We start from the raw sequence: 55587 nt of genomic DNA on the forward strand, positions 1-55587 counted from the left end.
TTCGCGGGCAGTTGCGCGCCCGGAATCTGGGAGGCCCAGCCGTACTCGACACGCACCGGGTAGGCGGCGGAGTCGTACACGCGCGCCTGGTCGGCGAGCAGCACCGAACGGTAGTGGTTCTGCTCCTTGTCGTAGAAGTAGGCGGTCTCCACCTCGTCGGCGTCCACGACCCGGTCCAAGCCCCAGCGGTAGGCCTGCGTGGTGACGCCGACACCGCCGTTGTAGCCGGGCTCACCCGGGTTGTTGCCGAAGACGGGCACGGTCAGCACCGAGTCCGTCGCGGCGTTGGTGCGCTCGGAGCGGCCCCAGCCGAAGTAGTAGCGCATGCCGTCCTGGGTCGAGATCACCCAGTACTCGTCGTCCGACCCGTGACCACCCGTCAGGTGCTGCACACGCCAGCCCGGGTCGTCCTGCACATGGTAGGAACCGGTGCCGTCGTCGTCCTGGACCAAGGTGGAGCTGACGCCGTTGAAGTTGATGACGTAGACGGCCCCGTCCGGCTCCTTGGCCGAGTTGGGCGAGTCCCAGCACAGGTCGCCGACCCAGCCGGTGCCCGTGCCGTCGTCCTGGCAGCCCCGGTAGCGGCGCTCGATGAAACCGATGCCGCTCAGGTCCCAGCCGAGGCCGGTCCAGTTGGCCTGGGTGTTCTGCGCGGAGGTGAGGGCGTCCACCGACTGCGAGTTGTACGACAGCGCGAGCGAGGGCGCCTGGCCTGCGGGCGGCTTGGGCACGTCGAAGGGCAGGCTGTACGAGAAGGCGCCCGAACCGGTCGAGACGTTCCAGGAACCGGACGGCTTCAGCGAGGACGCCCGGTAGTCACCGGCGTCGGAGGACGACGTCGACGCCAGCGCGTACACCGTCGCGCCCGAGGCCGTGGCGGCGCTCAGTGCCGAGGACGAGAGCGCGGACTTCGCGGTCCGGTCCGGCTGGATGACGGAGATGGTCGGTTTGGGGTCGCCGTCGGCCTGGACGGTCGCGGTGATGGTGCCCTTGGCCAGGTCGTTGTGGACCGGCACGGGCCGCGGGCCGGCCGTCGAGCAGCCCTTCGCCTCCGGTGTCGTCAGCGCGCAGGCGGGCAGGGCGACCAGGCGCAGCCGGGCGGCGAAGTCGCCGCCGTAGGCGTACCTGAACTTGGAGTAGTCGAAGGTGACGTTCACCGGGCCGGGCGTGCCGCGGCCGTCGCGCCGGGTGAGCTGGACGCCCATGCCGATGCCGTTCGTCCGCTTCAGCCCGGTCCGGTCCAGGACCTTGACGTCCACGTCCGTGGGGGCGGGCACCGCGATGGCCGACCGCTGCCTGGCCGCGGCCGCCGCGGGAGCCGGTCCCACCTGCACGGCGGCCGTGTCCGGGGCGTCGCCTGGCGGTGCCACCGGCAGGGTCTTGCCCGGCTTCAGACCCGACAGGGCGAGACGGGCGTGCGCCGCCTTGGGCCACACCGGCCGGACCGGCTTGGTCTGGGTCGGCTCCGCGCCGTCACGCGGCACACCCCCGGCCGCCCGCGCGGGCACGTCGACCGGCTGCTTGCGCCCGGCCGCGGTGGCCTTGGCCGTACCCGCGGCCTGGGCCGCGGGCGCGGCGAGCAACGATGCCGCCAGCGCCATGGCCAACGCCCAGGAGGCGCCTCTTGCTTGTCTGTGCGCGCGTCGCACGGACCATCCCCAACCCGAAGAAGGCCGGGACACCGTCCCGGCACGTGTGCAAAGCAAAGGCCGCGTGGCATCGGGCTGTCGATGAAGTGAAAGCCGCATGAGGCCAGGCCAACGCTGCACGTTAAGCAGGGCTCGGCGCCAGCGAACAGCCCCTCAAAACGGACCGATGAGCCACAACCATTCCTTCACGTCACGTTTACAGTTGTGTTCTCGATCACGTTTGCTCTCGTGGCCCTGGCAAGGCCTCCGAGCTGGGCGGACGAGGCTGGCGCGAGTCCGGACGGCATGGTTCAATCCTGCGTCGCACACATCGTGCACACATCAAGGCCCCGGTCGCGGGCCGACGCAACGTCCCGGAGATCACATGAAGCGCGAGCCGTCCAGCGGTCCGACCCGGCGCCAGATACTGCGCGGCGCAGGCGGGTTGACGGCGGCGGCCGTCGTCGGAGCCGTCGCCCTCGACCAGGCCGGCACCGCCTCCGCGGCGGTCAGCACCTCCAAGCGCTTCGACCTCACCGACGCATCCGACGAATGGTTCCGCGAGATCCCGCTCAACGAGACCCGGATCCTGCAGTCGTTCGCGTTCGACAACACCAACAAGCACCTCTACACCGCCCAGTTGGTCCAGGGCGGCCGCATCCTGCCCGGCGAGACACAGGCCTCCAGCGGCACCGACCGGGCCAAGAACGGCGACCTGTGCATCACCCGCCTGGACTGGCAGGGCTACATCATCGGCCGCATGTACCTCAAGGGCTTCGGACACGGCGTCTCCATCGGAGTCGAACCCTCCGGCAACAGCGCCTACCTGTGGACCGAGTGCGACTCCGTACCCGACAGCGAGAACAACGGCTACGGCACGAAGATCGCCCGCTTCAAGTTCGCCAACGGCACCGTCCTGCAGCCCGACTCCGCACAGGTCACCCGCTACACCCCCGTCCCCGGCTCCGACCACAACACCGTCGCCATCGACCCCGTCACCAACCGCATCGCCCACCGCCACCGCCTCGACGGCACCTGGAAGTACAGCCTGTACGACCTGGCCACCTTCAAGGCCGGCACCTTCACCCCGCTGGCCACCATCACCCAGCCCGCCGTACTCACCGGCCCCACCTTCCAGGGCTACACCAGCATGGGCCAGTACCTCTACACCATCGACGGCACCGCCTACACCTACGACGCGACCGACGGACACCGCACCAGCGACAGCAACACCTACGTCACCTCCATCGACTGGAACACCGGCACCGTCTACGAACGCCGCCTCAGCAAGGCCGGCGAAAGCCTCTACTACCGCGAGCCCGAAGGACTGGCCGTCCAGATCCCCGACACCAGCACCCCCACCGCCGCCCGCCTGCACCTCGGCTTCGGCTCCGAGGAGTCCAAGACCCAGACCGACAAGAAGGCCAGCTTCTACTACAAGGACCTCCTCGTCTGACGCCCGGCAGGGGAACGCGTCAGTCCTTCAGCTCCGGCGGGCTGATACGGGACTCCTTGATCGCGGAACCCGTCGTGCCCCACTTCTTGAGGATCCTGTCGTAGCTGCCGTCGGACAGCAGCCTGTTCACCGCCGCCTGGAACGCCGGCGCCAGTTTCGTGCCCTTCTTGAAGGCGAAACCGACGTCCAGGCGGTGGTACTCGTTGAGGAACTTCAGGCCCTGCTGATGCGCCACGGCGTACCGCAGGCCGTTGATCGTGGACATCACGATGTCGCTGCGGCCCTGCTGGAGCGAGGACCAGATCGCGCTCGGCTCGGCGTACGTCTGCACCCGGTACGCCTTCTTGCCCGCGTCGGAGCACACGTGCTTGCCGGCCTCCAGCGTGGCCTCGAACGTCGTGCCGGCGCCGGTCGCGACGTTCAGGCCGCACAGCTGCTTGAGATCGGTGATCTTCGCGAGCTTGCTGTCCTTCCGGGTGGCGAAGCCCTGGCCGTCGTTGACGTAGGTGACGAAGTCGATGGTCTTGCGGCGCTCGTCCGTGACGCCGAAGTTGCTCGCGCCGAAGTCGTACTTGCCGCTGTCCAGGGCGGGCAGGATCGCCTCGAAGCTCGCCTGCTCGATCTTCAGCCTGATGCCGAGCACCCGGGCGACCGCCTTGGTGAAGTCGACGTCCTGACCGGTCAGGGTCGTGCCGTCGGCGAGGTACGTGGTGCCGGGCGGGGTGCCGCCGACGCTGACCGCGACGGTGAGGCCCGTGGTGCCGGCGGGCAGCAGCTTCGCCGCGGCGTCGTCCTTCCGCACGGCGGAGACGACGTCCGTGGTGGGCACCTCGTCGGACTTGGCCGCCACCCCGGAGGCGTCCGTGCCGTCCGGATCACCGGAGCCGCAGGCGGTGAGGAGCAGCGCGGCCGAGGTGATGGCGACAAAAGACATGAAATGGCGGTAAGCGGGCGTGCGCATCGGGTAGCGGTCTCCTGAGGCGGGAGGGGTGCGGAACGCGAGGGGAGGGGTGCGCGTGTGAAGGCGGAGAACAGGCCGGGAACCGGCGGGAGAACGCGAGCGGGCCCGCCCGGCGGACGGGCGGGAGCAGGGGGTCAGCTCAACAGGAAGAGGACCACACGCGACCGAAGTCGATGTGGGAGCGGGTGACCAGCCACTGCTGCGGATGCATGGGCCAAGTGGAACAGGCATCCGGTTCCGCGTCAACCGAGCTGAGACGTACTGCTCACAGTGCGGACAACCTTGACAGCGTACGGAAACGCCCCCGTACTCTCGGTGTACGGCCCTGCTGAGGGGCTCGGCCGTGTCCGCGCCGTGCGGCGGCGCGCCCCGTGTGAAGGCACCACCCGTTCTGACGACTCAGCGCGTCCTCGGCGACGCGCGTCACGGAGCCTTCATGTCATCGGACACCCTCGCCAAGATCCCCACCGCCCCGAACCCGCCCGGGCCCGCGGACGTGCCGCGGATCGTCCCGCACCGCCGGTACGGCCAGTGGGCGGCGGCCGTCGTCGTCCTCGCGCTGCTCGGGTTCGCCGTCGACTCCGTCGCGCGCAACAAGGCGTTCCAATGGGAGGTGGTCGGCGACTACTTCACCTCCGACTCCGTCCTGCGCGGGCTGTGGCTCACGCTGTGGCTGACCGCGGTCGTGATGGTCCTGGGCTTCGCCCTCGGCACCCTGCTCGCCGCGTTCCGGCTCTCCGCCAACCCCGTGCTGCGGGCGGTCAGCTGGGGGTACGTGTGGCTGTTCCGGTCCATCCCGATCCTGGTGCAGCTGCTGCTGTGGTTCAACATCGGCGCGCTGTACCCGCGGGTGTTCGGCGTGCGGACGGTCGACCTGCTCAGCCCGGTCGCCGTCGCGATCATCGGCCTCACCCTGCACGAGGCCGCCTACGCCGCCGAGGTCGTGCGCGGCGGCATCCTCTCGGTCGACCGCGGGCAGATCGAGGCCGCCCAGGCGCTCGGTCTGAGCCGGTGGCGGCGCTGGTGGCGGATCGTGCTGCCGCAGGCGATGCGCGCGATCGTGCCGCCCGCCGGCAACATGCTGATCGGCACCCTCAAGGGCACCTCGATCGTCAGCGTCATCGCCGTCAACGACCTGCTGTTCTCCGCCCAGTTGATCTACCACCGCACCTATCAGGTGATCCCGCTGCTGATGGTCGCCACCCTCTGGTACGCCCTCGTCACCACCCTGCTGGGCATCGCCCAGACGTTCGTCGAGAAGCACTACGCGCGCGGCACGGAGAACGCCCGATGAGGCAGCAACTGGTCATCGTCGGAGCCGGGCCGCGGGGGACCGGCCTCCTCGAACGCCTCGCCGCCAACGGGCCCGAGCTGTACGCCGGTCCGGGCCTCGACATCCACCTGGTCGACCCCCATCCGCCCGGCGGCGGGCGCATATGGCGGCAGGCGCAGTCACCGCTGCTGTGGATGAACTCGCAGGCCGAGGACGTCACCATGTTCACCGACGACACGGTGGCCATGGCCGGCCCGGTGCGCGAGGGCCCCACCCTGCACGAGTGGGCCCGGCTGGACGGCCGCACCTTCCCCGACCGCCGCACCCAGGGCCGCTATCTGCGCTGGGTGTACGAACGGGCCGTCGCCGACCTGCCCCCGAACGTCACCGTCCACCACCACCCCCACCGCGCGGTCCGGGTCGACGGCCCCCGCGAGGGCCGCCAGCGGGTGTGGCTGGAGGGCAGCCCGCACCCGCTCCCGGCCGACCTGGTGATCCTCACCCTGGGCCACCTGGACGGCGAACCCGACGCCGAGCAGGAAGAGCTGTCCGCCTACGCCCGTGAGCACGGCCTGGTGCACCTGCCGCCCGACTTCACCGCCGACAGCGACCTGACCGCGCTGGCGCCCGGGGAACCCGTCCTCGTCCGCGGCTTCGGGCTGGCCTTCGTCGACCTGATGGTGCTGCTCACCGAGGGACGCGGCGGACGGTACGAGGGGGAGACGTACCGCCCCTCGGGGCGGGAGCCGGTGCTGTACGTCGGCTCGCGGCGCGGAGTGCCGTACCACTCGAAGATCGGCTACGACTGGACCGGCGACCGGCCCCCGCTGCCCCGCTTCCTCGGCCCCGCCGAGGTGGCGAAGCTGCTGGCCCGGCCCGAAGGCTTCGACTTCCGGCGCGATGTGTGGCCCCTGGTCGAGAAGGAGCTGGGCTTCGCCCACTACCACCGGCTGTTCACCGCCCACCCCGGGCGTACGGCGATGGCCTGGGCCGACTTCGAGGAGAAGTACGCGGCGGCCGGCGACCCCGCCGAGACCCGGGCGCTCGTCGCCGCCGCCGTACCGGATCCGGCCGACCGGCTCGACCTCACCGCGCTCGACCACCCCCTGGAGGGTGTGCGGTACGCCTCGCCCGAGGACTTCCAGGAAGGGCTGCGGGGCTACATCGAGGACGACCTGCGCCGCCGCCACGATCCCGCCCACAGCCCGGACCTCGGGGTGTTCCTCGGGCTGCTCTCCGTCTACGGGCAGCTGGTGCGGCTCGGGGACATCGGGTCCTGGTGGCACGGGTTCTTCAGCTACCTGGCGTCCGGGCCGCCCGGACCCCGGCTGCGGCAGATGCTCGCGCTGTCCCGGGCCGGACTGCTCCGGTTCGTCGGGGCCGGCATGACCGTCACCGCCGGGGACGGGGTGTTCCGGGCCGCCAGCCCCACCGTGCCGGGCTTCTCCGTCGAGGCCCGGGCGCTGGTGGAGGCCCGGCTGCCCGCGCCCACCGTCCGGCGCGCCCGCGACAGCCTGCTGCGCGAACTGCACGCCGACGGCGCGGCCGAGACCCCCGACGGGCTGCTCCGGGTCGACCCCGGCGACGGCCGCGTCCTCGACCGCGCCGGGCGCCCGCACCCCCGGCGCTTCGCGCTCGGCCCGTACACCGACACCCGCGCCCCCGGCGCCTTCACCCGCCCCCGCACCGGCGGGCCCGCGTTCCGGCAGAACGACGCGACCGCCCGGGCGGTGCTGGCCTTCCTCAGCGGCTCACTCGTGAAGGAACTCGCGCGATGAGCGTCATGGCCGACATCAGGCCGGCGCACAAGAGCCTCCCGGGGACGCCTCCCGGGCCTTCCTCGCCGGTGCCTTCGGCAGGGGAACGCTGATCATCGATGAAAGGAACCGACGGCATGACGACGGACGCGTCCGACGCCTGGAAGCAGTGGCACGAGCAGCGCGTCGAGCGGGTGTCGGCGCCCTACGGGCCGCTCGCGCTGACCGCGACGCACTGGATCGAGGACTATCCGGATGGTCGAATTCCGGACATTCCCGGGAACTGGGTGGCGGACGAGGGCGGGGTGGTGCTCACCGCCGCCGGGACCGACGGCCTGACCGTGGACGGCCGGCCCTTCGCGGGCGAGGTCAGGCTGACCGCCGACCGCGGCCCGGAGGCGCGGGCACGGGTCGCGCTCGGCGAGAAGCGGCTGGTCGTGCTGGTGCGCGAGGGCGTCTGGGGAGTGCGGGTGTACGACCCCGGCTCCGCCGCCCGGCAGGCCTTCCGGGGCATCGAGGCCGGGCCCTACGACCCCCGCTGGTCGGTGCCGGGGCGGTTCACGCCCTACGAGGGCACGCGGACCGTCCGGCTCGGCAACGCGGACGGCCGCGAGCGCGGCTTCGACCTCGCCGGGGAGCTCACCTTCACCCTGGCCGGACAGGAGCGGACGCTGAAGGTCGCGCGGCAGGGGGACGGACTGCTGTGGGCGGTGTTCGCCGACGCCACCAGCGGCGACACGAGCTTCCGGTTCCGCTTCCTGTTCGCGCCGGCCCCGGACGCCGAGGGGCGCACGACCGTCGACCTCAACCGCGCCCAGCTCCCGCCGTGCGCCTTCGCCGACCACTTCATCTGCCCCTTCCCGCCCCCCGGCAACACGCTGGACGTGGCGGTCGAGGCGGGGGAGCGCCACGTGAGCCGGTCCCGGTCGGCGTAGCCGGCCCCGGCCGGACGCGGGGGAGGGGGCCGACGGCCGAAAGGCACCCTTGTGCCGACCGGCCGTTCGGCCGAATACTCCCCCTCAGCGCTTGTCAGGGGCATGCATATTCGAATCCGGTCGAGCCCCTGGCTGCGCCTCACGGGCCCCGACCCCACGCGGGCCCCCGACTTCCCTTGGAGGGAACGACAAGTGAGGATCAAGCGCACCACTCCCCGTGGCGGTACGGCGAGACGGGTCCGGCTGACCGCCGTGGCCACCGGCTTCCTGGCCGCCGCCGCGTTCGCCGCCCCCACCGCGAACGCCAGCGACGTCCACACCTTCAGCGCCACCCAGCTCACCAAGGCGAGCGACTCCGTCCGCCAGGCCGACATCCCCGGCACCGCCTGGGCGGTGGACAGCAAGACCGGCCGCGTCGTCGTCACCGTCGACAGCACGGTGTCCCAGGCCGAGATCGCCAAGATCAAGAAGCAGGCCGGCGCCAACGCCGACGCCCTGGTCGTCAAGCACACACCGGGCACGTTCAACAAGCTGATCTCCGGCGGCGACGCCATCTACGCGAGCAGCTGGCGCTGCTCGCTGGGCTTCAACGTGCAGGACTCCAGCGGCAACTACTACTTCCTGACCGCCGGGCACTGCACCGACGGCGCGGGCACCTGGTGGTCGAACTCCTCCCACAGCACCACGCTCGGCACCACGGCCGGCTCCAGCTTCCCCGGCAACGACTACGGCATCGTGCGGTACACCAACAGCTCGGTGGCCAAGTCCGGTGCCGTGGGCAGCCAGGACATCACCAGCGCGGCCACGCCCTCCGTGGGCACGACCGTCTACCGCCGCGGGTCCACGACCGGCACGCACAGCGGCCGCGTCACCGCGCTCAACGCCACGGTCAACTACGGCGGCGGCGACATCGTCTCCGGCCTGATCCAGACCACCGTCTGCGCGGAGCCCGGCGACTCCGGCGGCCCGCTGTACGGCGGCACCACGGCCTACGGTCTGACCTCGGGCGGCAGCGGTGACTGCACCTCCGGCGGTACGACCTTCTTCCAGCCGGTCACCGAGGCGCTGAGCGCCTACGGGGTGCACGTCTTCTGACGGCCCTCCTCCGCTGACGGACGACACCGGGAAGCCCCCGCGCGCACACGGCGCGCGGGGGCTTCCTGATGCGTTTGCGCAGGTGAGGGACGCTCGAACGAGTGTCGTACACATGTTCGGGAATGGGGGTATGGTGGGAGTGGGGAAACTGGGAACTGATGTTCGAGAGCCGTTCGGGGCTCACGAGTGCGGGAGGTGTGCGTGCCGGGCTTCGCGCATCTGCGCACCGTCTCCGGGTTCTCCCTGCGGTACGGGGCGTCCCACCCGGAGCGGCTGGCCGAGCGTGCCTCCGAGCGGGGGATGGACACCCTCGCCCTGACCGACCGCGACACCCTCGCCGGGGCGGTGCGCTTCGCCAAGGCCTGCGCCGGCGCGGGCGTCCGTCCGCTGTTCGGAGTGGACCTGGCCGTGGCGACGGCGGAGTCCGTACGCCGTGACCGGCGGCGGACGCCGGTGCGCGGAGGCGCCTTCGTGGACGAGTCGGCCCCCCGCGTGACCTTCCTCGCCCGGGACGGCGCCCGCGGGTGGGCCGGCCTGTGCCGGCTCGTCACGGCGGCGCACGAGGGCGGGGGCTCTCCGTTGCTGCCCTGGGCCGGCCAGCACGGCGACGGTCTGGTGGTGCTGCTCGGGCCGGGTTCGGACGTGGGACGCGCGCTCGCCGCCGGGCGGTCCGACCGGGCGGCCGAACTGCTCGCGGCGTGGCGCGAGATCCACGGCGACGCGCTGCGCCTGGAGGCCGTCTGGCACGGCCGTACCGGCACGGGGGCCGGTTCCCTGCGGCTGGCGGCCCGCACCGTCGGGTTCGCCGCCGAGCAGGGGGTGCGGCCGGTGCTCAGCAACGCCGTCCGGTACGCCGATCCCGGGACGGGGCCGGTCGCCGACGTGCTGGACGCCGCGCGGCGGCTGGTGCCGGTCGACCCCCGGGGGGAGCTGGACTCCGGGGAGGCGTGGCTGAAGGACGCGCAGACCATGCTGGGCGTCGCCGAGCGGGTCGTGGAGGCCGCCGGATTCCGGCGGGAGACCGCCCACCGGCTGCTGGAACAGACCCTGGCGACGGCCGCCGAGTGCCGCGTGGACCCCGAGGACGACCTCGGCATCGGCACCGTCCACTTCCCCGAGGCGCACCTCGTCGGCGCCGGCCGGCGCACCGCGCAGCGCGCGCTCGCCTCGCGGGCGGCGGAGGGGATGCTGCGGCTCGGGTACGGCGGGCGGCGCGCGTACTGGGAGCGGATGCACCAGGAGCTGGACATCATCGCCCACCACGGCTTCGCCTCCTACTTCCTGACGGTGGCCCAGGTGGTCGACGACGTCCGGGAGAGGGGGATCCGGGTGGCCGCCCGCGGCTCCGGGGCCGGGTCGCTCGTCAACCACCTGCTCGGCATCGCGCACGCCGACCCGGTCGAGCACGGGCTGCTGATGGAACGCTTCCTGTCCAAGGAGCGGGTGGTGCTGCCGGACATCGACATCGACGTGGAGTCCGCGCGCCGGCTGGAGGTCTACCGGGCGATCATCGGCCGGTTCGGCACCGAGCGGGTCGCCACCGTCTCCATGCCGGAGACCTACCGGGTCCGGCACGCGATCCGGGACGTGGGCGCCGCGCTGTCCATGGACCCGGCCGAGATCGACCGGATCGCCAAGTCCTTCCCGCACATCCGGGCGCGCGACGCCCGCGCGGCGCTGGAGGAACTGCCCGAGCTGAAGCGGCTGGCGGGGGAGCTCCAGCGGGAAGGGGAGAAGTACGGCAGGCTGTGGGAGCTGGTCGAAGCGCTCGACGCCCTGCCGCGCGGGACCGCCATGCACCCGTGCGGGGTGCTGCTGTCGGACGCCTCCCTGCTCGCCCGTACGCCCGTGGTGCCGACCAGCGGTGAGGGCCTGCCCATGTCGCAGTTCGACAAGGAGGACGTGGAGGACCTCGGGCTGCTCAAGCTGGACGTGCTGGGCGTGCGGATGCAGTCGGCGATGGCGCACGCGGTCGCCGAGGTGGAGCGGGCGAGCGGGGAGCGGATCGACCTGGACGCGGTGGAGCCGGGGGACCCGGAGACGTACCGGCTGATCCGGTCCGCCGAGACCCTCGGGTGCTTCCAGATCGAGTCGCCGGGGCAGCGGGACCTGGTGGGGCGGCTCCAGCCCGCCGGCTTCCACGACCTGGTCGTCGACATCTCGCTGTTCCGGCCCGGCCCGGTCGCCGCCGACATGGTGCGGCCGTTCATCGAGGCGCGGCACGGGCGGGCGCCGGTGCGCTACCCGCACCCGGACCTGGAGGAGCCGCTGAAGGGGACGTACGGGGTCGTCGTCTTCCACGAGCAGATCATCGACATCGTCTCCATCATGACCGGCTGCGGGCGCGGCGAGGCCGACCGGGTGCGGCGCGGGCTGTCCGATCCCGAGTCGCAGGGGCGGATCAGGGTGTGGTTCGCCCAGCGGGCGGCGGCCAAGGGGTACGACGCGGAGACGATCGGGCGGACCTGGGAGATCGTGGAGGCGTTCGGCTCCTACGGCTTCTGCAAGGCGCACGCCGTCGCCTTCGCCGTACCCACCTACCAGTCGGCGTGGCTGAAGGCCCATCACCCCGCCGCCTTCTACGCCGGGCTGCTCACGCACGACCCCGGGATGTACCCGAAGCGGCTGCTGCTGGCCGACGCGCGGCGGCGTGGGGTGCCGATCCTGCCGCTGGACGTGAACGTCTCCGGGGTCGCACACAGGATCGAACTGGTGTCTGAATCACCGGCGGTGTGGGGGCTGCGGCTCGCGCTCCGTGACGTCCACGGCATCAGCGAGGCCGAGGCGGAACGGATCGCGGACGGGCAGCCGTACTCCTCGCTGGTGGACTTCTGGGAGCGGGCCCGGCCCAGCCGGCCGCTCGCCGGGCGGCTCGCGCAGGTGGGCGCGCTGGACGCCTTCGGCGCCAACCGGCGCGATCTGCAACTGCACCTGACCGAGCTGCACCGTGGCGCCCGGAGCGGCGGCGGTGGCCAGCTCCCTCTGGCCGGCGGACGCAAGACCGCGCCGGCCGGGCTGCCCGACCTGACCTCGGCGGAGCGGCTCAGCGCCGAACTGGGCGTGCTGTCCATGGACGCCTCGCGCAATCTGATGGACGACCACCGGGAGTTCCTCCAGGAGCTGGGCGTGGTCTCCGCGCGCCGGCTGCGCGAGGCCCGGCACGGCGAGACCGTGCTGGTCGCGGGCGCCAAGGCGGCCACCCAGACCCCGCCGATCCGCTCCGGCAAGCGGGTCATCTTCTCCACCCTGGACGACGGGACGGGACTGGTGGACCTGGCCTTCTTCGACGACTCGCACGACGCCTGCGCCCACACCGTCTTCCACTCCTGGCTGCTGCTGGTGCGCGGAGTGGTGCAGCGGCGCGGTCCGCGCAGCCTGAGCGTGGTGGGCTCCGCCGCCTGGAACCTCGCCGAACTGGTGGAGGTGCGCCAGGAGGAGGGACTCGACGGGGTCGCGGCCCGGCTGGCCGGACCGTCCGGCGCGGACGGCTCGCCGGACGGGGGCGACGGCGGTCCGCTGCGGGCCCGGCTCGCCGGTTCCGAGGGGCTGCCCGCGCCGGCCGGCTCCGCGGCCCGTGACCGGATGGCGGACCGGACGATCCGCATGCCCACGGGGTACGAGATGCACCCCTGGGCCGATCTGCGGCCCGCGGGCCAGGACGCCGCGCAAGGGCCGGCGTCGGTAAGGAAGCTGTGGCACCAGAGCCCGGGGAGTGCGGGATGACCATCCTCTGCGTACGTTTCCAGCTGCCGCCGGCGCACGAGGCCGCCCTGCCGGAACTGCTCGGGCTGCTGGAGGAGTTCACGCCGGTCGTGGAGGCGCTGCCGCCGGACGGGGCGCTGGCCGATCTGCGCGGCGCCGAGCGGTACTTCGGGCGCGGCGCGGTGGAGCTGGCCTCGGTGATCCGGGTGCGGGCCCTCGCGCGGTACGGCGTCGACTGCGCGATCGGCGCCGGGCCGGGCCCGATGCTGGCCCGCGTGGCACTGCGCCACGCCCGGCCCGGGGTGACCCGCGCGGTGCCCGAGGACGCGGTCGCCGAGTTCCTCGCCGACAAGCCCGTCGCCGCGCTGCCCAGCGTCGGCGCGGCGACCGCCCGCACCCTGGACGAGTACGGCCTGGACACCCTGGGCCGGGTCGCCGCCGCGCCGCTGTCCACGCTCCAGCGGCTGATCGGCGCCAAGGCGGGCCGGGAGCTGCGGGAGAAGGCGAGCGGCATCGACCGCGGCCGGGTCGTCCCGAACGCCGTCTCGCGGTCGCTGGTGACGGAACGGGCCTTCGGTATCGACGAGTTGGACCCCGGCCGGCACCGCCGGGCGCTGCTGTCGGCCGCCGAGGAGATCGGCTCCCGGCTGCGCGCGGTGGAGAAGGTCTGCCGCACCCTGACCCTCACCGTGCGCTACGCCGACCGCTCCTCGACCACCCGCAGCCGCACCCTGCGGGAGCCGACCGCGCACTCCGCGGACCTGACCAGGGCGGCCTACGGCATGTACGAGGCGCTCGGCCTGCAACGCGCCCGGGTCCGCGCGCTCGCCCTGCGCGCCGAGGGCCTGACCTCCGCCGGCCAGGCCTCCCACCAGCTCACCTTCGACCCCGTGGACGAGAAGGTCCGCCGCGTCGAGGAGGTGGCGGACCGGGTACGGGCGAAGTTCGGGCCGCGGGCGGTGGTGCCGGGGACGCTGGCCCTGGCGTGCGCCCTCAGCCGGCCCACGGCGGCGTGAGGCGAGTGCCGTCGGCCAGTCGTGCCTCCACCGTCGTGCTGGCCGAGCGGGGCTGGGCCTGCACCCGGGCGGCCGCGGAGGTGGTCGGGGGAGGGGGCGAGCTGCTGGGTGAGGGGCATGTGCGCGCGCTGCGGGACGAGTTGGCGCGGACCGCGCCCCGGGGGCCGATCCGTCCGGCCTGGTGACGCCGCGCCGGCGTCCCGGCGGATCCCCGGTTAGCACCGCAAGTTTTTACTGACGCGTAACTTCACACGTGCACTACTCGCCCGTAACTTGACGAGTGAACAGCTTCCCGTGATCCGGATCACAGGGTTAGGCCGTGCACCTCCCGTGAGCCGCAAGGAGATCACACGATGCTGCCCTGGAAACGCGTGCTCAGACCCCTCGCCGCCCTGCTCCTCACCGCCGCCGTCGCCGCCGTGCCGGCCGCCGCCGCCAGCGCCTCCGACGCCCCCCACTCCGGCTGGAACGACTACACCTGCCGGCCCTCCGCCGCCCATCCCCGCCCCGTCGTCCTCGTCCACGGCACCCTGGGCAACTCGGTCGACAACTGGCTCGGCCTCGCCCCCTATCTGCAGAGCCGCGGATACTGCGTCTACTCCCTCGACTACGGCCAACTGCCCGGCGTCCCCCTCTTCCACGGCCTCGGCCCCATCGACGCGTCGGCCGGGCAACTGGCCGCCTTCGTCGACGAGGTGCTCGCCGCGACCGGAGCCGCCAAGGCCGACCTGGTCGGCCACTCCCAGGGCGGGATGATGCCCCGCTACTACCTGAAGTTCCTCGGCGGAGCCGCCAAGGTGAACGCCCTCGTCGGCATCGCCCCCGACAACCACGGCACCGACCTGGACGGCCTCACCCACCTGCTGCCGTACTTCCCCGGCGCCGAGGACCTGCTCAAGGCCACCACCCCCGGCCTCGCCGACCAGATCACCGGCTCCGCCTTCCTCACCAGGCTCAACGCGGGCGGCGACACCGTTCCCGGAGTGCGCTACACGGTCATCGCCAGCCGGTACGACGAGGTGGTCACCCCCTGGCGCACCCAGTACCTGAGCGGGTCCGGCGTCCGCAACGTCCTGCTCCAGGACCTGTGCCCGCTCGACCTCTCCGAGCACCTCGCGATCGGCCTGTTCGACCGGATCGCCTTCCACGAGGTGGCCAACGCGCTCGACCCGGCGCACGCCACCGCCACCACCTGCGCGTCCGCCCTCAGCTGAGGTGCGCCGGGTCTGTCCGGCCTGAGCCGCCGGACAGACCCCGCAACCCTCACCGGCGCTGACCGACGGACACACGGCGTACGAGCGTGCGGAACTCCTCCGAACGGTGGCGGGGCGGGCCCGGATCCCGTGGGATGATCCGAAACTAACCCCGGGGAACCCTGGAATCATCTGCGGGGAGCGGGCGGGGGAAATCTTTATGGTCCGCTTAAGGAAGCGCTCAGACTGCGCTCAGGCAGAGGCGCGCGGCGCCGTGTCAGCCGTCGGGCCACCAGGTGCGGGCGATGTCCTTGCGCACCTCGGGGCGCCCCGCCGGGCGCTGCTCCGCCTCGTCGCGGATCCGGCGGCTGTCCGTCCTCTTCAGGGGCTTCTGCACGGTCGTACGGCGCATGGCTGCCTCCTTCAGTGCCTACCGGGTTCCGTGTTGTCACGGAGGTAGACGCTTTCGGCGAGAGTTCCTCATCGGTGCCGGTTTGTCAGTGGCGGCTGTCACGTCCGCGCTGTCAGTGGCCTGTGTCACCCTCTGGGCATGACGAGCGAGAACGCGCACAGGGGTGCGGCTGCCCCGGAAGCGGACTGGGATGCGCAGGCCGCCGCCTTCGACGACGAACCCGACCACGGCCTGCGCGATCCCGAGGTGCGCGCGGCCTGGGCGGACCGGATGCGCAGCTGGCTCCCCGGGCACCCCGCGGACGTCCTCGACCTCGGCTGCGGCACCGGCAGCCTGTCACTCCTCGCCGCCGAACAGGGGCACCGGGTGACCGGTGTCGACCGGTCCCCGGCGATGGCCGAGCGGGCCCGGGCCAAGCTCGCCGGGCGCCCCGCGACGATCCTGTGCGGGGACGCCGCGGCCCCGCCGGTGGGGGAGCGGCGCTTCGACGTGGTCCTCGTACGGCATGTGCTGTGGGCGCTGCCCGACCCGGCCGGGGCGCTGCGGCACTGGCGGGAGCTGCTGCGCCCCGCGGGCCGGTTCGTGCTGGTCGAGGGCGTGTGGGGGACCCTCAGCCCGGTCGGGGTGCCGGCCGCCCGGCTCACCGCCCTGCTGGAGCCGCTGAGCCGGGACGTGCGCGTGGAGCCGCTGTCCGGCGACTCCCTGCTGTGGGGCAAGGACGTGGACGACGAGCGGTACGCCGTGGTGGCCACCGTGTGACCACGGGCAGCCGGGCCGGCGGTCAGGCCAGCAGTTCCGCGAAACCGCCCGGGCGGACCGCCAGCTCCTGAAGCGCGTCGAGGGCCGCCACCGCGGCGGCCGCGGCCCGCGGGTCCGCCTCCGCGAGACCGCTCGCGGCGAACTCGTCCTCGTCCAGGCGCCGTACGTCCCGCCCGTCCGCGGAGCGCCACAGATCCAGGTCGAGATCCTCCACGGTCAGCTCCGTGCCGGAGCGGACCGCGGGACGCGTGATGTCGCAGTACCAGCCCTTGACCGAGCCGTCCGCCGCGCGGACCTCCTTCACCGAGTACCACCGGTCACGCCAGTAGTACTCGGTGAACACGTCACCGGGCTCGAACCGCACGAACCCGAAGTCCCGCACCCCCGAGCCCGCCCAGGGCGCGCGCACGGCGATCCGGTCGCCGTCGTCCCCGAGCAGTTCCGCCGGGTAACGGATCTTCGTACGGCCCGCCTTGACCAGGACGACTTCCAGCCGGGCCGGCTCAGCCGAGTTCGCGGACATAGCGCACCTCCGTGGCGCAGACCTGGTACCCGAGCCACTTGTTGACCGCGATCATGGGAGCGTTGCCGGTGTCGTTGCCCGTGAAGGCCTCGGTGACACCGGCGGCGCGGGCCCGGTGCAGAGAGTGGACCTTGGCGAGCTTGGCCAGACCGCGGCCGCGGTGGGCGCGGGCGGTGCCGGTCATCGCCGTGGAGTAGCGGCCGTCGCCGTCGGTGTAGGCCACGGTGAAGGCGACCGGACGGCCGTCGACACAGGCGGCCGTGGTCAGTTCCCGGTCCAGCAGCGGGTGGTTCCAGCTCTGCGCGAGCCAGGCGTCGTAGTCCGTGAACTCGTAGTCCACGTCGCCCGGTTCGTCGAGCACCGTCTCCGCGTCCAGGTCGAACAGCGGCCGGGGGTCGTCCGCGAAGCCGGCGGCCGTGCGCAGTTCGACGCCGGGCGGCGCCTCCGGGAGCGGCGGCAGCGTGCCGTGCGCCAGGTCCAGGCGGAGGAAGTGCGCGCAGCGGCCCCGCCGGTAGCCGCGCCGCTCGGCGAAGGCCTGGTTGGCCGGCTCGTCCAGGGCCCAGGCGAACAGCCTGGTCGCCCCCACCCGCGCCAGGTACTCCTCGGCGGCCCGGACCAGCAGCCGGCCGGCACCGCGGCGGGTCCGGTCCGGGCGGACGTAGACGTTGAGGGCGCCCTGGCCCGGGTCGGGGCTCTCGGGGATCAGGTGCACCTGTGCCGTGCCGATGATCTCGCCGTCCTCCTCCGCGACGAGCGGCCGGAAGCGGGCGTCCGGGTGCGTGTGGGCCACCGTGTGCCTGACCGAGTCCGGCGTGAACAGGATGTACGGCAGGGCGAGGCGGCGGACGCGGGCGAAGCCCTCGGCGTCCGCGGGGACGTCGGGGCGCAGGGGGCGCACGAGGACGGTCATGAGGAGGCACCGTACGGGCCGGGAGGACCGGGTGCCTCTCATTTTCCGGCGGGTGCGGGACAATCGCCCGTGTGAGCCTGAAGATCCGCATCGATGACAGCGCGCCCCCGTACGAGCAGGTCCGGGCGCAGATCTCCGAGCAGGCGCGGTCCGGCGCGCTCCCGGTGGGGTACCGGCTGCCGACCGTGCGGGGGCTGGCCGAGTCCCTCGGGCTCGCGGTGAACACGGTGGCGAAGGCGTACCGGGCGCTGGAGGGCGACGGGGTGATCGAGACGCGGGGGCGCAACGGCACGTTCGTGGCCGCCGCCGGCTCGGCCGCGGTACGGGAGGCCGCCCTGGCCGCCCAGGCGTACGTCGAGCGTGTGCGGCGGCTCGGGCTCGCCGAGGACGAGGCACTGGGTGCCGTGCGGGATGCCCTGCGGGCGGCCTATGGGCAGGGCTGAGGCGCGGGGGGAGGGGCACGGGCGACGGGAGGGGTGAGCGGCGCCGACGTGCCGGCCGGGCGGGGGATCAGCCCAGTCCCGCCGGCTCCGGTGTCCTCGTCACCGTCACGCCGGCCCGGCGCGCCGCCCGGGCGAACGCCACCGCGTCCTGGACCGCCGCGCCTCCGGGGTCGTTGTTGAAGTACGCGTACACGTCCTCGGCGCCGGACCAGGTCGTCGCGACACGGTCCACCCAGGTCTCCAGCGAGCGGCGGCCGTAGCGCGGCCAGGGCCGGGCGCGGCCCTGGTGGAAGCGGACGTAGCCCCAGCCGGCGGTGCGCCACAGCGGGGTGACCGGGCGGGCCAGGACGTCCGCCCAGCACAGGGCCGCGCCACGGGACGCCAGCACCTCGCGCACCTCGCCCGTCCACCAGGAGTCGTGGCGGGGTTCCACCGCGACCTTCGTACCGGCCGGGAAACAGGCCAGGCAGGCGTCCAGCAGCGGCGGATCGGCGCGCAGGGTGGGCGGGAGCTGGAGCAGGACCGGGCCCAGGCGGTCGCCGAGGCCCGCGGCGTGGGTCATCAGGCGGTGCACCGGCTCCTCGGGGTCCCTGAGCCGCTTGATGTGGGTGAGGAACCGGCTGGCCTTGACCGCGACCACGAAGTCCGGCGGGACCCGGACGCGCCAGGCGGCGAAGGTGTCGTACGACGGCAGCCGGTAGAACGCGTTGTTGATCTCCACGGTCGCGAACAGCCGGGTGTACTCCTCAAGCCACAGCCGCGCCGGCACCCCGGCCGGGTAGACCTGGTCCCGCCAGTCCTTGTACTGCCACCCCGACGTGCCGACGAACAGGGTCATACCCTCATCAAAGCACTACAGGTACAGGCCCGCGTCCGCGCCCTCCCGGGCCCCCGGCACCGAGGTCGGCGTGGTGCCCCGGCGCAGCGCGTACAGCTCGGCGAGGGTCGCGCCGTCCCGGCCGACGCCCTCCTCGGTGCCGAGCCACTTCACCGCCTCCGGGCGGGTCAGCGGGCCGACCTCGATGCGGGCGAGGCAGCGGCCGGGGCGGACCACGGCCGGGTGCAGCCGCTCCAGGTCCTCGTTGGTGGTGACGCCGACCAGGACGTTGCGGCCCTGGCCGAGCAGCCCGTCGGTGAGGTTCAGCAGCCGGGACAGGGCCTGGCCCGCCGTGTGCCGGGCCTCGCCCCGGATCAGCTCGTCGCAGTCCTCCAGCAGCAGCAGGCGCCAGCGGCCCTTGCCCGCGCCGTCGTCCTCCCCGATGGCGATGTCCATCAGATAGCCGACGTCGGAGAAGAGCCGCTCGGGGTCCAGGACGCAGTCGACCTGGCACCAGTCGCGCCAGGAGCGGGCGAGGGTGCGCAGGGCCGAGGTCTTGCCGGTGCCGGGCGGGCCGTGGAGCAGCAGCAGCCGGCCCGCGATGTCCTCCGGGGTCGTCTTCATCAGGTGGTCCATCGCGTCCGCCACCGGCGCCGTGTAGTTGGGCCGGACCTCGTCCCACGTGCCCGCGGAGATCTGCCGGGTGGTGCGGTGCGGGCCGCGCCTGGGGGAGACGTACCAGAATCCCATCGTCACGTTCTCCGGCTGGGGTTCCGGCTCGTCGGCCGCGCCGTCCGTGGCCTGTCCGAGGATCCGCTCGGCCAGTTCGGCACTGGTCGCGGTGACGGTGACGTCCGCGCCCCGGCTCCAGCGGGAAACGAGCAGCGTCCAGCCGTCCCCCTCGGCGAGGGTCGCGCTGCGGTCGTCGTCGCGGGCCATCCGCAGCACGCGGGCGCCCTCCGGCAGCAGGGTCGCGCCCGAGCGCACCCGGTCGAGGTTCGCGGCGTGCGAGTACGGCTGCTCGCCCGTCGCGAAGCGGCCGAGGAACAGCGCGTCGACGACGTCGGACGGCGAGTCGGAGTCGTCGACGTGGAGCCGGATCGGCAGAGCGTCGTGCGGGTTGGCAGACATGCCGCCATGATCCGTCACGGAGGGGGCCCGCGCACGGTATTTCCCGTCCCTCGTCCTGGCGCTGACGGGTGGTCAACCGACGGGGCGGGCATGCGCAAGAGATGAGCGGTGAACGTCCTGGGCCGATCCTGTCGAGATGGAGACTATTTTGGCATGAACACTTCCGGTCAACACGCGTAGCTGCTACCACAGTTGCTGGCAGACATCCTGCTAAAGGGAGGTTCCATGAGACGTTCCCGACTTACCGGATTCGTGACCTCGCTCCTCCTCGCCGCCGGCCTCGGTCTCACCGGGGCCGCTTCGGCGCAGGCGTCCTCGACCGCCGCGACCGGCGGCTACGTCGCACTCGGCGACTCCTACTCCTCCGGGGTGGGCGCCGGCAGTTACATCAGCTCGAGCGGCGACTGCGACCGCAGCACGAAGGCCTACCCCTACCTGTGGAACGCCGCCCACAGCCCCTCCTCGTTCGCCTTCAACGCCTGTTCCGGCGCGAAGACGGACGACGTGCTCGCCAACCAGCTCGGCTCGCTGAACTCCTCCACCTCACTGGTGTCCCTCACCATCGGCGGCAACGACGCCGGTTTCGCCGACGTGATGACCACCTGCGTGACCAGCTCGGACAGCACGTGCCTGTCCCGCATCAACACCGCCAGGGCGTACGTCGCCAACACGCTCCCCGGCAAGCTGGACACCGTCTACAACGCGATCAGCGCCAAAGCCCCGTCCGCCCGGGTGGTCGTCATCGGCTACCCCCGCTTCTACCTGCTCGGCCAGACCTGCCTCGGCCTCTCCGAGACCAAGCGCTCCGCGATCAACGACGCCGCCGACTACATGGACAACACCATCAAGGCCCGCGCCACCGCCCACAACTTCGTCTTCGGCGACGTCCGCACCACGTTCTCCGGCCACGAGATCTGCTCCGGCGACTCCTGGCTGCACAGCGTCAACTGGCTCGACATCGGCGTGTCGTACCACCCGACCGCGTCCGGCCAGTCCGGCGGCTACCTGCCGGTGCTGAACAACGCGGCATGACCCGTCCGGGCTCACCCGGCAGGGTGAAGTTCTAGGGTGGAGTTCTCAGCGTGAAGTTCTCGGCGTGATGTTCTCAGGGTGAGCCCGAAGGTGAGGCGGAGGTCCCGGACGACGGGGTCTCCGCCGCCGTCGTCCGCCCGCCGGGAACGGCACTTCCGAAGCACGGCTCAGCCCAGCGCGGACACGGCCCCCTTGAGCACCAGTCCCACGCCCAGCGCCAGCACGACCAGGGCCGACCCGAGCGGCAGGGCCCGGCGCGCCAGGACGGCCACCGGGTGGGCGCTCCAGCGCGGGCGCCGCTCCAGCACCCGTACCGCCCCCGCGCCCAGCCGTACGACGGCGAACCCGGCGGCGGTGAGCGTCAGCGCGAGACCGGCCCCGTACGCCACGACGAGCAGCAGGCCGAACCAGGCCTTGCCGAGCGCGGCGGCACCGACCAGGACGACCACGGCGGACGGGCTGGGCACCAGCCCGCCGGCGAACCCGAGCAGGATCGTGCCGCGGAGTGTGGGCGCGGTGGGGTGGGTGTGGGTGTGGCCGCCGTGGGTGTGCGTGTGCCCGCCGTGGCTGTGCCCCCCGTGGCTGTGCGAGTGAGGGTGTGCGTGGTCCCCATGGGCGTGTTCCACACCGTCGTGGTGGTGATGCTGGAAGGCGGCACCGTGTCCGCCGCCCACAGTCGCCAACTCCCGCCGCTCCACCGCGTCCTGGGCCACCATGACCGCCCGCACACGGTCGCGCCAGGCACGGCGGACGAGGGTGACGCCCGCCGCCAGCACCAGGACGCCACCGGCGAGGCCCAGCCAGGAGATCACCGCCGGCGCGGCCGCCGAACCGGCCGTGACCAGCAGGCCCAGGGCGACCACGCCGAGGGTGTGGGTCACGGTGACCGAGGCGGCCATCGGCAGCACGTCCCGTGGCCGGGCCCGGCCCCCGCGCGCCGCCGCCGTCGCGGCCATCAGGGTCTTGCCGTGGCCCGGCGCCAGCGCGTGCAGCGCGCCCAGGGCGACGGCGACGAGCAGGGCCAGGGCGGCGAAGCCGGCGGTGAGGTCCTGCCGGGCCACGAGGTCCTCCAGGGCCCGGGTCCAGCGGTCGGCACCCCGGGGGAGCACACCGGCACCCGGGGCCGCCTGCCGCTGCGCGTCCGCCGCGAGCGCCAGGCCGCCGGGCCGCACCCGCAGCGCGGCCGATCCGGTGTCGGCGGGGGAGGACAGCAGGTCCTGGGGGTAGGAGGTCAGTTCCCGGGACACCGACTCCTCCGGCACGTCGGTCGAGGTGAGCGTCATGCGGTCGCCCCGCGCCGTGATCTCCCGCCAGCCGGGCCCGCCGGCGGCCCCCGCGCCCCGGAAGCCGAGGGTCACGGCTCTCGCGCGGGGCAGCGGGGCGGTCAGCCGGCACTCCACGCGCAGGGTGTCGAGGCCGGCCTGGCCGGGACGCGTGCGCGCGCTGCCGCGGACGGCCGTGAGGGCGGTCGTACGCCCGTCGACCCGCAGGCCGCTGCCGGCGGCCGCCCGTGCGCACCGCTGCCGGGCCCACGCGCCCAGTCCCAGCCGCTCGATGTCGGCCCTGGCCTGGGTCGCCGGGATCTCGGCGAGGTCCTCCACATGGTCCACGCGCAGCTGTCCGGGAGCGACGACCAGGCCGTCGTAGCGGTTGACGGTGAAGTTGCCGAGGGGGTGCGCGTGCGCGGCGCCGGCCGGCACGAGTGCCAGGGCGCACACGGCGACCAGGACGCACAGCGGTCGCGGTACCCCCCGGCGCGGACGCGGCCCGGCCGGGCGCGGACCTGGTGCGACGGGGCGTGGTGCGACGGGGCGGAGGCGTGGTGTCACTCGGCTCCCTCCAGCGCGGTGCGGGCCCGTGCCGCACCCAGCGGGGAGAAGCCGGGGTTCAGTTCCAGGGCCGAGGCGAGCGCGGCCCGGCCGGCGGCCCGGTGGCCGGTGGCCAGCTCGATCACGCCCCGGTGGTAGCGGAAGGCGGCGTTGCGGTAGCCGGTGGCGCCGGCCCGGCGGGCGTAGGGCAGGGCCTCGGTGTCGCGGCCGTTGACGTGCAGCGCCCAGGCGAGGGCGTCGGCGGTGTGCACGGTGTGCCGGCGGGCCCATTCGGCGCGGGCCGCGCGCAGGGCGGCCCGCTTGTCGCCGTGGTCGGCCGCGGCCAGCGCGGTGTCCAGGTCGGCGTCGACGCCGTTGGCGCGGGCCAGCGCCGTCCAGGCGCCGACCAGCGCGTACTGCCGCCGGGCCCGCGCCCGGTCGCCGGCCGCGCCGCGCGCCTCGTACAGCTCGCCGAGTGCGACCAGCGGGCCGGGCAGCGGGGAACGGGCGACCACCGTCTCCATGTCCGTGACCGCCCCGGCCCGGTCACCGCTGGCCGCCCGCGCGCGGGCCCGGCCCTCCAGCGCCGGCAGGTAGCCGTCGTCGGCGGCCAGGGCGCGGGCGTAGCAGCTGAGTGCCGCCTTGTAGTCCCCCTGGTTCCAGGCGAGTTGGCCGAGCTGGGTGGCCACGTACGCCGTGTCGCCCGGCGAACCGGCGGCGGACAGCGCCTGCCGGAGGACCCGGCGTGCCGTGGTCACGTCCCCGCGCAGCTCGCGCACGTACGCGTACCGGGTGAAGACCGGTACGCCCGGCTTGCGCGCGTCGGCGGTCTTCGCGGCCCCGGCGGCGTCGGTGTACCGGCCGAGCTCGACCAGGGCGTCGATCCGGGAGGACAGCGCGCGTTCGCTGTACGGGTTCCGGCGCAGGGCCGCGTCCGCGAAGGCGAGGGCGTCCTCGAAGTCGTGCCGGGCGGCGGCGAGGGCGGCGCGGCCGGCCAGGGCCTGGTCGCCGCCCGGCGCCAGCGACAGGGACCGCCGCAGCGCCTGTTCCGCCCGCGGGTAGCGGGACGGGTCGCCCTTGGTCCGCGCCTGCTCGACGTAGGCCAGACCGAGGGTGGCCCAGCCGCCGGCGTCCCTCGGCTGGGACCGCAGGTGCGTCTGGAGCGCGGTGACGCCCGCGTCCAGATCGCCGCCGCCGAGGACGCCGGGGCCGACGGCACCGGCGGAGACCGGCGCCGCCGCCGGCACCCGGTCCGCACCGAGCGCGATGGCCCCACCGGTCAGCGCGACCGCCAACAGGGCGGCGCCGAGCGTGAGCTGGGCCCTGCCCCGCCACAGCCGCCCGGCAGCACCGGCCCGCCGGACGGCGGTGACCCGCTCATCGCCCGTGCCCGGCCCGTGCTCCGGGGCACCCTCCGCCCTCCGCCCGTCCCGCTCGTGGTCCCGCTGCACCACCCGCTGCCCGTCCTGCTCGTCGTCCTGCCCGCGCGGGCCCATGCCTTCTCCTCCGTCGGTCGTGTGGGAGGCGCGGCCCGCCGTGGGGGGAGAGGAACACGGGCCGCGCCGGTCTGGGTGAGTGCGGGTCAGTACGGGCGCCGCACGCGCCGGCGCCACCAGGCGAGGGCGCCGCCGGCCAGCAGGATGCCGGCCGCACCGGAGGCCGCCGACGCGGCGATCAGCACGGTGTCGCCGGAGCCGCCGGAGGCCCCGGCCGGCTGGAGGGCGTCCCCGAGCCGGCTGCGCACGTCCGTCCCCGCCGTCGTGCCCTTGGCGAGCGGGCCGCGCGAGCCGGACGTGGGCTGGGCGACGTAAGGGAAGGAGTTCTCGAACTCCTTGTCGTTCTTGTCGACCGCGTCGCCCAGGTCGTTCTTGGAGCCGACCAGTTCGCCCTCCATCACTTGGAGGGCCGCGTCGACGACGTCGTCGGTGAGCCGGCGGCCGTTCGGGAAGCCCGCGTTGTCGCCGTCCAGCACCCCCAGCCGCTTCGGGTGCGTGCTCGGCCGGACGGAGGTGTTCAGCCGCAGCTCCTCCGCGGGCCGCACGTCCGGCGGCTGGTTGAGGCCCTTGACGCCCTTGAGGAAGACGTCGACCAGGTCGTTGCGCGGCTCGGCGGGTGCCTTGATCTTGTAGATCGACTCGATGAGCTTCGGCAGCTCCGGGTTGGTGACGTTCTTCAGGAACTGCGCGTCGTACGCGGGCTGGGAGGCGTTGAACCTGTCCTTGTCCTTCTGCGGGTTGACGACCTCGTTGACCAGCGGGTTCCCGAGGCGCGAGACCTGGCTGTAGTAGCCCTGCGCGTTGCGGCGCCGGGTGGTGGACCACAGGCCGACGACCGGCTGGCGGGCGGACTCGCGGATCAGCTCGTTCGGCACCTGGAGGGCGATGGTGTTGACGTTGTAGCCCTTGAGGGTGTCCCGGCCGACCTCGGTGAGGTTCCCGCCGTACAGCAGGTCGAAGACGCGCAGGTCCAGGAAGAACGGGTCGTCGGCCTGCCCGGCGAAGGTCGCCGCGCCGCCCGCCGTCCTGTACACCGCCTGCGCGCGCAGCTTGCCGTAGTCCGGCATGGACGCCTTGCCGACGTTCGACGGCGCCACCGGCACGTCGTCGGCCAGCTTGGTCCTCGACCTCTCGTGCCCGCCCCGGAGCCTGATGAGATCGATGTCGTAGGTCTGGGTGACGTTGAGGTCGGGGTCGTCCAGGCTGGTGACCGGACCGGTGTTGTAGAGGAACGTGTTCCCGTTCTTCGTACGGGTCCTGAAGGTGTAGCGGAAGACCAGGTCGCCCTGCGCGTCACCGTTGTTGTCGATGTGGAGGTCGTACTGGGCGTCGTCGGCGAACGTGTAGAAGTTCGGTCCGCCGGCAGGCTCCTCGAAGGGGATCCAGTTCGCCACGATCGTCGTCGTGTCGGGCTTGTCCGGGCTGACGAACGCGTACAGGTCCGTGTTGTCGTACTGCGGGGTGCCCGAGATCAGCGGGGCCTCCCGGTGGGAGGAGGCGGCGGCCGTCCCGGGTTCCAGCGTCGCGACGCCGGCGGCCGTGAGCCCTCCGGCGGCCAGCGCCCCGCAGATGAGCGTGACCAGGCCCGTGCGTCCGGTGCCGCGCCCGGAGTGCGCCCTGCTGGCGAGGGCGCCCCGGGAGAAGAGAGGTGTCATGCCGTCCGTCCTCAGTGCCGACTTGCCTTTGACGGACGGGTATACGGAGCGGGGACGCGAAGCGGATTGGCCGGACGGGAAAAAGTTTTCACCGCTCCCGGACCCGCGTTTTCGGCCCGCTGATCCGTACCCCCTCGGGGAGGTGTGTCACGGTGCGGATGCGCGGTGCGCGAGGAAGAGCCGGCTGCGGCCACGGAGAGGGGACCCGCACACAGGCGGACGAGCTGCTGGTGCTCGTGGCCGGCGGCGACCACAGGGCGTTCGAGGAGCTGTACGGGCTGGTCTCCGGGCCGGTGTTCGGCCTGGTGCGACGGGTGGTGCGGGACCCCGCACAGTCCGAGGAGGTCGCCCAGGAGGTGCTGCTCGAACTGTGGCGCTCCGCCGCCCGGTTCGACCCCGCGCGGGGCAGCGCCCTGTCCTGGATCCTCACCCTCGCCCACCGCCGCGCCGTCGACCGGGTGCGCAGTGCCCGCGCGGCCGGCGAACGCGAGCAGCGCGAGGCCGTGCGCGCCGGGGAGCCCGCGTTCGACCAGGTCGCCGAGGAGGTCGAGGCCGGCCTGGAACGCGAGTGGGTGCGCCGCTGCCTGAACCGGCTCACGGCCCTGCAACGCCAGTCGGTGACCCTGGCCTACTACGACGGGTACACCTACCGTGAGGTGGCCGAGCGGCTCTCGCTGCCGCTCGGCACGGTCAAGACGCGGATGCGCGACGGACTCACCCGGCTGCGCCAGTGCCTGGGAGGCGCCGCATGAGCATCCTCGGCACGCTGCTGCGCCGCGCGGACCCGCACTCCCTCGCCGCGCCCTACGCGCTCGACGCGCTGGAACCGGGCGAGCGCCGCCGCTTCGAGAAGCACCTGGCGGGCTGCGACCGGTGCGCCGCCGACGTGCGGGAGCTGGCCGAGGACGCGGTCCGCCTCGCCTGGTCGACGGCGGCCCCGGCGCCCCCCGCCCTGCGCGACCGGGTCCTGGCCGCCGTCCGCACCACCCCGCAGGAGCCCGCGCGCGGTCGCGCGGGCGCCCGGGAGCGGACGCCCCGGCTCCCGCCGCACGTCTGGGGCACCCAGCCCCCGCCGGGCCGCGCCCGTGCGTCCCGGACGCGCCGCCCCCTCCTCGTCCCGTTCGCCACGGTCACGGCCGCCGCGGCGCTCGTCGTCGCCTCCCTCTTCGCGGTCCAGGCCCACCGCACCGAGGACCGGCTGGCCGCCGAGCGGGTCCGGGCACGTGAGATCGCCCACGTTCTGGCCGCTCCGGACGCCCGCGCGGTGAGCGGCGGGGACGCGCGCGGCCGCAGTATCGGAGTAATCGCTTCCGCCTCCGAGCGGGAAGCCGTCGTCACCCTCAGCGGGTACGGCACCCCGTCCGGCGGGCGCGTGCACCAGCTCTGGCTCATGCGTCCCCGGGTGCGACCGCGCTCCCTGGGGCTCCTGGCGGGCGACACGCCCTTGGTCGCCAAGGGTCTCGACGCCGCTTCGACGTCACTCGCCGTGACCGTCGAGCCTGACGGTGGGTCAGCTCAACCCACTGGTCAGCCCATTGTCCAACTCACCCTGAAATCGGTCGGATTCGGAGAGTAGTCAAAGGCGGATGATCAACCACCTTACGGGGAAGGTGAATCCTGTGGCCGAGATACACGCGTGCCTCACCGGGGCGATAGGGTTACCCTGCCCGGGCCGGGTGGACTCGTACGGGTGGGGAGTGACATGGAGCAGATAACAGTGCGCAGCAGGGCCAGGGTCCCTGCGATCACCTGCGGGAGCAGTGCGACCAGTTCGCGGCTCGACCGCCATCTGTCGGTGCTGGCGGGTCCCGCCATACCGCAGCGGGAGACGGTCGAGGCGACCTCGCTGATGCGGGAGCTGACGGCGCGTGACTCCGTGCACCAGCGCAGTGACCGGGGCACGCGGATCGGCCGCGTCTCCCTCTTCGCGCCGCTGCGCCGGCTGCGCCGGTCGCTGTTCGGCGGTCACTGACCGCACCGCAGGGCCCCCGACCCGAGCAGGGGTGCCCGCGCTCAGGCCGCCACACCGTCCCGGCGCAGCGCTGCGATCTCGTCGTCCGTCATCCCCACGGCACGCAGCAGCGCTCCGGTGTGCTGTCCGAGAGCGGGCACGTCACCCATCCGTGCCTCGTCCCCGCCCGGCAGCGTGATGGGGGGCAGCAGCGCCTTCAGCGGCCCGGCCGGCGACCCCACCTGACGCCACCGCTCCCGGGCCGCCAGCTGCGGATGCTCCGCCAGTTCGTGCAGATCCCGCAGCCGGGCGCAGGCGATGCCCGCCTTCTCCAGCCGGGCCAGCGCCTCCCCGGCGTCCAGCACCGCCAGCGCCCCCGCCACCAGGGCGTCGGTCTCCTCGCGGTGCGCCACCCGCGCGGCATTGGTCGCGTACGCCGGATCGGTGGCCAGTTCCGGGCGCCCCAGGACCTGCTCGGCCAGCCGCCGCCACTCCCGGTCGTTTTGCACCGACAGCAGCACCCGCCCGCCGTCCGCCGTCGGATAGGCGTCGTACGGCGCGATCACGGCGTGCGCGAGTCCGGTGCGGGCCGGCGGCTCACCGCCGTGCAGCGCGTGGTGCAGCGGATGGCCCATCCACTCGGCGAGCGCCTCCAGCATGGACACCTCCACCGGCCCGCCCCGCCCGGTCGTCCCGCGCCGCACGAGCGCGGCCAGCACCCCGGAGAAGGCGTACATGGCCGCCGCGATGTCCGCCGCCGGGATGCCCGCCTTCACCGGCTGCCCGGGCGTCCCGGTCACCGACACCAGCCCCGCCTCGCACTGCACGAGCATGTCGTACGCGCGCTTGTCCGTGTACGGCCCCGAGCCGCCGTAGCCCGAGATGTCCACGGCGATCAGCCGCGGGTGCGCGGCGCACAGCGTGGCCGCGTCCAGGCCGAGCCGGGCCGCCGCGCCGTGCGCGAGGTTCTGCACGAACGCGTCCGCGTCCGCGACCAGCCGCCGTACGACGTCCAGGCCGCGCGGGTCCTTCAGGTCCAGCGCGATGGACTCCTTGCCGCGGTTGCACCACACGAAGTGCGAGGCGAGACCGCGGGCGGCGGTGTCGTAGCCGCGCGCGAAGTCGCCGCCGTCGACCCGCTCCACCTTGATGACCCTGGCCCCCAGGTCGGCGAGCTGCCGGGTCGCGAAGGGCGCGGACACGGCCTGTTCGACGGCGACGACGGTGATGCCGTCCAGCGGCAGCGGGAGGTGATCCATGGGGTGGATGATCTCCCCTGACCGGCGGCTCTGTCAGCAGTGCGGACTCACTCGGCCCGCGCGTACCCGCGCACGGTCAGCGGCAGGAACAGCGCGGTCAGGGCGAGGCTCCACGCCAGCGCCCCCGCGACCGGGTGGGCCACCGGCCAGGCGGCGCCCTCCGGGACGGGCGCGTTGCCGAAGAGGTCCCGCAGGGCGGTGGTCACCGCGCTGATCGGGTTCCACTCGGCGAGCACGCGCAGCCAGTGGGGCAGGTTGCCGGTCGGGATGTACGCGTTCGACAGCAGCGGCAGCACGAAGGAGGCGGCGCCGAGCTGCCCGGCGGCCTCCTCGCTGCGGGACAGCAGGCCCAGCAGGATCCCGGCGCAGGTGCAGGCGAACCGGAAGAGCAGCAGCAGGCCCACGGCACCGGCCGCCCCGGCCGCGGACCCCTCGATCCGCCAGCCCACCGCGAGCCCGGTCAGCAGCAGCGGCACCGTCCCGACGGCCGTGACGAGCAGGTCGGCGACGGCTTGCCCGAGCGGTACGGCGGCCCGGCTCACCGGCATCGTGCGGAACCGGTCCGTCACCCCCCGGTGAGTGTCCTGGGCGGCCTGGAACATGCCGGTCATCAGTCCGCCGGCGGCCGTGGCGACGAGCAGCCCGGGCACCAGGAAGGAGCGGTACTCGCGGCCGGGCACCGCCAGGGCGCTGCCGAACACGTAGCCGAAGAACAGCAGCATGTTGACCGGCATCAGCTGGGTCAGGACCGCCAGGCCCGGGTTGTTGCGGACGCGGCGCAGCTGCCGGCCCGCCATCGCCAGTCCGTCGTACGCCAACGCGCTCACGCGGCACGCTCCTCATGGCCGGCGGACTCACCGGTGAGCCGCAGGAAGACGTCGTCGAGGGTGGGCGGCCGGATGCCGGCGTCCAGCAACGGCACGCCGGCCGCGTCGAGTTCGCGCACCAGGCGGGGCAGGGTCAGCGTCGGATCGGTGGTGACCGCGCCGACCGCACGGCGCTCACGGTCGAACACGGGCTCCCTGCCGGTCAGCCGGTCGAGCACGGCCGCCGCCCGGGTCAGCGCGCCGGCGTCCGCGACCACCGCCTCCACATGGGACCCGATGAGTGCCTTCAGCGTGGCGGGCGAGCCGGTGTGGGCGACCCGGCCCCGGTCCACCAGGGCGATGTCGTCGGCGAGCCGGTCGGCCTCCTCCAGGTACTGGGTGGTCAGCAGCACGGTGGTGCCGTCCGCCTTCAGCTCGCGCACCGCCTGCCAGATGCGGGCGCGGCTGGCCGGGTCGAGCCCGGTGGTCGGCTCGTCCAGGAAGAGCACGTCGGGACGGCGCAGCAGGCTCGCGGCGAGGTCCAGCCGGCGCCGCATGCCGCCCGAGTACGCCGCCGCCTTCCGGTCCGCCGCCTCGGTCAGCCCGAAGCGCTCCAGCAGTTCGTCGGCGCGGGCGGCCGGTCCCCGCACCCGGAGCAGCCGGGCGAACAGCCGCAGGTTCTGCCGGCCGGTGAGGTCCCCGTCGACGGAGGCGTACTGCCCGGTGACCGCGATCCGGCGCCGCACGGCCGCCGCCTCCCGCACGAGGTCGTGCCCGGCGATCCGCGCCGAGCCCCCGTCCGGGCGCAGCAGCGTGGTCAGCAGCCGGACCGCCGTCGTCTTCCCCGCCCCGTTGGGGCCCAGCAGCCCGCAGACCGTGCCCTCGGCCACGGCCAGATCGAGCCCGCGCACGGCACGCACGGCGCCGAAGCGCTTCTCCAGACCTTCACTAAGTACAGCGTACGTAGTTGTCATGCCGGCACCGTACCGCACTACGTACGGCGTACGTAACTACGATGGTGGCCGAGGTGATGAGCGATGGCAGTCCGAGGGGCCGTCCCCGAAGTGATCTGGGCGCGCCCCGAGCGCACCGGCCGAGGTCCGAAACCGGCGTACACGCGCGACGACATCGCCGCCGCCGCCGTCCGGATCGCCGACGCGCGAGGGCTCGACGCGGTGTCCATGCGGCACGTCGCGGCCGAGCTGGGCTGCGGCACCATGTCGCTGTACAACTACGTCCCCCGCAAGGAGGACCTGTACGAGCTGATGGTGGACGCCGTCGGCGCGGAGCACGAGCTGTGGGAGCCCAGCGGCGACTGGCGCGGCGACATGCGCCGGGTGGCCCGCCAGACCCGTGAGCTGATGCGCCGGCATCCGTGGCTGCCGCGCCTGATGTCCCCCGTCTACGGCTTCAGCCCGCATGCCCTGCGCTACCTGGAGCACTGCCTGGCCTGCCTGGACCCGCTGGAGGCCGCGTACGGCACCAAGGTGGAGTTCATCGCGATGCTGAACGGCATGGTCACGGCCTACGTCCGCAACGAACTCGACACCGCCGAGCGGGTGCGGGCCCTGCCGTGGTCGCAGGACGAGGAGAACGCGGTCCGCACCGCGTACCTGGGCCGCCAGATCGCATCCGGCGCCTATCCGCGCATGGCGGCGGCGTTCGCGGAGGACTCGGGGCCGATCGATCTGGAGGCGGTGTTCGAGCGGATGGTGGAGCGGGTCCTCGACGCGTTCGCGCCGCGCTAGCCGGGCGGGCGTGGCGGGTGGGGGCCGTGGGGGGCTGGTCGTGCCGTTTCCGCGCTCCTGGGGGGTGTGCTGGGTTGTTGTGGTCGGGGCGGGGTGTGCTCGTCGTCCGCCAGGTGCCGGGCGCGCCGCCCGGCCGGCCGCCGGTGCCCGGGGTGCCGTCGCGCTTCGGGCTGTGCGGTGCCGGGTGCGGCCGGATCGCCGCGTCGCAGGCGCCGGTCGTCGGTCCGCGCGTGCGGGCGCGGGACGCGCCGGTGGCGGGCGGCTAGAGCAGTGCGAACTGCCCGTCCGGGCCCTCCTCGTGGTGGTCGAGGACCGAGGCGGGGCGGCGGGAGGACTCCGGCACCGGCAGCACGCCCGCCTCGCGCAGCTCGGCCGCCGTGACCGGTGCCGTCACCTTCATCTCGTCCCGCGTCGAGCGCAGTTCCGCCAGCAGGGCGAGGACCGTGATCAGCTCCAGCAGCTCCGACGTCCAGGCCTGCGGCCAGACCGCGGGACGGATCGCGGCGAGCGTGCCCGGCTCCCCGGACGCGGTGCGCGCCGCGAACCAGTTCTCCAGCACCCGCACCCCGGCCACCTCGTAGTCCCAGGCCTCGGGCGGGACGGGCGAGATACGGCCGTCGTCCAGGTGCAGGCTCTCCTCGTCGCGGTCGTAGCGCACGGTGAGCGGACGGCCCGGCAGGGGCGCGCGGACGTACGGGCGCCGCCCGCCCGGCAGCCGGGGGCGCTCGCCGTCCCGGCGCATCAGCCACAGTGCCCGGCGGCCGCTCTCCACGCCGGACGCCCACAGGCCGGGGTCGTCGGTGAGCGGGACGGCGAGGCCGGGGCCGGCCGCCATCAGGATCCAGGCCAGCACGTCCGGCGCCGAGGGCCGTGTGCCCAGCCGGGCCGCCAGGTGGTCCAGCAGGCCGGGGGCGAGGTTCGGTTCCGTGCCGCCGGGGCGGCGGTAGAGCGGGCGGACGCGGCCCGGGCGCAGGGTGGGCAGCAGCGCGGTCGCCAGCAGCGGGACGCCGGCGTCGCCCGTCTCGACCGTGAACACCTGGTGCGCGTCCGCCACCCGCCACAGCTCCGGGCGGGCCGTGTCGATCAGCCGGTGGTCCGGGATCAGCCACTGCTCGTCGAAGGGAGCGGCCAGCACCCGCACCGGTTCCGGGCAGGGCCCCGCGGCGCGCGCGAGCCGCTCGGTGCCGGCGGGGGAACCGGGCAGCTGGCCCACCGCCGACTGGAGCGTGCGGGCGCGGGTGGGCTCGAACAGCGCCTCCCGGTCCGGGCCTCCCGCCTTCAGCAACGCGTCCCAGCGGGCCCTGAGCGAGGCCGGGTCCGGTGCCGTCGGCCAGGAGCGGCCCGGCCGCAACGGTGCGACGGACCACGGCATGAGGTCCGCCAGCAGCGGAGCGTCGTCGTGCGTCACGCACGGCATGCTACGACAGCGGATGGCGCCCCGGAGGGGCACGAGGAACCGCGCGGCCCACCGCGACGGGCCCCGCGCCCGACGGACGGCCCCGCCCGGCCGAACCGGCGGAGCGCCTACGCGTCGAGCGTGACGGTGAACGAGAAGCGGTCGCCCCGGTAGTGGATGACCGCCACGTCCAGCACCCGCCCCTCGCTGTCGTAGGTCACCCCGGTGTAGTGCAGGATCGGGCTGAGCAGCGGCACTTCGAGCAGCCGGGCCGTCTCCGGGTCGGCGAGCCGGGCCTCCACGGTGTCCGTGATCCGGCTGATGTCCGCTTTCACCACGTCCCGCAGCACCTTGGTCATCGGCCAGCGGACCAGGTCGTCCGGGTCGATGCCCTCGGCCAGTTCGGGGCGGACGTGGTTGACGGCGTGGTTGGTCGGCTCACCGGTCTTCTCGTCGCTGCGCAGCCGGTGGTACGCGGCCACCTCCGCGAGATCCGGGAAGTGCTCGGCGAGCCCGGCGGGCACCGGCACGCGGCCGTGGCCGAGCAGTTCCGTCGTCATCCCGGACTGCTGGGCCACGATCGCGTCCACTGAGCCCAGCAGCCGGACCGGGGCCCCGCGCCGCGCCGCGGGCTCGATGAACGTGCCGCGCCGCCGGTGCCGGCTGATCAGACCCTCGTCCTCCAGTTCCTTCAGTGCCTGCCGCATGGTCAGCACGCTCACCCCGTAGTGCTCCGCCAGCCGCTCCTCGGTGGGCAGGCGCAGCGGGGCCTCGGGGGAGCGGCCCAGTATCGAGGCGCGCAGCGACTGCGACACCTGGTACCACAGCGGCAGCTTGCGGTTCAGGACGATCGAATCCGGGGCGAAGGAGGTCACGCGGCTATCCGTACCTGGCGGAGAACGTTCGGCGCAACGGCGGCGGTCACCCCCGGAAGTGCCGCTCCAGTCCCCGCCACACGTCGTCGTAGTGCTGCTGGAGGTGGTCGGCGCCCGCCGCCTGCGGGGTGAGGGTCACCGGCCAGCGGGTCTCGAACATGAACGCCAGTCCGTCGTCGATCTTCTGCGGCCCCAGTTCGGCCGCGCTCGCCCGGTCGAACGTCTCCCGGTCCGGCCCGTGCGCCGACATCATGTTGTGCAGCGAGCCGCCGCCGGGCACGAAGCCCTCGGCCTTGGCGTCGTAGGCGCCCTCGATCAGGCCCATGTACTCGCTCATCACGTTCCGGTGGAAGTACGGCGGCCGGAAGGTGTCCTCGCCCACCAGCCAGCGCGGCGCGAAGACCACGAAGTCCACGCCGGCCAGGCCCGGGGTGTCCGACGGCGAGGTCAGCACCGTGAAGACGGACGGGTCCGGGTGGTCGTAGGAGATGGTGCCGATCACATTGAAGCGGCGCAGGTCGTAGACGTACGGCACATGGTTGCCGTGCCAGGCGACCACGTCCAGGGGGCTGTGGTCGTAGGTCGCCGTCCAGAGGTTGCCGCAGAACTTGTTCACCACCTCCACCGGCCCCTCGACGTCCTCGTACGCCGCCACCGGGGCCCGGAAGTCGCGGGGATTGGCGAGCCCGTTGGCGCCGATCGGGCCGAGGTCGGGCAGCCGGAAGGGCGCCCCATAGTTCTCGCACACATAGCCCCGGGCCGACTCATCGAGCAGCTCCACACGGAAGCGCACTCCACGGGGGATCAGCGCCACATGGCCCGGCTCCGCGTGGAGGCGGCCGAACTCGGTGTGCAGCAGCAGTCCGCCGCGCTCGGGCACGACCAGCAGCTCGCCGTCGGCGTCGGAGAAGACCCGTTCCATCGAGGCGTTGGCGTGGTACAGGTGCACGGCCATGCCGGTGCGCTGGGTCGCGTCGCCGTTGCCGCCCAGCGTCCACAGGCCGGCCAGGAAGTCGGTGCCGGCCGGGGGCTCCGGCAGCGGGTTCCAGCGCAGCCGGTTGGGGTCGGGGACCGCCTCGGTGAAGGGCGCCGTGCGGATCGCGCCGTTGCCGGTGCGGGTGAACGCCGGATGGGCGGCCGAGGGGCGGACGCGGTAGAGCCAGGAGCGTCGGTTGTGCGCCCGCGGCTCGGTGAACGCCGTACCGCTCAGCTGCTCGGCGTACAGGCCCAGCGGCGCGCGCTGCGGCGAGTTGCGGCCCTCGGGCAGGGCGCCCGGCACCGCCTCCGAGGCGTGTTCGTTGCCGAACCCGGTCAGATACGCCAGCCCCTCGGCGGTCTTGCGTCCTCCCCCACGCTCGAACACGCTCGCGCGGGAGGTGCCCCCATCGCTCATGATCGCTCCTTGTGCTCCCGATTCCTATGCATCACCGTAGGAATGAGCGGGGGTCCGCGCAAGAGGGTCGCCGTCCTCCCCGCGGGGTAGGGCGGGAACCAGACTTCAGGGGGATCCGGAGCGCCGCCGCGCTGTTCTACGCTCCCGGTCATGTCGTGGACGAAGTGGACGCGTGGGGCCCTCGCCGCGCTCGCGGTGGGCGTCCTGCTGCCGCTCGGAGCGGCGGCCTGCACCAGCGGTGAGGCGCGCGGCGGGGCGACCGTCCCGCCGTCACCCGTGGGGAAGGTGCTGGACGGCACCGACGAGACCGGCCGGAACCTGCGCGAGGTGGCCCCGCGGAACGCCCCCGAGGTCGCCTTCGAGGTCACCCCGGACTCGGCCGGCGGCTGGGACGTACGGCTGGCCCTCCGTCACTTCCGGCTCTCCCCGCCCGGCACCCGGCCCGCGGCGGCCATCGGCCGCGGGCTGGCCCACCTGTTCGTCGACGGCCACCGGGTCGCGCGGCTGCGCGTCCCCACGTACCACCTGGCCGCCGGCCGCGTCCCGCACGGCACCCACCAGATCACCGTCCGCCTGTACGCCGACGACGGCACGGTGTGGGCCGTCCGCGGCAAGCCGGTCCAGAGCACGGCCGACATCACGGTGTCCGGCGCGGAGACGGGCACGGGGTGAGCGCCGGCCGGCGCCGCCCTGACCGGCGCACGGCGGCCACGGCACCCTGCGCCCCCGGCGGACGGCGGTGACGGCAGCCTGCGCCCCCGGCGGACGGCGGTGACGGCACCCTGCGCCCCTGGCGGACGGCGGTCACGGAACCCTGCGCCCCCTGCGGGCCTCGGTCGCCGGCCCCTCGCCCCCCTCGGCGGAGGAGAAGCACCGGCACCTCGCCTCCGCCGGCGAATGAGTGCAAGGGCCACCTGTCTCCGTACTGTGGGGGGAGGTTCACCGGACCCCGGCGGAAAGGCATCATGAAGCCCGTGCCCCACGCGACATCGCTCCGCCGCGCGCCCGTCCAGCGGCGCAGCGCCGAACGGCTGACCAGGATCCTGGACGCCTGCGCCGAACTCCTCGACGAGGTCGGCTACGACGCCCTGAGCACACGCGCGGTCGCCCAGCGCGCCGGCGTGCCCATCGGCTCGGTCTACCGCTTCTTCGGCAACAAGCGGCAGATGGCCGACGCCCTCGCCCAGCGCAACCTGGAACGGTACGTCGAGCGGGTCACCGGGCGCCTGAAGAAGGCCGGCGAGGGGGACTGGCGGGCCGCCATGGACGCCGTCCTGGACGAGTACCTGGGCATGAAGCGCACGGCGCCCGGTTTCTCCCTGGTGGACTTCGGCAACCAGATACCGGTCGGCTCCCGTCACACCGAGCCCAACACCCGGGTCGCCGACCGGCTCACCGACCTGCTCGCCGGCTACCTCGGCCGCACCCCGGACGCGGACCTGCGGCGGGTGTTCCTGGTCGCCGTGGAGAGCGCCGACACCCTGGTCCAGCTGGCCTTCCGGGTCGATCCGCAGGGCGACGAGGCGATCATCACGGAGACCCGGCAACTGCTCCGGTCGTACCTGGGACGCGTACTGGACTGAGCCGGGGCCGGCCGGAGCGTCCCGCAGGGCCGGTGCCGGGCGGCCGAAACGACCGCCGGTGCAGGCGGGGGCGCACAGGGCCTCCCCTCCGTGCATACCGGTCGGTATGCTCGGCGCGGCCGGTCCGCCCGCTCGTGCGTGGGCGACCCCGTCGCCGACCCCTCCGGGAGGACCCGTGTCCCGCACCGCCCTGCGAATCTGCCCCCTGTGCGAGGCCACCTGCGGGCTGACCCTCACCGTCGAGGGCACCCGCGTCACCGGCGCCCGCGGCGACCGGGACGACGTGTTCAGCAAGGGCTTCATCTGCCCCAAGGGCGCCGCCTTCGGCGCCCTCGACGGCGACCCCGACCGGCTGCGCACCCCGCTCGTCCGCGAGAACGGCAGCCTGCGCGAGGCCACCTGGGAGGAGGCCTTCGACGCGGTCGCCGCGGGTCTGCGCCCGGTGGTGGAGCGGTACGGCCCCGACGCCGTGGGCGTGGTCCTCGGCAACCCCAACGTGCACACCGTGGCCGGCGCCCTCTACCCGCAGGTCCTGCTCGGCGCCCTGCGCACCCGCAGCCTGTTCACCGCCTCCACGGTCGACCAGATGCCCAAGCACGTCTCCAGCGGGCTGCTGTTCGGCGACGCGGGCGCCATCCCGGTGCCGGACCTCGACCACACCGACCACCTGCTGCTCATCGGGGCCAACCCCCTGGAGTCCAACGGCAGTCTGTGCACCGCGCCCGACTTCCCCGGCAGGCTCAAGGCGCTCAAGGCGCGCGGCGGCCGGCTGACCGTCGTGGACCCGCGCCGCACCCGCACCGCGAAGCTCGCCGACCGCCACCTGGCGATACGCCCCGGCACCGACGCCCTGCTGCTCGCCGCGATGGCCCACACCCTCTTCACGGAGGACCTCGTCGACCTGCGGCACCTGGCCCCGCACGTCCAGGGGCTGGACGAACTGCGCGACGCGCTCGGCGACTTCACCCCCGAGGCCGCAGCCCCCGCCTGCGACCTGGACGCCGGCGTCATCCGCGCCCTCGCCCGCGAGCTGGCCGCCGCCCCGGCCGCCGCCGTCTACGCCCGCATCGGCAGCTGCACCGTGCCGCACGGCACCCTGGCCAGCTGGCTGGTCGACGTCCTCAACGTCCTCACCGGCAACCTGGACCGGCCCGGTGGCGCGCTCTTCCCGCAGGCCGCCACCGGCAGGACGCCCCGTCCGGCGGGCCCCGGCCGCGGCTTCGCGCTCGGCCGCTGGCACTCCCGGGTGAGCGGACACCCGGAGGCGAAGGGGGAGTTGCCGCTCGCCGCGCTCGCCGAGGAGATCGACACCGCGACCGACCAGGGGACGCCCGTGCGCGCGCTGATCGCCGTCGCCGCCAACCCCGTGCTCTCCGCGCCCGACGGCGACCGGCTCGACAAGGCCCTGGACTCCCTGGACTTCATGGTCAGCGTCGACCCGTACCTCAACGAGACCTCGTGCCACGCCCACGTCGTGCTGCCCCCGCCCCCGCCCTCCCAGAGCCCGCACCACGACTTCGCCTTCAACACCCTGGCCGTGCGCAACCAGGTCCGCTACACCCGCCCCGCCGTCCCGCTGGAGCCCGGCCGCATGGCGGAGACCGAGATCCTCGCCCGGCTGGTCCTGGCGGCCGGCGGGATGCACGGCGCCGACCCCGCCTCCGTCGACGCGATGGTGATCGACCAGACCCTCGGCAAGGCCGTCCAGGACGCGCACGGGCCGGTGCACGGGCGCGACCCGCACGAGCTCGCCGCCCTGCTGACCGGTGACAACGGCCCCGAGCGGCGGCTCGATCTGATGCTGCGCCTCGGCCCGTACGGCGACGGCTTCGGCGCCCGCCCCGACGGGCTGACCCTGGAGAGGCTGCTCGCCCACCCGCACGGCATCGACCTCGGCCCGCTGCGCCCGCGCCTGCCGCAGCCGCTGAGGACCCGCAGCGGCAAGGTCGAACTGCTGCCCGGGCCCATCGCCGGCGACCTGCCCCGGCTCCGCGCGGCCCTGCGCGAGCGGCCCGCGGGCCTCGTCCTCGTCGGCCGCCGCCATCTGCGCTCCAACAACAGCTGGATGCACAACGTGCCCGCGCTCACCGGCGGCAGCAACCGCTGCACCGTGCACGTCCACCCCGAGGACGCGGCCCGCCTCGGCGTCCGGGACGGCGCGGACGTCCGCGTCAAGGGCGCCGGGGGAGAGGTGGTGGCCCCCGCCGAGGTCACCGACGGCGTCCGGCCCGGTGTGGTGAGCCTGCCGCACGGCTGGGGCCACGACCGGCCCGGCACCCGGCTGGGCCACGCCTCCACCGACCCCGGCGTCAACGTCAACCAGCTGCTCGACGGCAGCCTGCTCGACCCGCTGTCGGGCAACGCGGTCCTCAACGGCGTACCCGTCGAACTCGTCGCACTGCCGTGACCTGGACTTTCGCGCTTATTGCTCGCACGTCAACATCTTGTTAACGCCGTTCGCGCGGACCTAACGTCATCGCACCGCCGGCCCCCAGGTGGGATGTTCAAGGGCGAACGTTAGGTATCCATCCATGCTGACCATCCTCGGCTTCGCCATGATCGCGACCTTCCTGGTCCTGATCATGCTGAAGAAGATGTCGCCGATCGCGGCGCTCGTGCTCATACCCGCGCTGTTCTGCGTGTTCGTGGGCAAGGGCGCCGGGCTCGGCGACTACGTCATCGACGGCGTCACCAGCCTCGCCCCCACCGCGGCGATGCTCATGTTCGCGATCGTCTACTTCGGTGTGATGATCGACGTCGGCCTCTTCGACCCGGTCGTGCGGGGCATCCTCCGCTTCTGCAGGGCCGATCCGCTGCGGATCGTGGTCGGCACGGCGGTCCTCGCCGCGATCGTCTCCCTGGACGGCGACGGCTCCACCACCTTCATGATCACCGTCTCGGCGATGTACCCGCTGTACAAGCGCCTGAAGATGTCCCTGGTCGTGATGACCGGCGTCGCCGCCATGGCCAACGGCGTGATGAACACGCTGCCGTGGGGCGGCCCCACCGCCCGCGCCGCCACCGCGCTGAAGCTCGACGCCGGCGACATCTTCGTGCCGATGATCCCGGCCCTCGCGACGGGCCTGCTGTTCGTCTTCGCCCTCTCCTACGTCCTCGGCCGCCGCGAGCGCAGGCGGCTCGGTGTGCTGACGCTGGACGAGGTGCTGGTGGAGGAGACCGAGACGGTGCTGGTCGGCTCCGGTGCGGGCAAGGACGTGCGGAGGGCCGGCGGTTCCGGCCCGGGCGCGGACCTGCCCGACGAGCCCGGGGACGAGGGCTTCCAGGGCCTGGACCCGGACCGCCCCACCCTGCGCCCCGGGCTCTACTGGTTCAACGCGCTGCTCACGGTCGTCCTGCTCACCGCCATGATCATGGAGTGGCTGCCGATCCCGGTGCTGTTCCTGCTCGGCGCCGCCCTCGCCCTGACCGTCAACTTCCCGCACATGCCGGACCAGAAGGCCCGGATCGCCGCCCACGCCGAGAACGTCCTCAACGTCTCCGGCATGGTCTTCGCCGCCGCCGTCTTCACCGGCGTCCTCCAGGGCACCGGCATGGTCGACCACATGGCGACGTGGCTGGTCGGCAACGTCCCCGACGGCATGGGCCCGCACATGGCCCTCGTCACCGGCGTGCTGAGCATCCCGCTGACGTACTTCATGTCCAACGACGGCTTCTACTTCGGCATCCTGCCGGTGCTCGCCGAGGCGGGCCAGGCGCACGGCGTCTCCGCGGTGGAGATCGCCCGCGCCTCGATCGTCGGCCAGCCCCTGCACATGTCCAGCCCGCTCGTCCCGGCCGTGTACGTCCTGGTCGGCATGGCCAAGGCGGAGTTCGGCGACCACACCCGGTTCGTGGTCAAGTGGGCCGTGCTCACCTCGCTCGTCGTCCTCGGCGCCGGCGTCCTGTTCGGCATCGTCTGACCCCCTGGAGGACATCATGGGGCCCGGTGGGAACCGCGGCTGGCTGCTCCGCCTCGTCATCGCCTTCGGCTGCGCGCAGGGGGCGGTGTCGATGGCCCGGCCCGCCGTCTCCTACCGGGCCCTGGCGCTCGGTGCGGACGAACGGGCGGTCGGCGTCATCGCCGGTGTCTACGCGCTGCTGCCGCTGTTCGCCGCCGTACCGCTCGGCCGCCGTACCGACCACGGCCGCTGCGCGCCCCTGCTGCCGGCCGGTGTCGTCCTCATCGCGGCCGGCTGCGCGCTCAGCGGGCTCGCCGGCTCGCTGTGGGCGATGGCCCTGTGGAGCGGGGTGATGGGACTCGGCCACCTGTGCTTCGTGATCGGCGCCCAGTCACTGGTGGCCCGGCAGTCCGCGCCGCACGAACAGGACCGCAACTTCGGCCACTTCACCATCGGCGCCTCCCTCGGCCAACTCATCGGACCCGTCGCCGCGGGCGCCCTCATCGGCGGCCCCGGCCTGGCCCGCAGTAGCGCCCTCGCCCTCGTCGTGGCGGGCGCGGGCGCGGCGGTCGCGTTCACCTCGCTGTGGCGCGTCGAGGACCGTACGGCCGGGGGCTCCCCCGCGCGCGGCGGCGGGCGGGTGCCGGTCGGCGGCATCCTGCGCGCCCGGGGCGTGCCCGCGGGCATGCTGATCAGCCTGTCGGTGCTGTCCGCGACCGACATCCTCACCGCCTACCTGCCGGTGGTCGGCGAACACCGGGGGATCGCGCCCTCGGTGATCGGCGTCCTGCTCAGTCTCCGGGCGGGCGCCACCATCGCCTGCCGGCTCGTCCTCACCCCGCTGCTGCGGCTGCTCGGCCGGCCCGCGCTGCTCACCGTGACCTGCCTGCTGGCGGCCCTGCTGTGCGCGGGGGTGGCGCTGCCGGTGCCGGTGTGGGCACTCGGCGCGATGCTGACGGTCCTCGGCTTCTGCCTCGGCGTGGGCCAGCCGCTGTCGATGACGACGGTGGTGCAGGCCGCGCCGGCCGAGGCCCGCTCCACCGCGCTCGCCCTGCGGCTGACCGGCAACCGGCTGGGCCAGGTCGCCGCCCCGGCCGCCGCCGGTCTGGTCGCCGGTGTGGCGGGCGTGGCTGCGCCGTTCGTGATGCTGGGGGCGCTGCTGCTGGTGTCGTCGGCCGTGGCGCTGCGCTCGCCGGGGCGCCCCGGGGGGCCGCCCGGACGGGTGACCGGGAAGCGGCCGAAGCGCCCGGGACTGCGCCGCACGAGCGATCTCTGACGGCGCGTCGGGCGTCAGTGCCCTGGGCCGCGCGGCCCATGAAGGAGAGTCCAGGCGAACGAGCGATTTGTATGAAAATCGTCTGAACTCGGAGGAGCGCGCATGCCCACCATGACCCCACATGCCGTCGGCCCCCGCGCGGGCGCCACAGTCGTCCTCACCGCCCTCGCCGCGGCGGGCGCGTCATGGGTGGCGGCGCCGAGCGCGGCGGCCCAGGGGGAGAACGGCGACATCAGGATTCACGACGAGCGCCACCTCCACGGGACGCCGCTCGTGGGGTCGGCCAAGGACGATCCCGTGGTGTGCCGGTTCTATCTGGAGGCCGTCAACTTCGACACGCTCACCGCCATCGCCTACACCATCACCCCGCAGCCCCCGCTCCCCACCGCCGCCACCGTCGCCGGCACCATCCCGCTCGCCGGGGGCGCCGGGCACACCGACCCGCTGGGCCTCTCGGACGGCCAGTACAAGATCAGCTGGCTCGTGGGCACCCCCGCCGCCCTGAAGGAGAAGGTCTTCCGCGTCAACTGCAAGGACGGGCGCCACGAGGGTGAGCACGGGCCGGGCGGACAGATCTCCGACGGCCGGCACAACGACTCCGACGGCCGGCACGACAGCGACGCGTCCTGGGGCAAGGACGACCGGAACGGCCCCAGGGGAGGGGTGCACGCGGGCGGCGGCGGTCTCATCGACACGGCCGCCGCCTACTCCCCGGTGGCCGCCGCGGGCGCCGTGGGCCTGATCGCCGTCTGTGGTGCCGTGTACGTCCGGCTGGTCCGCCGGCGGCCCCATGGCGCCGCGTAGGCGCCGGCGCAGGCCCTGGTACCGCACCCGCGCCTACCGCCTCGCCAGGACGGCCCTGCTGGTGTCCGTCCTGGTGACGGTGGGGTCGCGCTGCGGACCGGGCGGCGGGGCGGCAGGGCCGGGTCCGCACGCCGTGGCGGCCGGCACGGACTCCGCCCGCGTCGGTACGGCCGCCCCTCCGGCGCCGCCGCCCCGCCCGCTGCCCCGGTCCCGGCCGACATCCTTCCGCGTCCCCTCCCTGGGCATCGACGCCCCGGTCACCCCGCTCCGCCTGGAACGGAACCGGGAGCTGGAGACTCCGCCCGTCGACAGACCGCAGCTGGTCGGCTGGTACCAGGGCGGCCCCACGCCCGGCGAGGCCGGCACCGCCGTCGCCGTCGGCCACCGCGACACCCGCACCGGCCCCGCCGTCTTCGCCGGCCTCGCCCAGGTCAAGCCCGGCAAGACCGTCGAGGTCCGGCGGGCGGACGGCCGCGTCGCCGTCTACTCCGTCGACCGGGTGAAGGTCTACGACAAGGCCGGCTTCCCCGACGAGGAGGTCTACGGCCCGACCGGGCGCCCCGAACTGCGGGTGCTCACCTGTGGTGGCCTGTTCAGCCGGCGGACCGGCTACACCAGCAACGTGGTGGTCTTCGCCCATCTGACGGCGGCCAGGTGACCGGTGGACCGGCCGGTGCGGGCGCCGTTCCCGCACCGGCCGGCCCCTTCCGCGATGATGTCCCGTGACGTCCGCTGACCGGGAATGTCTGGCGCAAGAAAACTATCATCGCTAGTTTGTGTGCCGGACGACGCGGACCCGCCGGGAGGACACAGCAATGAAGGCACACGACGGCCTGTACATCGACGGCGCCTGGCGCCCCGCCGGGAGCGGGGACGAGACCGAGGTCGTCAACCCCGCCGACGAGCAGGTCATCGCCCGGGTCCCGGCCGCGTCGGCCCTGGACGTCGACACCGCCGTACGCGCCGCGCGGGCCGCGCTCCCCGCCTGGGCCGCCACACCCCCGGCCGAACGCGCCGCGCGCCTGGCCGCCCTCCGGGACGCCCTGGCGGCCCGCAAGGACGAGATCGCCGAGACGGTCACCGCGGAACTCGGCTCGCCCCTGCCGTTCTCCCAGGCCGTGCACGCGGCCGTGCCGATCGCGGTCGCGGGCTCCTACGCCGAGCTGGCCGCCACGCACTCCTTCGAGGAGAAGGTCGGCAACTCCACGGTGCTGCACGAGCCGATCGGCGTGGTCGGCGCCATCACCCCCTGGAACTACCCGCTCCACCAGATCGTCGCCAAGGTCGCCCCGGCCCTCGCCGCCGGCTGCGCGATCGTCGTCAAACCGGCCGAGGACACCCCGCTCACCGCCCAGCTGTTCGCCGAGGCGGTGCACGAGGCGGGCGTGCCGGCCGGTGTGTTCAACCTGGTCACCGGTCTCGGCCCGGTCGCCGGACAGGCCCTCGCCGAGCACCCGGGCGTGGACCTGGTCTCCTTCACCGGCTCCACGGCGGTCGGCCGGCGGATCGGCGCGGTGGCCGGCGCGGCCGTGAAGAAGGTCGCCCTGGAACTCGGCGGCAAGTCCGCCAACGTCATCCTGCCGAGCGCCGACCTCGCCAGGGCGGTGAACGTCGGTGTCGCCAACGTGATGTCCAACTCCGGTCAGACGTGCAGCGCCTGGACCCGCATGCTCGTCCACCGCGACCGCTACGCCGAGGCCGTCGAACTCGCCGCGACCGCCGCCGCCAAGTACGGCGACCGCATCGGACCGCTGGTCAGCGCCAGGCAGCAGGAGCGGGTGCGGGGTTACATCGAGAAGGGCGTCGCCGAGGGCGCCCGCCTCGTCGCGGGCGGCCCCGAATCCCCGCGCGAGCGCGGCTGGTTCGTCAGCCCGACGGTCTTCGCCGACGTCACCCCCGACATGACCATCGCCCAGGAGGAGATCTTCGGCCCGGTCCTGTCGATCCTGCGGTACGACGACGAGGACGACGCCCTGCGCATCGCCAACGGCACGGTGTACGGCCTCGCGGGCGCCGTCTGGGCCGCCGAGGAGGCCGAGGCGGTGGCCTTCGCGCGCCGCATGGACACCGGCCAGGTCGACATCAACGGCGGCCGGTTCAACCCCCTCGCGCCCTTCGGCGGTTACAAGCAGTCCGGCGTCGGCCGGGAACTGGGCGCGCACGGACTCGCCGAGTACCTCCAGACCAAGTCCCTCCAGTTCTGAGGAGTCGCGCACCCATGGCCGTACGAGCCGCCGTCCTGCCCGCCATCGGCGCCCCGCTGGAGATCACGGGGATCGAGCTGCCCGACCCGGGCCCCGGACAGGTCCGGGTCCGCCTCGCCGCCGCCGGCGTCTGCCACTCCGACCTCTCCCTGTCCGACGGCACCATGCGGGTGCCGGTCCCGGCCGTCCTCGGCCACGAGGGCGCGGGCACGGTCGTCGCCGTCGGGGAGGGCGTCACCCATGTCTCGCCCGGGTCCCCGGTCGTCCTCAACTGGGCGCCTTCCTGCGGCGGTTGCCACGCCTGCGCGCTGGGCGAGGTGTGGCTGTGCGCGAACGCGCTGAACGGCGCGGCCGACGTCCACGCCCGCACGACCGACGGCACCGACCTGCACCCCGGCCTGAACGTGGCCGCGTTCGCCGAGGAGACGGTGGTCGCCGCGTCCTGTGTGCTGCCGCTGCCGGACGGGGTGCCCCTGGTGGACGCCGCCCTGCTGGGCTGCGCCGTCCTCACCGGCTACGGCGCGGTGCACCACTCGGCGCGCGTCCGGTCCGGCGAGACGGTGGCCGTGTTCGGCGTCGGCGGAGTGGGTCTCGCCACGCTCCAGTCGGCCCGCATGGCGGGGGCGTCCCGGATCATCGCCGTCGACGTCTCCCCGGGGAAGGAGGAACTGGCCCGCGCCGCCGGCGCCACGGACTACGTCCTCGCCTCCGACACCACTGCCCGCGAGATCCGCGCCCTGACCGGCAGGCAGGGCGTCGACGTCGCCGTGGAGTGCGTGGGCCGCGCGGTCTCCATCCGCGCGGCCTGGGAGTCCACGCGCCGGGGCGGCCGTACGACGGTCGTCGGCATCGGCGGCAAGGACCAGCAGGTCACCTTCAACGCCCTGGAGCTCTTCCACTGGGGCCGCACGCTGTCCGGCTGCGTCTACGGCAACAGCGACCCGGCCCGGGACGTGCCGCTCCTCGCCGAGCACGTGCGCGAGGGCCGCCTGGACCTCTCCCTGCTGGTCACGGACCGCATCACCCTGGAGGAGATCCCGACGGCCTTCGGGAACATGCTGGCGGGCAAGGGGGGACGGGCGGTGGTCGTCTTCTGAGGGCGAGCGCCCCGAGCGCCCCGAGGGGCGCGGGGAACCGGGCGACCTGTCCTGACGCACCGGCGCCCGGCCCGCTGCCGGAACCCCGGCCCCTCACCCGGTCTCCAGCCAGGGCCGCCCGGAGATGCCGAGCAGGTCGGAGAACACCCGCTCCCCGGACGGGGTCACCGCGACCGCCCGGCCCGATCCCACCCGCACGCACCACCCCGCCTCCAGCGCCCGCCGGCACAGGGCCGCCCCCGCCGCCCCGGCGAGATGCGGTCGCCGTTCCGTCCAGTCGAGGCACGCGCGGGCCAGCGGCCGCCGGCCACCGGGGTCCAGCGGCACGCCCGCCGCGCCGAACCACTCCACCCCCGCGTCCGTCAGCGCGAACCCGGTGTCCTGCCGCAGCAGCCCCCGCCGGGTCAGCGCGTCGGTGAGCACGATCCCGAGCCGCCCGGCGAGATGGTCGTAGCAGGTCCGCCCCCGGGCCAGGGCGGCACCGGCGCTCGCCTCGCGCAGGCTGCGCGGAGGGCGCCGTACCGCCGCCGCGGGCACCTGCGCGGCGAGGTCCTCGACCACCTGCGCCACCCGGGCGTCGGCCAGCCGCACATACCGGTGCCGCCCCTGGCGTTCCTCCGCGAGCAGTCCGCCGGCCACCAGCTTGCCGAGGTGCTCGCTCAGCGTGGAGGCCGCGACCCCGGCGTGCCGGGCCAGCTCACCGGCCGTCCACGCCCGCCCGTCCAGCAGCGCCAGCAGGCACGCGGCCCGGGTCCGGTCGGCGATCAGCCCGGCCAGCGCCGCCAGCCCGGCCGCCTGGGGATTCTCGGTGCTCATGCCCCCAGCATGCGGCAGGGACGCTTCGGCGGCGGCCGAAGCGTCCCTGCCGCGCGTCCTCAGTCCCGTACCTGCCGGTACTGCTGCGCCAGTCCGTCCAGCAGCGCGGCGAGCCCCGTCTCGAAGGCCCGCTCGTCGATCTTCTCCTGCTGCTCGGCGAGCAGATGGGCCTGTCCGAGGTGGGGGTAGTCGGCGGGGTCGTACGCGCTCGCGTCGTCCACGAAGCCGCCGGCGAAGGAGCCGAGCGCCGAGCCCATGATGAAGTACCGCATCAGCGCGCCGATGGAGGTCGCCTGCGCGGGCGGCCAGCCCGCGTCGACCATCGCGCCGTAGACCGCGTCCGCCAGCCGCAGCGCGGCCGGGCGGCGGCCGGGGCCCCGGGCGAGGACGGGGACGATGTTCGGATGGTCGCGCAGTGCGGCCCGGTAGGAGACGGCCCAGTCGTGCAGCGCGGTCCGCCACTCCCGGCCGTCCTCGAACATCGACAGGTCGACCAGGGCGCTCACCGAGTCCGCGACCGCCTCCAGGATCTCGTCCTTGGTGCGGAAGTGGTTGTAAAGCGAGGGCCCGCTCACGCCCAGCTCGGCGGCGAGCCGGCGCGTGGAGACGGCCGCCAGACCCTCCCGGTCCACGAGGTCCCGGGCCGTCTCGACGATCCGGTCGGTGCTGAGGAGGGGCTTGCGCGGTCGGGCCATGGCGCACATAGTAGGGCTGCGGCCGGAAACTAGCAGTGCTAATTTAAATGTACGGCTTTCAAGATCCATTGGTGAAGAGGTGATCCCGTGGTGAACCTGGGGCTCAGCGAGGAGCAGACGGCCGTACGGCGGCTCGCCCGGGACTTCGTGGAGCGCGAGATCGCCCCGCACGTGGTCGCCTGGGACCGCGCCGAGGAGGTCGACCGGGGCATCGTGAAGAAGCTCGGCGAGGTCGGCTTCCTCGGTCTGACCGTGCCCGAGGAGTACGGCGGCTCCGGCGGCGACCACCTCTCCTACTGCCTGGTCACCGAGGAGCTGGGGCGCGGCGACTCCTCGGTCCGCGGGATCGTCTCCGTCTCCCTGGGCCTCGTCGCCAAGACGATCGCCGCCTGGGGGAGCGAGGAGCACAAGCGGCGCTGGCTGCCGGGGCTCACCGCGGGCGAGTACGTCGGCTGCTTCGGCCTCACCGAGCCCGGCACCGGCTCCGACGCCGGCAACCTCACCACCCGGGCGGTGCGCGACGGCGACGACTACGTCGTGAACGGCACCAAGATGTTCATCACCAACGGCACCTGGGCCGACGTTGTCCTGCTCTTCGCCCGCTCCACCGACGCCCCCGGCCACAAGGGCGTGTCCGCCTTCCTCGTGCCCACCGACACCCCCGGCCTGACCCGCCGTACCGTCCACGGCAAGCTCGGCCTGCGCGGCCAGGCCACCGCCGAACTCGTCCTGGAGGACGTGCGCGTGCCCGCCTCCGCGATGCTCGGCGCGGAGGGCAAGGGCTTCTCCGTCGCCATGTCCGCGCTCGCCAAGGGGCGGATGTCGGTGGCCGCCGGCTGCGTCGGGATAGCCCAGGCCGCGCTCGACGCGGCCGTGCGGTACGCCGGTGAGCGCGAGCAGTTCGGCAAGCCGATCGCCCGTCACCAGCTGGTGCAGGAACTGATCAGCGACATCGCCGTCGACGTGGACGCGGCCCGGCTGCTGACCTGGCGGGTCGCCGACCTCATCGACCGCGGCGAGCCGTTCGCCGTCGAGTCCTCCAAGGCCAAGCTGTTCGCCTCCGAGGCCGCGGTCCGCGCCGCCAACAACGCCCTCCAGGTCTTCGGCGGCTACGGCTACATCGACGAGTACCCCGCCGGCAAGCTCCTGCGCGACGCCCGCGTGATGACCCTCTACGAGGGCACCAGCCAGATCCAGAAGCTGCTCATCGGCCGCTCGCTGACCGGGGTCTCGGCCTTCTGAGTACGCGGCGCACCCGGGTCTGAGTATCCCGGCGGATGTGGCGCGGGCCACGTCCGCCGATGCTGGGGGCCATGAGTGACACACCGGTCAAACAGCAGAGCACGGCCGCGTTCTACGGCCAGGCCGTCGCCTCCTTCGCGGTCGCCATGGCGGCCACCGCCATCGGCATCGCCCGGCTCGAGGCCAGCGCCTGGGTCCGCGGCTTCCTGGCCATCGCCGTCCTGTACCTCGTCACCTCCGCCTTCACCCTCGCCAAGGTGATCCGGGACCGGCAGGAGGCCGGGCAGATCGTCAGCCGCGTCGACCAGGCCCGGCTGGAGAAGCTGCTCGCCGAGCACGACCCCTTCGAGAAGCTCTGAACGGCTCGGCTAAGCGCCCGCTCACCGTCGGCGGTATGGTGGTGCTCCTGTCACCGAGAGGGGCGAGCGAGCGATGAGTACGGCGCAGGAGACGACCGGCGGCGACGTGGAGCCGTGGGAAGAGGTCACCCCTGACGCGGCCCGGCGGCTGCTCGTCGCGGCCGTGGAGGCGTTCGCCGAGCGGGGCTACCACGCGACGACGACCCGTGACATCGCGGGCCGCGCCGGCATGAGCCCGGCCGCGCTCTACATCCACTACAAGACCAAGGAAGAGCTGCTCCACCGGATCAGCCGCATCGGCCACGACAAGGCCCTCGACATCCTGCGCACGGCGGCACGGCGGGAGGGCACCGCGGCCGAGCGGCTGGCCGACGCGGTCGGCTCCTTCGTCCGCTGGCACGCGGGCCGGCGCACCACCGCGCGGGTCGTGCAGTACGAGCTCGACGCCCTCGGCCCCGAGGCCCGCGCGGAGATCGTCGCGCTGCGCCGCCAGGTGGACGCGGAGGTGCGCGGGATCATCGAGGACGGCGTGGCCTCGGGCGAGTTCGACGTGCCGGACGTCCAGGGCACCACGCTCGCCGTGCTGTCGCTGTGCATCGACGTGGCCCGCTGGTTCAACGTGAACGGTCCGCGCACCCCCGAGGAGGTCGGCGCGCTCTACGCCGACCTCGTGCTGCGCATGGTCGGGGCCGGGTAGCCGCCGGGGTCTACAGGTAGTAGCGCGAGACCGACTCCGCGACGCACACCGGCTTGTCGCCGCCCTCGCGCTCCATGGTGAAGGCGACCGTCACCTGCACCCCGCCGGTGACGTCCTCGACCCCGGTGATCCTGCCGGTGGCGCGCAGCCGGGAGCCGACGGGGACCGGGGCGGGGAAACGGACCTTGTTCGTGCCGTAGTTGACGCCCATCTTCACGCCCTCGACCCGGATGAGCCGCGGCCCGAACAGCGGCAGCAGCGACAGGGTGAGGTAGCCGTGGGCGATGGTCGTCCCGAACGGACCGGCGGCGGCCTTCTCCGGGTCGACGTGGATCCACTGGTGGTCCCCGGTCGCCTCGGCGAACAGGTCGATCCGCTTCTGGTCGATCTCCACCCAGTCGGTGGGGCCCAGCTCCTCGCCCACGGCCGCCCTCAGCTCGTCGGGGGAGGTGAAGGTCCTCGGTTCTGCCATGTTCCCGGCCTCTCGCTCGCGTCTCTAAGCAACTGCTTAGCATGGTCGGGTGGGGGGTCGATGTCAACGGACCGCGGACCGGCCGGGTGGGTAATCTCTGGGGAGTGCCCCAGATTCCCGAGAAGATCCACGAGCTGACCGTCGGCCAGTTGTCCGCCCGCAGCGGAGCCGCGGTGTCCGCCCTGCACTTCTACGAGTCCAAGGGACTGATCACCAGCCGGCGGACCTCCGGCAACCAGCGCCGCTACAGCCGGGACACACTGCGCCGGGTCGCCTTCGTCCGCGCGGCCCAGCGGGTGGGCATCCCGCTCGCCACGATCCGGGAAGCCCTGGCCGAACTGCCGGAGGAACGGACGCCGACCAGGGAGGACTGGGCCCGCCTGTCCGAGAAGTGGCGCTCCGAACTGGACGAGCGCATCCAGCAGCTGAACCGCCTGCGCGACCACCTCACCGACTGCATCGGATGCGGCTGCCTGTCCATGGAGACGTGCGTGCTGTCCAACCCGGACGACGTGTTCGGCGCGCGGCTGACCGGATCACGGCTGATGGCGGAGCGCCGCTGAGGGGGAGCGGACCGGCCGGCGCCCCGCGCGTGCCCGGCGGCGCGTGCGTCAGACCGTGTCGGCCGCCGCGGCCAGGACGCGGGCCAGCTCGGCGGGGCGGGAGACCATCGGCCAGTGGCCCGCGTCGATGTCGGCGAAGCCGACGCGCCCGGCCCGGGCCAGCTCCGGTATGTCACCGCCGTCGATCCACTTCCGTGCCTGCGCCGGCGTGAACTCCGGGCACACGACCACGACCGGGACGCCGAAGCGCCGTTCGTCCGCCAGCCGCACCACGCCCCTGGCCACGGCGGCGGGTACGGGGACCGCGGCGGCCGCCAGCCGGCGCCTGGCCTCTTCGTCGAGGTCGGCGGTCTCCGGCCCTTCGAAGGGGGCCCAGCCCGGAAAGGGCATGACGCCGTCGCGCACCTCGAAGAAGTCGGCGTACGTGTGGCCGTCGGAGAACGGGAAGCCGCCGATGAAGGCGACCCCGGCCAGCCGCTCCGGCCGCCGGTCGGCGGCCAGCCAGGCCAGGGTGCAGGCGGCGGAGTGCCCCACCACCATGGGCTTGCCCGGCGCCGCGTCCACCGCGGCCAGCACCGCCGCCACCTGGTCCTCCAGGGTGGCCGACGCGGAGCCGTCCCCCTGGCCCGGCAGGGTGAGCGGCACCGGGCGGTGGCCGAGCGACTCCAGCGCCGAGGCCACGCGGCCCCACACCGATCCGTCCAGCCACAGCCCGCCGATGAGCACGATGTCCATGGTCGGTTCCCCTTCTTCCGGTTCTTCCGGTCCTTCCGGGTCGTGAGCGTCTTCCCGGCCGTGGCAGCCACCGTAGGAGCGGTTCCGGACGATCCACTGCCGGTTCGTCCCCTGACCGCCGTCCGACCGGTGAGCGGACTAGCCTGCACGGGTGCCGAACGATCTCAGCCCCACCGCGCGAGCACTGCGCGCCCTGGAGGTCCTCCAGGCCCGCCCCGGTACGACGGCCGGCGAACTCGCCGCGCGCCTGGGCGTCACGGAGCGGGCCGCGCGCCGGTACGTCGGCATCCTGCGCGAGGCCGGCATCCCCGTGGAGTCGGTCCGGGGGCCGTACGGCGGATACCGGCTGGGGCGCGGGACGCGGCTGCCGCCCGTGCACTTCACGCAGCCCGAGGCCCTCGGACTCGTGATGGCGGTCCTCGCCGGCCGGCCCGCCGCGGCCGACGCCGACGACCTGGTCGGCACCGCCCTGGGCAAGGTCGTCAAGGCGCTGCCGGAGAGCGTCGGCCGGCAGGCGGCCCTGCTGCGGGAGTACGCGGCAGCCGCGCCGGACCCGTACGCGGTCCGCCCGGACCCGGCCGTCACCAGCGAACTCGTCGCCGCCGTCGCGGCCCGGCGCCGGGTGTCGGTCACCTACCGCGCCGAGGCCGGTGACGAGTGGGAGGCGGAGGTGGATCCCTGGTCCGTCGTCGTCCGCCACGGACGCTGGTACCTGCTGTGCCACTCGCACCGCGCGGGGGCGATCCGCACCTACCGGGTCGACCGGGTCCGCGCGGTCCGGCCGACCGCGCACGGCTTCGCACCGCCCGGCGACCTGGACCCGGTGGCGGTGCTGGAGGAGAACCTGGGCCTGGGATGGGTGTTCCCGACCCGCGTGGTGTTCGCCGCGCCCCTTGCCGAGGTGGCCCCCTGGATCCAGCCGCCCATGGGACGGCTCGAACCCTCGGGGGACGGCTGCGTGCTGGTCGGCAGCACGCGCAACCCGGCCGCGTACGCACGGGAGTGGCTGGCGCGCGTGCCGTTCGCCTTCCGTGTCGAGGGCGGCGAGGAACTGCGCACCGCGGTCGCGCAGCTGGCGGCGCAGTTCACCGCGGCCGCCTCGGACCAGCCCTGACCGGACCAGCCCTGACCGGGCCGGGGCGCTGCGCAGCGCCGGGCCCGCCGGGACTCACGCCGGTGCGGAACCCGCTTGTCCCGCACCGTCGTTGCCGTCGCGCGTACGGGCACCGGCACCGTCTTCGGCGGTTCCGTACCGGGCCCGTGCCTCCGCCACCAAGCGGGCGTTGGACCCGGCCCGCCCGCCGTCCGGGAGGAACAGGGTGTCCTCCAGGCCGATCCGCGTGGCGAGGCCCAGCCGGCCCGCCAGCCGGAGCACCGGCCAGGTCCCGCCCTCCTCGCCGTGCAGCAGCACCGGCCGGCCGTGCGCCGCACCCAGCTCGGCCAGCAGCGCGCGCGCCGACGCCTCGGCCGTCGCCGGGTCCGGGTCGGTCACCTCGGCCAGCACCCGTAACACGGCGGGCCCGAGCGGCGAGTCCGCGAACCGGCGCGCGCCCCCGGTGCCGGACCAGATGCCCGCCTCCACGGCCACACCCATCGACAGCAGCTGTCCGGCGACCTCCTCGGCGCCCGGCTCGTGCCAGTTGACCGAGGCGAAGTCGGGCAGCACCGGCCAGGAGCGCACCCGGGCGAGCCGCGCCGACGGATCCGGTTCCGCCCAGGCACCGGTGGTCACCCCGACCGGCACCCGCACCCGCGCCCGGATCGCCTCCAGGGCCGGGGCCAGGACGCGCGGGGAGAGACTGTCGTGGCCGCACGGCGTCTTCGGGTGGACGTGGACCGAGGTGGCGCCGGCCGCCACCGCCTCGGCGGCGGAACGCGCCAGTTCCTGCGGGGACATCGGCACGGCGACGCCGTCGGCGGCCGTACGACGCCCGTTGAGACACACCTGCACCATGACTCGATGGTGCCGCACTCCCGCGGCAGAGGGCGCGGCATCCCCGGCGCGCCCCCCGGTCGGCACGCCCCTGGGAACGCCGCCGGCTCAGGCCGACATCAGCACGCGTCCCCGACGGGCGTGCTCAAGGGCCCGCGGGCTGAGGACCGGACGCGGCACCAGGATGCCGCAGTCCGCGCACACCGGGCCGGACGACGGCTCGTGGTCCAGGCCGTACTTCCAGACCAGGCGCTCGCCGCCGCACACCGGGCACGACGAGCCCGGTTCCCGCTCCAGCGCGGCGATCAGCCGGCGCAGCACCACCGCCAGCGGCTCACCGGGGTGCACCCGCGGGTCGTCGCACCAGGCGACCCCGAAGCCGCCCCAGGTCAGCCGGTGCCAGTCGTCCACGCTGCCCGGCCGGCGCAGCCCGTCGTGCTTCTCCTTCCTGCGGCGTTCGGTGAAGTCGGTCTCGTAGGCGAGCCAGACGTCACGGGCCTCCTCCAGCTCCTCCAGTGCGGCCACGAGCCGCGCCGGATCGGGGGAGCGGTCCTCGGGGCCGAACCCCGCCCGGGAGCACAGATGGTCCCAGGTCGCCCGATGCCCGTAAGGGGCGAACTTCTCCAGGCACTTGCGCAGCGAGTACCGCCGCAGCGCCAGATCACAGCCCGGATCGCGTACCTGTCTCGCCAGACTCCGGAAACCTGCCATCGCCCTGCACCTCCGTCACACCTGCACCTGTACTCCGGTCACTTCGGCGTCGTCGCACGGACGTCGTCGAATAGACGTATCGACAGGCGATTCGGCTCCATCTCTTCTCGGGATCTGTCTCCAGACTCCAGAAAGTGACGCATGTTCATCTTTGCAGCTGGGGATACCGGCGGTAACGTTCGGCCACCTCTGTCGCTAGGAGCTGCCATGCCACGGCGAACCCCACGTACCGCCCTTGACAGACTGAGAACGTCCCGCCGTCTTCCCGGGTTCCTGAAGACCGCGTCCGTATGCGTCCTCGTCGCAGGTCTTCTCTCCCCCCTCACCCAGGCGGCGGTGGCGGCGACCGACGCCACGACCGCCAACGACTACTGCGGCGGCCGGTGTTCGGACATCCTGCCGCCCGGCGAGAACGGCAACGCCACGCTCGCCCAGATCCTGCTCAACCAGGCCTTCGGCACCCAGCCCGCGCACGCCGAGGACCAGCTCGGCCCGTACGCCGGCCTGGCCACCGGCTACAAGGACCTGACCGACACCACGGTCAACACCTTCTTCAACGACGCCTCGTTCGGCGTCCCCGCCGACCAGGTCGCCTCCACCGAGAAGCCGGCCGGCCGCGGCGATGTGACCATCGTCCGCGACAAGAAGACCGGTGTGCCGCACATCACGGGCACCACCCGCTACGGCACCGAGTTCGGCGCCGGGTACGCGGCGGCCCAGGACCGGCTGTGGCTCATGGACGTCTTCCGGCACGTGGGCCGCGGCCAGCTGACCTCCTTCGCCGGCGGCGCACCCGCCAACCAAGGCCTGGAGCAGCAGTTCTACCGCAACGCGCCCTACACCGAGGCCGACCTCCAGGCGCAGATCGACAACGCGGTCGCGAAGAACGGCGCCCGCGGCCAGCAGGCCCTCGCCGACGTCAAGGCCTACCTCGACGGCATCAACGCCTACATCGACGCCTCCGACAGCGGCCGTTACTTCCCCGGCGAGTACGTCCTGACCGGCCACAAGGACTCGATCACCAACGCCGGCACCATAGAGCACTTCAAGGTCACCGACCTCGTGGCGCTC

General features: G+C 73.7%; 53 protein-coding genes (2 of these 53 running past the window's edge). 31 read left to right on the top strand and 22 right to left on the bottom strand.

Annotated elements, in window-relative coordinates:
* A protein-coding gene (locus tag AB0947_RS14405) for a polymorphic toxin-type HINT domain-containing protein (RefSeq protein ID WP_366750658.1) crosses the window boundary here: on the bottom strand, positions 1 to 1601 show its 5' portion. It extends 5251 nt beyond the left edge of the window; the window shows 1601 of its 6852 coding nt (coding positions 1-1601); it begins with the start codon at positions 1599 to 1601; the stop codon falls past the left edge of the window.
* 412 nt (positions 1602 to 2013) lie between these two features.
* Here AB0947_RS14405 and AB0947_RS14410 point away from each other — a divergent pair, with 412 nt between their 5' ends.
* On the top strand, positions 2014 to 3084 hold the full coding sequence (locus tag AB0947_RS14410; protein WP_366750659.1) for a Tat pathway signal sequence domain protein: 1071 nt from the start codon (positions 2014 to 2016) through the stop codon (positions 3082 to 3084).
* A 19-nt stretch (positions 3085 to 3103) separates the two neighbouring features.
* Here the strand turns inward: AB0947_RS14410 and AB0947_RS14415 are convergent, their stop codons facing one another.
* A complete protein-coding gene (locus tag AB0947_RS14415; protein ID WP_366750660.1) occupies positions 3104 to 4018 on the bottom strand; it encodes an ABC transporter substrate-binding protein in 915 nt (304 codons plus the stop codon).
* A 463-nt stretch (positions 4019 to 4481) separates the two neighbouring features.
* Here AB0947_RS14415 and AB0947_RS14420 point away from each other — a divergent pair, with 463 nt between their 5' ends.
* From AB0947_RS14420 to AB0947_RS14455, 8 genes are all read left to right on the top strand, one after another.
* Positions 4482 to 5339 carry an amino acid ABC transporter permease gene (locus AB0947_RS14420; RefSeq protein ID WP_366750661.1) on the top strand — a complete coding sequence of 286 codons (858 nt, stop codon included), beginning with the start codon at positions 4482 to 4484 and terminating at the stop codon, positions 5337 to 5339.
* A complete protein-coding gene (locus AB0947_RS14425) occupies positions 5336 to 7096 on the top strand; it encodes an FAD/NAD(P)-binding protein (protein ID WP_366750662.1) in 1761 nt (586 codons plus the stop codon). Before AB0947_RS14420 ends, AB0947_RS14425 begins: the two co-directional genes overlap by 4 nt.
* A 116-nt stretch (positions 7097 to 7212) precedes the next feature.
* A complete protein-coding gene (locus AB0947_RS14430; protein ID WP_366750663.1) occupies positions 7213 to 8010 on the top strand; it encodes a DUF1684 domain-containing protein in 798 nt (265 codons plus the stop codon).
* 192 nt (positions 8011 to 8202) lie between these two features.
* Entirely contained in the window at positions 8203 to 9105 is a 903-nt protein-coding gene (locus tag AB0947_RS14435; protein WP_366750664.1) for a S1 family peptidase, read from the top strand.
* 201 nt (positions 9106 to 9306) lie between these two features.
* Positions 9307 to 12828, top strand: coding sequence for a DNA polymerase III subunit alpha (locus AB0947_RS14440; RefSeq protein WP_366750665.1), 3522 nt, complete (start codon positions 9307 to 9309; stop codon positions 12826 to 12828).
* Entirely contained in the window at positions 12825 to 13823 is a 999-nt protein-coding gene (locus tag AB0947_RS14445; protein ID WP_366750666.1) for a hypothetical protein, read from the top strand. Before AB0947_RS14440 ends, AB0947_RS14445 begins: the two co-directional genes overlap by 4 nt.
* 5 nt (positions 13824 to 13828) lie before the next feature.
* Positions 13829 to 14008, top strand: a complete 180-nt coding sequence (locus AB0947_RS14450) for a hypothetical protein (protein ID WP_366750667.1) — start codon at positions 13829 to 13831, stop codon at positions 14006 to 14008.
* 168 nt (positions 14009 to 14176) lie between these two features.
* Positions 14177 to 15037 carry an alpha/beta fold hydrolase gene (locus AB0947_RS14455; protein WP_366750668.1) on the top strand — a complete coding sequence of 287 codons (861 nt, stop codon included), beginning with the start codon at positions 14177 to 14179 and terminating at the stop codon, positions 15035 to 15037.
* Between the two features lie 256 nt (positions 15038 to 15293).
* On the opposite strand, the gene AB0947_RS14460 is transcribed toward AB0947_RS14455, so the two are convergent.
* On the bottom strand, positions 15294 to 15428 hold the full coding sequence (locus AB0947_RS14460) for a hypothetical protein (protein ID WP_366750669.1): 135 nt from the start codon (positions 15426 to 15428) through the stop codon (positions 15294 to 15296).
* 138 nt (positions 15429 to 15566) lie between these two features.
* On the opposite strand from AB0947_RS14460, the gene AB0947_RS14465 reads away from it, so the two are divergent.
* Complete coding sequence (locus AB0947_RS14465; protein WP_366750670.1) at positions 15567 to 16187, top strand: class I SAM-dependent methyltransferase; 621 nt, start codon at positions 15567 to 15569, stop codon at positions 16185 to 16187.
* A gap of 22 nt (positions 16188 to 16209) precedes the next feature.
* Here the strand turns inward: AB0947_RS14465 and AB0947_RS14470 are convergent, their stop codons facing one another.
* Together AB0947_RS14470 and AB0947_RS14475 are read right to left on the bottom strand one after the other, a co-directional pair.
* On the bottom strand, positions 16210 to 16710 hold the full coding sequence (locus AB0947_RS14470) for a DUF402 domain-containing protein (protein WP_366750671.1): 501 nt from the start codon (positions 16708 to 16710) through the stop codon (positions 16210 to 16212).
* Complete coding sequence (locus tag AB0947_RS14475) at positions 16691 to 17620, bottom strand: GNAT family N-acetyltransferase (RefSeq protein ID WP_366750672.1); 930 nt, start codon at positions 17618 to 17620, stop codon at positions 16691 to 16693. The genes AB0947_RS14470 and AB0947_RS14475 overlap by 20 nt, the downstream gene beginning before the upstream one ends.
* Before the next feature lie 71 nt (positions 17621 to 17691).
* Here AB0947_RS14475 and AB0947_RS14480 point away from each other — a divergent pair, with 71 nt between their 5' ends.
* Positions 17692 to 18063: a GntR family transcriptional regulator gene (locus AB0947_RS14480; RefSeq protein ID WP_171157774.1), complete on the top strand. Its 372-nt coding sequence runs from the start codon at positions 17692 to 17694 to the stop codon at positions 18061 to 18063.
* A gap of 67 nt (positions 18064 to 18130) precedes the next feature.
* On the opposite strand, the gene AB0947_RS14485 is transcribed toward AB0947_RS14480, so the two are convergent.
* Entirely contained in the window at positions 18131 to 18901 is a 771-nt protein-coding gene (locus AB0947_RS14485) for a DUF72 domain-containing protein (RefSeq protein WP_366750673.1), read from the bottom strand.
* A 15-nt stretch (positions 18902 to 18916) separates the two neighbouring features.
* Positions 18917 to 20011, bottom strand: coding sequence for a DUF5925 domain-containing protein (locus tag AB0947_RS14490; RefSeq protein WP_366750674.1), 1095 nt, complete (start codon positions 20009 to 20011; stop codon positions 18917 to 18919).
* Positions 20012 to 20236: 225 nt separating this feature from the next.
* Here AB0947_RS14490 and AB0947_RS14495 point away from each other — a divergent pair, with 225 nt between their 5' ends.
* Positions 20237 to 21043: an SGNH/GDSL hydrolase family protein gene (locus tag AB0947_RS14495; RefSeq protein ID WP_366750675.1), complete on the top strand. Its 807-nt coding sequence runs from the start codon at positions 20237 to 20239 to the stop codon at positions 21041 to 21043.
* Between the two features lie 167 nt (positions 21044 to 21210).
* On the opposite strand, the gene AB0947_RS14500 is transcribed toward AB0947_RS14495, so the two are convergent.
* The 3 genes from AB0947_RS14500 to AB0947_RS14510 form a co-directional block, all read right to left on the bottom strand.
* Positions 21211 to 22761 carry a nickel transporter gene (locus AB0947_RS14500; protein ID WP_366750676.1) on the bottom strand — a complete coding sequence of 517 codons (1551 nt, stop codon included), beginning with the start codon at positions 22759 to 22761 and terminating at the stop codon, positions 21211 to 21213.
* 107 nt (positions 22762 to 22868) lie between these two features.
* Positions 22869 to 24347, bottom strand: a complete 1479-nt coding sequence (locus AB0947_RS14505) for a tetratricopeptide repeat protein (RefSeq protein ID WP_366750677.1) — start codon at positions 24345 to 24347, stop codon at positions 22869 to 22871.
* An 86-nt stretch (positions 24348 to 24433) separates the two neighbouring features.
* Positions 24434 to 26002: a DUF4331 domain-containing protein gene (locus AB0947_RS14510; protein ID WP_366750678.1), complete on the bottom strand. Its 1569-nt coding sequence runs from the start codon at positions 26000 to 26002 to the stop codon at positions 24434 to 24436.
* Between the two features lie 158 nt (positions 26003 to 26160).
* On the opposite strand from AB0947_RS14510, the gene AB0947_RS14515 reads away from it, so the two are divergent.
* The 3 genes from AB0947_RS14515 (at position 26161) to AB0947_RS14525 (ending at position 27974) form a co-directional block, all read left to right on the top strand.
* A complete protein-coding gene (locus AB0947_RS14515; protein ID WP_366750679.1) occupies positions 26161 to 26754 on the top strand; it encodes a sigma-70 family RNA polymerase sigma factor in 594 nt (197 codons plus the stop codon).
* Complete coding sequence (locus AB0947_RS14520; protein WP_366750680.1) at positions 26751 to 27578, top strand: anti-sigma factor; 828 nt, start codon at positions 26751 to 26753, stop codon at positions 27576 to 27578. Before AB0947_RS14515 ends, AB0947_RS14520 begins: the two co-directional genes overlap by 4 nt.
* A gap of 126 nt (positions 27579 to 27704) precedes the next feature.
* Positions 27705 to 27974 carry a hypothetical protein gene (locus AB0947_RS14525; RefSeq protein WP_030650094.1) on the top strand — a complete coding sequence of 90 codons (270 nt, stop codon included), beginning with the start codon at positions 27705 to 27707 and terminating at the stop codon, positions 27972 to 27974.
* Positions 27975 to 28015: 41 nt separating this feature from the next.
* Here the strand turns inward: AB0947_RS14525 and AB0947_RS14530 are convergent, their stop codons facing one another.
* Genes AB0947_RS14530 through AB0947_RS14540 form a run of 3 tightly spaced genes read right to left on the bottom strand, consistent with a single transcriptional unit; the run spans position 28016 to position 30992 of the window.
* Positions 28016 to 29212, bottom strand: coding sequence for a CaiB/BaiF CoA-transferase family protein (locus tag AB0947_RS14530; protein ID WP_366750681.1), 1197 nt, complete (start codon positions 29210 to 29212; stop codon positions 28016 to 28018).
* A 47-nt stretch (positions 29213 to 29259) separates the two neighbouring features.
* Positions 29260 to 30039 (bottom strand): ABC transporter permease, encoded by a 780-nt coding sequence (locus tag AB0947_RS14535; protein ID WP_366750682.1) that lies wholly within the window; start codon positions 30037 to 30039, stop codon positions 29260 to 29262.
* On the bottom strand, positions 30036 to 30992 hold the full coding sequence (locus AB0947_RS14540; protein ID WP_366750683.1) for an ATP-binding cassette domain-containing protein: 957 nt from the start codon (positions 30990 to 30992) through the stop codon (positions 30036 to 30038). Before AB0947_RS14540 ends, AB0947_RS14535 begins: the two co-directional genes overlap by 4 nt.
* Before the next feature lie 63 nt (positions 30993 to 31055).
* On the opposite strand from AB0947_RS14540, the gene AB0947_RS14545 reads away from it, so the two are divergent.
* Positions 31056 to 31766: a TetR/AcrR family transcriptional regulator gene (locus AB0947_RS14545; RefSeq protein WP_366750684.1), complete on the top strand. Its 711-nt coding sequence runs from the start codon at positions 31056 to 31058 to the stop codon at positions 31764 to 31766.
* A 262-nt stretch (positions 31767 to 32028) separates the two neighbouring features.
* Here AB0947_RS14545 and AB0947_RS14550 read toward each other — a convergent pair whose 3' ends face one another.
* The 3 genes from AB0947_RS14550 to hmgA form a co-directional block, all read right to left on the bottom strand.
* Positions 32029 to 33183, bottom strand: coding sequence for a type ISP restriction/modification enzyme (locus tag AB0947_RS14550; RefSeq protein WP_366750685.1), 1155 nt, complete (start codon positions 33181 to 33183; stop codon positions 32029 to 32031).
* Positions 33184 to 33290: 107 nt separating this feature from the next.
* Positions 33291 to 34037, bottom strand: a complete 747-nt coding sequence (locus AB0947_RS14555) for a GntR family transcriptional regulator (RefSeq protein WP_366750686.1) — start codon at positions 34035 to 34037, stop codon at positions 33291 to 33293.
* Positions 34038 to 34083: 46 nt separating this feature from the next.
* Positions 34084 to 35430, bottom strand: coding sequence for a homogentisate 1,2-dioxygenase (gene hmgA / locus AB0947_RS14560; protein ID WP_366750687.1), 1347 nt, complete (start codon positions 35428 to 35430; stop codon positions 34084 to 34086).
* A gap of 150 nt (positions 35431 to 35580) precedes the next feature.
* Here hmgA and AB0947_RS14565 point away from each other — a divergent pair, with 150 nt between their 5' ends.
* From AB0947_RS14565 to AB0947_RS14605, 9 genes are all read left to right on the top strand, one after another.
* Positions 35581 to 36102, top strand: coding sequence for a hypothetical protein (locus AB0947_RS14565; RefSeq protein ID WP_366750688.1), 522 nt, complete (start codon positions 35581 to 35583; stop codon positions 36100 to 36102).
* A gap of 293 nt (positions 36103 to 36395) precedes the next feature.
* Complete coding sequence (locus AB0947_RS14570) at positions 36396 to 37013, top strand: TetR/AcrR family transcriptional regulator (protein ID WP_366750689.1); 618 nt, start codon at positions 36396 to 36398, stop codon at positions 37011 to 37013.
* A gap of 175 nt (positions 37014 to 37188) precedes the next feature.
* Entirely contained in the window at positions 37189 to 39420 is a 2232-nt protein-coding gene (locus tag AB0947_RS14575; protein WP_366750690.1) for a molybdopterin oxidoreductase family protein, read from the top strand.
* A gap of 124 nt (positions 39421 to 39544) precedes the next feature.
* Positions 39545 to 40933: a citrate:proton symporter gene (locus tag AB0947_RS14580; RefSeq protein ID WP_366750691.1), complete on the top strand. Its 1389-nt coding sequence runs from the start codon at positions 39545 to 39547 to the stop codon at positions 40931 to 40933.
* A gap of 16 nt (positions 40934 to 40949) precedes the next feature.
* The gene (locus AB0947_RS14585) at positions 40950 to 42188 is read left to right on the top strand and encodes an MFS transporter (RefSeq protein ID WP_366750692.1); all 1239 of its coding nucleotides are present in this window, start codon (positions 40950 to 40952) and stop codon (positions 42186 to 42188) included.
* A 102-nt stretch (positions 42189 to 42290) separates the two neighbouring features.
* Positions 42291 to 42992 (top strand): hypothetical protein, encoded by a 702-nt coding sequence (locus tag AB0947_RS14590; RefSeq protein WP_366750693.1) that lies wholly within the window; start codon positions 42291 to 42293, stop codon positions 42990 to 42992.
* Positions 42979 to 43650, top strand: a complete 672-nt coding sequence (locus AB0947_RS14595) for a class F sortase (RefSeq protein ID WP_366750694.1) — start codon at positions 42979 to 42981, stop codon at positions 43648 to 43650. The genes AB0947_RS14590 and AB0947_RS14595 overlap by 14 nt, the downstream gene beginning before the upstream one ends.
* A gap of 157 nt (positions 43651 to 43807) precedes the next feature.
* Positions 43808 to 45196, top strand: a complete 1389-nt coding sequence (locus AB0947_RS14600) for an aldehyde dehydrogenase family protein (protein WP_366750695.1) — start codon at positions 43808 to 43810, stop codon at positions 45194 to 45196.
* Between the two features lie 14 nt (positions 45197 to 45210).
* Positions 45211 to 46293 (top strand): Zn-dependent alcohol dehydrogenase, encoded by a 1083-nt coding sequence (locus AB0947_RS14605; protein ID WP_366750696.1) that lies wholly within the window; start codon positions 45211 to 45213, stop codon positions 46291 to 46293.
* Between the two features lie 93 nt (positions 46294 to 46386).
* Here AB0947_RS14605 and AB0947_RS14610 read toward each other — a convergent pair whose 3' ends face one another.
* Together AB0947_RS14610 and AB0947_RS14615 are read right to left on the bottom strand one after the other, a co-directional pair.
* Positions 46387 to 47109, bottom strand: coding sequence for a winged helix-turn-helix domain-containing protein (locus tag AB0947_RS14610; protein WP_366750697.1), 723 nt, complete (start codon positions 47107 to 47109; stop codon positions 46387 to 46389).
* A 59-nt stretch (positions 47110 to 47168) separates the two neighbouring features.
* A complete protein-coding gene (locus AB0947_RS14615) occupies positions 47169 to 47804 on the bottom strand; it encodes a TetR/AcrR family transcriptional regulator (RefSeq protein WP_366750698.1) in 636 nt (211 codons plus the stop codon).
* 90 nt (positions 47805 to 47894) lie between these two features.
* Between AB0947_RS14615 and AB0947_RS14620 the strand changes: the two genes are divergently transcribed.
* From AB0947_RS14620 to AB0947_RS14630, 3 genes are all read left to right on the top strand, one after another.
* The gene (locus AB0947_RS14620) at positions 47895 to 49046 is read left to right on the top strand and encodes an acyl-CoA dehydrogenase family protein (protein ID WP_366750920.1); all 1152 of its coding nucleotides are present in this window, start codon (positions 47895 to 47897) and stop codon (positions 49044 to 49046) included.
* A gap of 71 nt (positions 49047 to 49117) precedes the next feature.
* Positions 49118 to 49405 carry a YiaA/YiaB family inner membrane protein gene (locus AB0947_RS14625; RefSeq protein ID WP_366750699.1) on the top strand — a complete coding sequence of 96 codons (288 nt, stop codon included), beginning with the start codon at positions 49118 to 49120 and terminating at the stop codon, positions 49403 to 49405.
* A gap of 73 nt (positions 49406 to 49478) precedes the next feature.
* Positions 49479 to 50102 carry a TetR/AcrR family transcriptional regulator gene (locus tag AB0947_RS14630; RefSeq protein ID WP_171157817.1) on the top strand — a complete coding sequence of 208 codons (624 nt, stop codon included), beginning with the start codon at positions 49479 to 49481 and terminating at the stop codon, positions 50100 to 50102.
* Positions 50103 to 50112: 10 nt separating this feature from the next.
* Here AB0947_RS14630 and AB0947_RS14635 read toward each other — a convergent pair whose 3' ends face one another.
* Positions 50113 to 50574, bottom strand: a complete 462-nt coding sequence (locus tag AB0947_RS14635) for a MaoC family dehydratase (protein WP_366750700.1) — start codon at positions 50572 to 50574, stop codon at positions 50113 to 50115.
* A 104-nt stretch (positions 50575 to 50678) separates the two neighbouring features.
* Between AB0947_RS14635 and soxR the strand changes: the two genes are divergently transcribed.
* Positions 50679 to 51137: a redox-sensitive transcriptional activator SoxR gene (gene soxR / locus AB0947_RS14640; RefSeq protein ID WP_171157821.1), complete on the top strand. Its 459-nt coding sequence runs from the start codon at positions 50679 to 50681 to the stop codon at positions 51135 to 51137.
* Positions 51138 to 51185: 48 nt separating this feature from the next.
* Here soxR and AB0947_RS14645 read toward each other — a convergent pair whose 3' ends face one another.
* A complete protein-coding gene (locus AB0947_RS14645) occupies positions 51186 to 51872 on the bottom strand; it encodes an alpha/beta hydrolase (RefSeq protein ID WP_366750701.1) in 687 nt (228 codons plus the stop codon).
* 151 nt (positions 51873 to 52023) lie between these two features.
* Between AB0947_RS14645 and AB0947_RS14650 the strand changes: the two genes are divergently transcribed.
* Positions 52024 to 52986, top strand: coding sequence for a WYL domain-containing protein (locus AB0947_RS14650; protein ID WP_366750702.1), 963 nt, complete (start codon positions 52024 to 52026; stop codon positions 52984 to 52986).
* Between the two features lie 54 nt (positions 52987 to 53040).
* Here AB0947_RS14650 and AB0947_RS14655 read toward each other — a convergent pair whose 3' ends face one another.
* Together AB0947_RS14655 and AB0947_RS14660 are read right to left on the bottom strand one after the other, a co-directional pair.
* Entirely contained in the window at positions 53041 to 53826 is a 786-nt protein-coding gene (locus AB0947_RS14655; protein WP_366750703.1) for a 3-keto-5-aminohexanoate cleavage protein, read from the bottom strand.
* Positions 53827 to 53913: 87 nt separating this feature from the next.
* Positions 53914 to 54516, bottom strand: coding sequence for a hypothetical protein (locus AB0947_RS14660; RefSeq protein ID WP_366750704.1), 603 nt, complete (start codon positions 54514 to 54516; stop codon positions 53914 to 53916).
* A gap of 207 nt (positions 54517 to 54723) precedes the next feature.
* Between AB0947_RS14660 and AB0947_RS14665 the strand changes: the two genes are divergently transcribed.
* Positions 54724 to 55587: the start of a penicillin acylase family protein gene (locus AB0947_RS14665; protein WP_366750705.1), read on the top strand. Its footprint extends 1926 nt past the window's final position; only the first 864 of its 2790 coding nucleotides appear in the window; it begins with the start codon at positions 54724 to 54726; its stop codon lies beyond the right edge, outside the window.

Origin of the sequence: Streptomyces sp. NPDC047841 (assembly GCF_040704085.1) — a bacterium.
In the GTDB taxonomy this organism is placed as follows: Bacteria; Actinomycetota; Actinomycetes; order Streptomycetales; family Streptomycetaceae; genus Streptomyces; species Streptomyces argyrophylli.

Bases quoted from the DNA above. Each gene is read 5' to 3' on its own strand.
- AB0947_RS14465 (WP_366750670.1), top strand. From the start codon at position 15,567: ATGACGAGCGAGAACGCGCACAGGGGTGCGGCTGCCCCGGAAGCGGAC.
- AB0947_RS14525 (WP_030650094.1), top strand. From the start codon at position 27,705: ATGGAGCAGATAACAGTGCGCAGCAGGGCCAGGGTCCCTGCGATCACC.
- AB0947_RS14630 (WP_171157817.1), top strand. From the start codon at position 49,479: ATGAGTACGGCGCAGGAGACGACCGGCGGCGACGTGGAGCCGTGGGAA.
- AB0947_RS14550 (WP_366750685.1), bottom strand. From the start codon at position 33,183: ATGCCGTGCGTGACGCACGACGACGCTCCGCTGCTGGCGGACCTCATG.
- AB0947_RS14600 (WP_366750695.1), top strand. From the start codon at position 43,808: ATGAAGGCACACGACGGCCTGTACATCGACGGCGCCTGGCGCCCCGCC.
- AB0947_RS14510 (WP_366750678.1), bottom strand. From the start codon at position 26,002: ATGACACCTCTCTTCTCCCGGGGCGCCCTCGCCAGCAGGGCGCACTCC.
- AB0947_RS14520 (WP_366750680.1), top strand. From the start codon at position 26,751: ATGAGCATCCTCGGCACGCTGCTGCGCCGCGCGGACCCGCACTCCCTC.
- AB0947_RS14485 (WP_366750673.1), bottom strand. From the start codon at position 18,901: ATGACCCTGTTCGTCGGCACGTCGGGGTGGCAGTACAAGGACTGGCGG.
- AB0947_RS14645 (WP_366750701.1), bottom strand. From the start codon at position 51,872: ATGGACATCGTGCTCATCGGCGGGCTGTGGCTGGACGGATCGGTGTGG.
- AB0947_RS14430 (WP_366750663.1), top strand. From the start codon at position 7,213: ATGACGACGGACGCGTCCGACGCCTGGAAGCAGTGGCACGAGCAGCGC.
- AB0947_RS14455 (WP_366750668.1), top strand. From the start codon at position 14,177: ATGCTGCCCTGGAAACGCGTGCTCAGACCCCTCGCCGCCCTGCTCCTC.
- AB0947_RS14540 (WP_366750683.1), bottom strand. From the start codon at position 30,992: ATGACAACTACGTACGCTGTACTTAGTGAAGGTCTGGAGAAGCGCTTC.
- AB0947_RS14410 (WP_366750659.1), top strand. From the start codon at position 2,014: ATGAAGCGCGAGCCGTCCAGCGGTCCGACCCGGCGCCAGATACTGCGC.
- AB0947_RS14655 (WP_366750703.1), bottom strand. From the start codon at position 53,826: ATGGTGCAGGTGTGTCTCAACGGGCGTCGTACGGCCGCCGACGGCGTC.
- AB0947_RS14585 (WP_366750692.1), top strand. From the start codon at position 40,950: ATGGGGCCCGGTGGGAACCGCGGCTGGCTGCTCCGCCTCGTCATCGCC.
- AB0947_RS14570 (WP_366750689.1), top strand. From the start codon at position 36,396: ATGAAGCCCGTGCCCCACGCGACATCGCTCCGCCGCGCGCCCGTCCAG.
- AB0947_RS14490 (WP_366750674.1), bottom strand. From the start codon at position 20,011: ATGTCTGCCAACCCGCACGACGCTCTGCCGATCCGGCTCCACGTCGAC.
- AB0947_RS14545 (WP_366750684.1), top strand. From the start codon at position 31,056: ATGGCAGTCCGAGGGGCCGTCCCCGAAGTGATCTGGGCGCGCCCCGAG.
- AB0947_RS14505 (WP_366750677.1), bottom strand. From the start codon at position 24,347: ATGGGCCCGCGCGGGCAGGACGACGAGCAGGACGGGCAGCGGGTGGTG.
- AB0947_RS14515 (WP_366750679.1), top strand. From the start codon at position 26,161: ATGCGCGGTGCGCGAGGAAGAGCCGGCTGCGGCCACGGAGAGGGGACC.
- AB0947_RS14595 (WP_366750694.1), top strand. From the start codon at position 42,979: ATGGCGCCGCGTAGGCGCCGGCGCAGGCCCTGGTACCGCACCCGCGCC.
- AB0947_RS14460 (WP_366750669.1), bottom strand. From the start codon at position 15,428: ATGCGCCGTACGACCGTGCAGAAGCCCCTGAAGAGGACGGACAGCCGC.
- AB0947_RS14635 (WP_366750700.1), bottom strand. From the start codon at position 50,574: ATGGCAGAACCGAGGACCTTCACCTCCCCCGACGAGCTGAGGGCGGCC.
- AB0947_RS14610 (WP_366750697.1), bottom strand. From the start codon at position 47,109: ATGAGCACCGAGAATCCCCAGGCGGCCGGGCTGGCGGCGCTGGCCGGG.
- AB0947_RS14470 (WP_366750671.1), bottom strand. From the start codon at position 16,710: ATGTCCGCGAACTCGGCTGAGCCGGCCCGGCTGGAAGTCGTCCTGGTC.
- AB0947_RS14565 (WP_366750688.1), top strand. From the start codon at position 35,581: ATGTCGTGGACGAAGTGGACGCGTGGGGCCCTCGCCGCGCTCGCGGTG.
- AB0947_RS14425 (WP_366750662.1), top strand. From the start codon at position 5,336: ATGAGGCAGCAACTGGTCATCGTCGGAGCCGGGCCGCGGGGGACCGGC.
- AB0947_RS14615 (WP_366750698.1), bottom strand. From the start codon at position 47,804: ATGGCCCGACCGCGCAAGCCCCTCCTCAGCACCGACCGGATCGTCGAG.
- AB0947_RS14445 (WP_366750666.1), top strand. From the start codon at position 12,825: ATGACCATCCTCTGCGTACGTTTCCAGCTGCCGCCGGCGCACGAGGCC.
- AB0947_RS14580 (WP_366750691.1), top strand. From the start codon at position 39,545: ATGCTGACCATCCTCGGCTTCGCCATGATCGCGACCTTCCTGGTCCTG.
- AB0947_RS14605 (WP_366750696.1), top strand. From the start codon at position 45,211: ATGGCCGTACGAGCCGCCGTCCTGCCCGCCATCGGCGCCCCGCTGGAG.
- AB0947_RS14420 (WP_366750661.1), top strand. From the start codon at position 4,482: ATGTCATCGGACACCCTCGCCAAGATCCCCACCGCCCCGAACCCGCCC.
- AB0947_RS14475 (WP_366750672.1), bottom strand. From the start codon at position 17,620: ATGACCGTCCTCGTGCGCCCCCTGCGCCCCGACGTCCCCGCGGACGCC.
- AB0947_RS14590 (WP_366750693.1), top strand. From the start codon at position 42,291: ATGCCCACCATGACCCCACATGCCGTCGGCCCCCGCGCGGGCGCCACA.
- hmgA (WP_366750687.1), bottom strand. From the start codon at position 35,430: ATGAGCGATGGGGGCACCTCCCGCGCGAGCGTGTTCGAGCGTGGGGGA.
- AB0947_RS14625 (WP_366750699.1), top strand. From the start codon at position 49,118: ATGAGTGACACACCGGTCAAACAGCAGAGCACGGCCGCGTTCTACGGC.
- AB0947_RS14660 (WP_366750704.1), bottom strand. From the start codon at position 54,516: ATGGCAGGTTTCCGGAGTCTGGCGAGACAGGTACGCGATCCGGGCTGT.
- AB0947_RS14495 (WP_366750675.1), top strand. From the start codon at position 20,237: ATGAGACGTTCCCGACTTACCGGATTCGTGACCTCGCTCCTCCTCGCC.
- AB0947_RS14415 (WP_366750660.1), bottom strand. From the start codon at position 4,018: ATGTCTTTTGTCGCCATCACCTCGGCCGCGCTGCTCCTCACCGCCTGC.
- AB0947_RS14530 (WP_366750681.1), bottom strand. From the start codon at position 29,212: ATGGATCACCTCCCGCTGCCGCTGGACGGCATCACCGTCGTCGCCGTC.